General features: G+C 71.7%; 52 protein-coding genes (2 of these 52 cut by a window edge). 27 read left to right on the top strand and 25 right to left on the bottom strand.

Going from position 1 to position 56898, the window contains the following annotated elements:
- The 4 genes in view from BC793_RS20575 to BC793_RS20560 are tightly spaced (at most 28 nt apart) and all read right to left on the bottom strand, a layout consistent with a single transcriptional unit that may run on beyond the window.
- On the bottom strand, window positions 1-578 hold the 5' portion of the coding sequence (locus BC793_RS20575; protein ID WP_275416214.1) for a carboxylate-amine ligase. The gene continues 556 nt to the left of window position 1, outside the view; only the first 578 of its 1134 coding nucleotides appear in the window; its start codon is at window positions 576-578; its stop codon lies off the left edge, out of view.
- Window positions 575-1510: a methyltransferase gene (locus BC793_RS20570; RefSeq protein WP_109594564.1), complete on the bottom strand. Its 936-nt coding sequence runs from the start codon at window positions 1508-1510 to the stop codon at window positions 575-577. The genes BC793_RS20575 and BC793_RS20570 overlap by 4 nt, the downstream gene beginning before the upstream one ends.
- A 28-nt stretch (window positions 1511-1538) precedes the next feature.
- Window positions 1539-2036, bottom strand: coding sequence for an SRPBCC family protein (locus BC793_RS20565; protein WP_109594562.1), 498 nt, complete (start codon window positions 2034-2036; stop codon window positions 1539-1541).
- Window positions 2033-2392 carry a metalloregulator ArsR/SmtB family transcription factor gene (locus BC793_RS20560; RefSeq protein WP_203896317.1) on the bottom strand — a complete coding sequence of 120 codons (360 nt, stop codon included), beginning with the start codon at window positions 2390-2392 and terminating at the stop codon, window positions 2033-2035. The genes BC793_RS20565 and BC793_RS20560 overlap by 4 nt, the downstream gene beginning before the upstream one ends.
- A 129-nt stretch (window positions 2393-2521) precedes the next feature.
- On the opposite strand from BC793_RS20560, the gene BC793_RS20555 reads away from it, so the two are divergent.
- Window positions 2522-3259 (top strand): phosphatase PAP2 family protein, encoded by a 738-nt coding sequence (locus tag BC793_RS20555; protein ID WP_109594558.1) that lies wholly within the window; start codon window positions 2522-2524, stop codon window positions 3257-3259.
- A gap of 1262 nt (window positions 3260-4521) precedes the next feature.
- Here BC793_RS20555 and BC793_RS20550 read toward each other — a convergent pair.
- On the bottom strand, window positions 4522-5823 hold the full coding sequence (locus BC793_RS20550) for an MFS transporter (RefSeq protein WP_109594556.1): 1302 nt from the start codon (window positions 5821-5823) through the stop codon (window positions 4522-4524).
- 111 nt (window positions 5824-5934) lie between these two features.
- Here BC793_RS20550 and BC793_RS20545 point away from each other — a divergent pair, with 111 nt between their 5' ends.
- From BC793_RS20545 to BC793_RS20515, 7 genes are all read left to right on the top strand, one after another.
- The gene (locus BC793_RS20545; RefSeq protein WP_109594554.1) at window positions 5935-6384 is read left to right on the top strand and encodes a MarR family winged helix-turn-helix transcriptional regulator; all 450 of its coding nucleotides are present in this window, start codon (window positions 5935-5937) and stop codon (window positions 6382-6384) included.
- A gap of 9 nt (window positions 6385-6393) precedes the next feature.
- The gene (locus BC793_RS20540; RefSeq protein ID WP_239170202.1) at window positions 6394-7629 is read left to right on the top strand and encodes an MFS transporter; all 1236 of its coding nucleotides are present in this window, start codon (window positions 6394-6396) and stop codon (window positions 7627-7629) included.
- Between the two features lie 13 nt (window positions 7630-7642).
- The gene (locus BC793_RS20535) at window positions 7643-7849 is read left to right on the top strand and encodes a hypothetical protein (protein WP_109594552.1); all 207 of its coding nucleotides are present in this window, start codon (window positions 7643-7645) and stop codon (window positions 7847-7849) included.
- A gap of 84 nt (window positions 7850-7933) precedes the next feature.
- Entirely contained in the window at window positions 7934-8341 is a 408-nt protein-coding gene (locus tag BC793_RS20530; RefSeq protein WP_109594550.1) for a YciI family protein, read from the top strand.
- 167 nt (window positions 8342-8508) lie between these two features.
- Complete coding sequence (locus BC793_RS20525; RefSeq protein WP_109594695.1) at window positions 8509-9660, top strand: RNA polymerase sigma factor; 1152 nt, start codon at window positions 8509-8511, stop codon at window positions 9658-9660.
- 354 nt (window positions 9661-10014) lie between these two features.
- Window positions 10015-11484, top strand: a complete 1470-nt coding sequence (locus BC793_RS20520) for a S8 family peptidase (RefSeq protein ID WP_239170201.1) — start codon at window positions 10015-10017, stop codon at window positions 11482-11484.
- 81 nt (window positions 11485-11565) lie between these two features.
- On the top strand, window positions 11566-14478 hold the full coding sequence (locus tag BC793_RS20515; RefSeq protein ID WP_239170200.1) for a GGDEF domain-containing protein: 2913 nt from the start codon (window positions 11566-11568) through the stop codon (window positions 14476-14478).
- Between the two features lie 192 nt (window positions 14479-14670).
- On the opposite strand, the gene BC793_RS50275 is transcribed toward BC793_RS20515, so the two are convergent.
- Entirely contained in the window at window positions 14671-14847 is a 177-nt protein-coding gene (locus tag BC793_RS50275) for a hypothetical protein (protein WP_170167254.1), read from the bottom strand.
- 111 nt (window positions 14848-14958) lie between these two features.
- Here BC793_RS50275 and BC793_RS20510 point away from each other — a divergent pair, with 111 nt between their 5' ends.
- The 4 genes from BC793_RS20510 (at window position 14959) to BC793_RS20495 (ending at window position 20252) form a co-directional block, all read left to right on the top strand.
- Window positions 14959-16188 (top strand): sensor histidine kinase, encoded by a 1230-nt coding sequence (locus BC793_RS20510; protein ID WP_109594546.1) that lies wholly within the window; start codon window positions 14959-14961, stop codon window positions 16186-16188.
- Window positions 16176-16820 (top strand): response regulator transcription factor, encoded by a 645-nt coding sequence (locus BC793_RS20505; RefSeq protein ID WP_109594544.1) that lies wholly within the window; start codon window positions 16176-16178, stop codon window positions 16818-16820. The genes BC793_RS20510 and BC793_RS20505 overlap by 13 nt, the downstream gene beginning before the upstream one ends.
- A 100-nt stretch (window positions 16821-16920) precedes the next feature.
- Window positions 16921-17676 (top strand): ABC transporter ATP-binding protein, encoded by a 756-nt coding sequence (locus BC793_RS20500; protein WP_109594542.1) that lies wholly within the window; start codon window positions 16921-16923, stop codon window positions 17674-17676.
- On the top strand, window positions 17673-20252 hold the full coding sequence (locus BC793_RS20495; RefSeq protein WP_109594540.1) for an ABC transporter permease: 2580 nt from the start codon (window positions 17673-17675) through the stop codon (window positions 20250-20252). Before BC793_RS20500 ends, BC793_RS20495 begins: the two co-directional genes overlap by 4 nt.
- 354 nt (window positions 20253-20606) lie before the next feature.
- Here BC793_RS20495 and BC793_RS20490 read toward each other — a convergent pair whose 3' ends face one another.
- A complete protein-coding gene (locus BC793_RS20490) occupies window positions 20607-22184 on the bottom strand; it encodes a flavin monoamine oxidase family protein (protein WP_109594538.1) in 1578 nt (525 codons plus the stop codon).
- A gap of 175 nt (window positions 22185-22359) precedes the next feature.
- Between BC793_RS20490 and BC793_RS20485 the strand changes: the two genes are divergently transcribed.
- The gene (locus tag BC793_RS20485; protein WP_109594536.1) at window positions 22360-23148 is read left to right on the top strand and encodes an SAM-dependent methyltransferase; all 789 of its coding nucleotides are present in this window, start codon (window positions 22360-22362) and stop codon (window positions 23146-23148) included.
- Window positions 23149-23177: 29 nt separating this feature from the next.
- Here the strand turns inward: BC793_RS20485 and BC793_RS20480 are convergent, their stop codons facing one another.
- Window positions 23178-24221, bottom strand: coding sequence for a zinc-dependent alcohol dehydrogenase family protein (locus BC793_RS20480; protein WP_109594534.1), 1044 nt, complete (start codon window positions 24219-24221; stop codon window positions 23178-23180).
- Window positions 24222-24446: 225 nt separating this feature from the next.
- Between BC793_RS20480 and BC793_RS20475 the strand changes: the two genes are divergently transcribed.
- A complete protein-coding gene (locus tag BC793_RS20475; RefSeq protein WP_146246362.1) occupies window positions 24447-24674 on the top strand; it encodes a hypothetical protein in 228 nt (75 codons plus the stop codon).
- Between the two features lie 3 nt (window positions 24675-24677).
- Here the strand turns inward: BC793_RS20475 and BC793_RS20470 are convergent, their stop codons facing one another.
- Window positions 24678-25001 (bottom strand): hypothetical protein, encoded by a 324-nt coding sequence (locus tag BC793_RS20470; RefSeq protein ID WP_146246361.1) that lies wholly within the window; start codon window positions 24999-25001, stop codon window positions 24678-24680.
- A gap of 5 nt (window positions 25002-25006) precedes the next feature.
- Window positions 25007-26290, bottom strand: coding sequence for a hypothetical protein (locus BC793_RS20465; protein ID WP_109594528.1), 1284 nt, complete (start codon window positions 26288-26290; stop codon window positions 25007-25009).
- Window positions 26291-26393: 103 nt separating this feature from the next.
- On the opposite strand from BC793_RS20465, the gene BC793_RS20460 reads away from it, so the two are divergent.
- The 6 genes from BC793_RS20460 to BC793_RS20435 all read left to right on the top strand — a co-directional run bounded on the left by BC793_RS20460 (window position 26394) and on the right by BC793_RS20435 (window position 31495).
- Complete coding sequence (locus tag BC793_RS20460) at window positions 26394-27314, top strand: NAD-dependent epimerase/dehydratase family protein (protein ID WP_109594526.1); 921 nt, start codon at window positions 26394-26396, stop codon at window positions 27312-27314.
- A gap of 80 nt (window positions 27315-27394) precedes the next feature.
- Entirely contained in the window at window positions 27395-28540 is a 1146-nt protein-coding gene (locus BC793_RS20455; RefSeq protein ID WP_239170191.1) for a glycosyltransferase, read from the top strand.
- 12 nt (window positions 28541-28552) lie between these two features.
- Window positions 28553-29260 (top strand): hypothetical protein, encoded by a 708-nt coding sequence (locus BC793_RS20450; RefSeq protein WP_109594523.1) that lies wholly within the window; start codon window positions 28553-28555, stop codon window positions 29258-29260.
- The gene (locus BC793_RS20445) at window positions 29257-29595 is read left to right on the top strand and encodes a hypothetical protein (protein WP_109594521.1); all 339 of its coding nucleotides are present in this window, start codon (window positions 29257-29259) and stop codon (window positions 29593-29595) included. Before BC793_RS20450 ends, BC793_RS20445 begins: the two co-directional genes overlap by 4 nt.
- Window positions 29595-30701: a glycosyltransferase family 4 protein gene (locus BC793_RS20440; RefSeq protein ID WP_109594519.1), complete on the top strand. Its 1107-nt coding sequence runs from the start codon at window positions 29595-29597 to the stop codon at window positions 30699-30701. The genes BC793_RS20445 and BC793_RS20440 overlap by 1 nt, the downstream gene beginning before the upstream one ends.
- On the top strand, window positions 30698-31495 hold the full coding sequence (locus tag BC793_RS20435) for a hypothetical protein (protein WP_109594517.1): 798 nt from the start codon (window positions 30698-30700) through the stop codon (window positions 31493-31495). The genes BC793_RS20440 and BC793_RS20435 overlap by 4 nt, the downstream gene beginning before the upstream one ends.
- On the opposite strand, the gene BC793_RS20430 is transcribed toward BC793_RS20435, so the two are convergent.
- On the bottom strand, window positions 31470-31877 hold the full coding sequence (locus BC793_RS20430; protein WP_109594691.1) for a DoxX family protein: 408 nt from the start codon (window positions 31875-31877) through the stop codon (window positions 31470-31472). The two genes, BC793_RS20435 and BC793_RS20430, sit on opposite strands and share 26 nt — an antisense overlap.
- Window positions 31878-32039: 162 nt before the next feature.
- On the opposite strand from BC793_RS20430, the gene BC793_RS20425 reads away from it, so the two are divergent.
- Both BC793_RS20425 and BC793_RS20420 read left to right on the top strand, forming a co-directional pair.
- On the top strand, window positions 32040-33515 hold the full coding sequence (locus tag BC793_RS20425) for a M1 family metallopeptidase (RefSeq protein ID WP_109594515.1): 1476 nt from the start codon (window positions 32040-32042) through the stop codon (window positions 33513-33515).
- Window positions 33516-33570: 55 nt separating this feature from the next.
- Window positions 33571-34731: a hypothetical protein gene (locus BC793_RS20420; protein ID WP_109594513.1), complete on the top strand. Its 1161-nt coding sequence runs from the start codon at window positions 33571-33573 to the stop codon at window positions 34729-34731.
- 40 nt (window positions 34732-34771) lie between these two features.
- Here the strand turns inward: BC793_RS20420 and BC793_RS20415 are convergent, their stop codons facing one another.
- Together BC793_RS20415 and BC793_RS20410 are read right to left on the bottom strand one after the other, a co-directional pair.
- The gene (locus BC793_RS20415; RefSeq protein ID WP_239170190.1) at window positions 34772-36385 is read right to left on the bottom strand and encodes a xylulokinase; all 1614 of its coding nucleotides are present in this window, start codon (window positions 36383-36385) and stop codon (window positions 34772-34774) included.
- Window positions 36386-36559: 174 nt separating this feature from the next.
- On the bottom strand, window positions 36560-37474 hold the full coding sequence (locus BC793_RS20410; protein WP_109594689.1) for an aldo/keto reductase: 915 nt from the start codon (window positions 37472-37474) through the stop codon (window positions 36560-36562).
- Window positions 37475-37542: 68 nt separating this feature from the next.
- Between BC793_RS20410 and BC793_RS20405 the strand changes: the two genes are divergently transcribed.
- Complete coding sequence (locus tag BC793_RS20405; protein ID WP_239170189.1) at window positions 37543-38358, top strand: SAM-dependent methyltransferase; 816 nt, start codon at window positions 37543-37545, stop codon at window positions 38356-38358.
- A gap of 163 nt (window positions 38359-38521) precedes the next feature.
- Here BC793_RS20405 and BC793_RS20400 read toward each other — a convergent pair whose 3' ends face one another.
- Both BC793_RS20400 and BC793_RS20395 read right to left on the bottom strand, forming a co-directional pair.
- On the bottom strand, window positions 38522-39862 hold the full coding sequence (locus tag BC793_RS20400) for an aromatic acid exporter family protein (protein WP_239170188.1): 1341 nt from the start codon (window positions 39860-39862) through the stop codon (window positions 38522-38524).
- 624 nt (window positions 39863-40486) lie between these two features.
- Window positions 40487-40777 (bottom strand): chorismate mutase, encoded by a 291-nt coding sequence (locus BC793_RS20395; protein WP_109594507.1) that lies wholly within the window; start codon window positions 40775-40777, stop codon window positions 40487-40489.
- 263 nt (window positions 40778-41040) lie between these two features.
- On the opposite strand from BC793_RS20395, the gene BC793_RS20390 reads away from it, so the two are divergent.
- Together BC793_RS20390 and BC793_RS20385 are read left to right on the top strand one after the other, a co-directional pair.
- Window positions 41041-41736 (top strand): hypothetical protein, encoded by a 696-nt coding sequence (locus BC793_RS20390; protein WP_109594505.1) that lies wholly within the window; start codon window positions 41041-41043, stop codon window positions 41734-41736.
- 184 nt (window positions 41737-41920) lie between these two features.
- Entirely contained in the window at window positions 41921-43048 is a 1128-nt protein-coding gene (locus BC793_RS20385; protein WP_109594503.1) for a ribonuclease E domain-containing protein, read from the top strand.
- Between the two features lie 121 nt (window positions 43049-43169).
- Here BC793_RS20385 and malQ read toward each other — a convergent pair whose 3' ends face one another.
- Window positions 43170-45017 (bottom strand): 4-alpha-glucanotransferase, encoded by a 1848-nt coding sequence (gene malQ / locus BC793_RS20380; RefSeq protein ID WP_109594501.1) that lies wholly within the window; start codon window positions 45015-45017, stop codon window positions 43170-43172.
- Window positions 45018-45126: 109 nt separating this feature from the next.
- Window positions 45127-46752: a tetratricopeptide repeat-containing diguanylate cyclase gene (locus BC793_RS20375; RefSeq protein WP_109594499.1), complete on the bottom strand. Its 1626-nt coding sequence runs from the start codon at window positions 46750-46752 to the stop codon at window positions 45127-45129.
- Between the two features lie 220 nt (window positions 46753-46972).
- Here BC793_RS20375 and BC793_RS20370 point away from each other — a divergent pair, with 220 nt between their 5' ends.
- Window positions 46973-47974, top strand: a complete 1002-nt coding sequence (locus BC793_RS20370) for a heme-binding protein (protein ID WP_109594497.1) — start codon at window positions 46973-46975, stop codon at window positions 47972-47974.
- Window positions 47975-48022: 48 nt separating this feature from the next.
- On the opposite strand, the gene BC793_RS20365 is transcribed toward BC793_RS20370, so the two are convergent.
- The 5 genes from BC793_RS20365 to BC793_RS20345 all read right to left on the bottom strand — a co-directional run bounded on the left by BC793_RS20365 (window position 48023) and on the right by BC793_RS20345 (window position 52651).
- Entirely contained in the window at window positions 48023-48403 is a 381-nt protein-coding gene (locus BC793_RS20365) for a BlaI/MecI/CopY family transcriptional regulator (RefSeq protein ID WP_170167253.1), read from the bottom strand.
- Between the two features lie 16 nt (window positions 48404-48419).
- Window positions 48420-49682 (bottom strand): iron uptake transporter deferrochelatase/peroxidase subunit, encoded by a 1263-nt coding sequence (gene efeB / locus BC793_RS20360; protein WP_373871237.1) that lies wholly within the window; start codon window positions 49680-49682, stop codon window positions 48420-48422.
- A gap of 22 nt (window positions 49683-49704) precedes the next feature.
- The gene (efeO, locus tag BC793_RS20355; RefSeq protein ID WP_109594491.1) at window positions 49705-50829 is read right to left on the bottom strand and encodes an iron uptake system protein EfeO; all 1125 of its coding nucleotides are present in this window, start codon (window positions 50827-50829) and stop codon (window positions 49705-49707) included.
- 7 nt (window positions 50830-50836) lie between these two features.
- Window positions 50837-51670 carry an iron uptake transporter permease EfeU gene (gene efeU, locus BC793_RS20350; protein WP_109594490.1) on the bottom strand — a complete coding sequence of 278 codons (834 nt, stop codon included), beginning with the start codon at window positions 51668-51670 and terminating at the stop codon, window positions 50837-50839.
- Between the two features lie 75 nt (window positions 51671-51745).
- Window positions 51746-52651: a M56 family metallopeptidase gene (locus tag BC793_RS20345; protein WP_109594488.1), complete on the bottom strand. Its 906-nt coding sequence runs from the start codon at window positions 52649-52651 to the stop codon at window positions 51746-51748.
- A gap of 274 nt (window positions 52652-52925) precedes the next feature.
- On the opposite strand from BC793_RS20345, the gene BC793_RS20340 reads away from it, so the two are divergent.
- The gene (locus tag BC793_RS20340) at window positions 52926-53261 is read left to right on the top strand and encodes a hypothetical protein (RefSeq protein WP_109594486.1); all 336 of its coding nucleotides are present in this window, start codon (window positions 52926-52928) and stop codon (window positions 53259-53261) included.
- Between the two features lie 9 nt (window positions 53262-53270).
- Here the strand turns inward: BC793_RS20340 and BC793_RS20335 are convergent, their stop codons facing one another.
- The 3 genes from BC793_RS20335 to BC793_RS20320 all read right to left on the bottom strand — a co-directional run.
- On the bottom strand, window positions 53271-54038 hold the full coding sequence (locus BC793_RS20335) for an RNA polymerase sigma factor SigF (RefSeq protein WP_109594484.1): 768 nt from the start codon (window positions 54036-54038) through the stop codon (window positions 53271-53273).
- A 98-nt stretch (window positions 54039-54136) separates the two neighbouring features.
- Window positions 54137-56167, bottom strand: a complete 2031-nt coding sequence (locus tag BC793_RS20330) for an ATP-binding protein (RefSeq protein WP_146246360.1) — start codon at window positions 56165-56167, stop codon at window positions 54137-54139.
- 716 nt (window positions 56168-56883) lie between these two features.
- Window positions 56884-56898: the 3' end of an MFS transporter gene (locus BC793_RS20320; RefSeq protein WP_239170187.1), read on the bottom strand. 1254 nt of this gene lie beyond the right edge of the window; 15 of the gene's 1269 nt are visible here — the last part of the coding sequence; its start codon lies beyond the right edge, outside the window; it ends in the stop codon at window positions 56884-56886.

The raw sequence follows: 56898 nt of genomic DNA, 5'->3' as shown, positions 1-56898 counted from the left end.
GGCCACCGGTCCAGTTGCATCGCCCTCCAGCTGGCATGTGCGGTGTCGGCGCCCGCGTACACCGGTGAGTTGACCGCCAGCGCCTGCACTACCGGCAGCCAGGGCCGCAGCTGATTGCAGACCTGAACGGCCAGCTCCCGGTCGGGCACCCCGACGTGCACGTGACAGCCGCAGACCGCCGGATCGTCGACGATGGGACCGTAGTGTTCGGCGATCGCCTTGTACCGCGGGTTGCCGGTGACGGTCCGCTCCGGCTCACCGACCGGGGTCGCCGCGACCGCGACCAGGCGGGCCCCTGCCGTCCGGGCGGCCTCGGCGGCGGCACGGCGGTGCCGGCGCAGGTGCTCGCCGGCCTCGTCGAGGCTCGCGCAGACCGGCGTCACCATCTCGATCATGCTGTGCCGGAACTCCATCCGGCTCTGCGCCCGGACGTCCGCGGGAAGCGCCTCCACCACCGCCGTGGCGGCGTGCGTGTTCGCCATGGTCGCGGGATCGAGCAGCAGGAACTCCTCCTCGACCCCGACGGTGAGCCGCGACGTGTCGACCGCGCGGGCCGCGGCCACCGCCGACGACGTCACCGGCGCCCCCGGTTCGCGGTCAGGACCACCAGAGCGATCCGGTCGGCGTGCGTGTACGCCGGCCCGTCCAGTTCCTCGCCGTACACATCCGGATCCACCTCCCGATAGGACCAGGCGAGCCCGGAATCCGCCAGACGTTCGGCGGCCTCGTCGAGGAACGGGTCGCGGCCGTCGATGATGCCGGTGCCGGAGAACAGCACCAGCGTGCCGTGCTCGGCGAGCCGCCCGGCCGCCGCGTCGAGGATCGCCAGTGGCAGGTCGTGGCCCTGCGGGCCGCCGTCCCGGTAGGCCCGCCCGGCCGGATCGATCATGAACGGCGGATTCGAGATGATCAGGTCGAAGTCACCGTCCACACCGGTGAGCAGGTCGCTGTGGCACGGGCGGACCCCCGGTGTGCCCGCCAGCGCGGCGTTGACCTCGGTGAACCGCAGCGCCGCCGGGTTGATGTCGACGCCCGCCACCTCGGCACCGGGTGCCCGTTTCGCCACGGCGATCGCGCCCGCGCCGGTGCCGCAGCCGATGTCCACCGCCCGCCGCACCGGCCGGTCCCGCGCCTCGACGGCCGCGATCGCGGCATTGACCATCCGGTACGTGTCCGGCCCGAAGAACACCGAGTCCGGATCGGTCGTCGGGTACGCCGAATGCACGAACAGTTCACCGTCGAACGACGAGAACCGGACCGTGCTGCGCCACGAGTCACCGTTGCGCTCCAGCACACCGGCGGCGTCCATCAGCGCCACCATGGGTTCGGGCAGCACCCCGGGACCGAACGGCCGGCTCCAGCCGAAGACGTCGCGGACGCCGCGCGCCTGTTTGTTGCCGGGCCGGCGGTTCACCCGTTCGTGGGTGGCCGGCGTGGTCGTGGTGAACAGATAGCCGTCGGCGGCCAGCATCCGGCCGAGCTGAACGAGCGGAGCCTCGGTGATCGTCATCCCGGCCGGGTGCCCATGAATCGCCGCCTCAATCGCCCGATTTCGTCTCCCGCTGAGCGTCGAAGTACTCCCGCTGTGCGGGGAAGTAGTCGTCGAATTCCGGCAGCGGGCGGCCCTCGCGGGACGCGACCAGCGCATCGAGGTAGTACTCCCAGCCGGGGCCCACCTCGCCGACGTTCTCCGTGCCGGTCAGGTGCTGGGTGAACCGCAGCTCGGTGACCCCGTCGCTCTCGGTCAGGGTCAGATCCAGATCCCACGAGCCGTAGTCGTCGACCGACGACAGCGCCAGCCGGCGCGGCGGCTCACACGCCTCGATCGTCATGTCCGTCCACGGCGCGCCGTCCTCCAGTGACATCTGCACCTGGACGGCGTGGCCCGGCGCGGCGTCACCCTTCCACGGGCCGAACCAGCGGGCCGTACGCTCCGGCTCGGTCAGGCTCGCCCACACGTCGTCGATCGGCGCACGGAACGTACGGGTCAGGACCAGGTCGTCGCCGAACAGGCGTCCGGTCGGTGTCGGGCTCACGCGATCTCCTCTGCGGCTGTGGTGGGCGCGGCATGGCGCCGCTCCCGCCGGGTGCGGTGGACCTCGGTCTCCAGGGCGTCGAACCGGTGCTGCCAGCCGGACGGCCGGCTCAGCCGCCCCAGCCAGCCGGCCAGCTCGTCGAGAGGCCCGGTGACCAGTGTGTAGACGCGGCGGCGACCGTCGGCGGTGTCGCGCACCAGCCCGGCGTCACGCAGCACCCGCAGGTGCCGGCTGACCGCGGGCCGGCTGATCGCGAACCGCCCGGCGATCTGCCCGGCCGACAGCGGCTCGTCGCGCAGCATCAGCAGGATCTCCCGCCGCACCGGATCAGCGATCGCGCCCGCCACCTCGTCCACCCGGGAAGCGTAACCCATTGGTTACGCTTTTGCTCGCCCATCAAGCCCGTCGATGGCTCGTCTATGGTGAGGCGTGCCCGAAGCCCGCCGCGCCGTGTTCGACACCGTCCCCCGCCGGCACCTCGACTGATGTCGCGGCGCCGGAAGATCGCCGAGGTGGCCGGCCTGCTGGCCTGGTTCGTGGTGTTCACGTGGCTACACAGCCTGATGGGCCGCGATCATGCGGCGGCCACCGGCAACGCACTGACCCTGCAGTCGATCGAGCGGACCCTGCATCTGGACATCACGCTGCCGGTCAATCAGTGGCTGGCCGCCCACGTCCCGCTCGCTCACGTGGCGGCCTGGTTCTACCGCGCCTACTACCTGGTGATCGTCGGTGTGCTGGTGTGGGCGTTCCGGCGTGACACCGGCGTCTACCGGCGGGTGCGCCGCACCATGATCGCGATGATGGTGCTGGTGCTGCCGGTCTACTGGGCGGTCCCGATGTCGCCGCCCCGGTTCGCGCTGCCCGGGACGGCCGACATCGTCGCGCTCTACGGCACCCTCGGTGACGCGTCCCGCGCGGGTGGCTGGACGGCGATGCCGAGCATGCACGTGGGCTGGTCACTGTGGTGCGCGTACGCGGTGTGGACCGCCCTCCGGCCCACCCGCCCACGCCTGGCGCCGCTGGCGTGGATCTTCCCGCTGCTCATGGTGGCCGACGTGATCGCCACCGGGAACCACTACGTTCTCGACATCGTCGGCAGTGTCCTGCTGGTCTGCGCTGCGATCGGCCTCACGGCGCTGCTGCCCCGGCCCGGCTCGCCGAGCCCGCCGACCAGCCGGCCCGGCTCCGCCCGGGTGAACCTCGGCGCTCCACCCGGGTAACCGGCGCCGAACGCGGCCGGGTCGTTCGGCCACCGGCCGTGATCGAGGCGGTGTTCGAGCACGTGCAGGGCGGCCAGATCCTCGCTGACCCGGAACGTGCAGTGGCCGGCGGCGTCCACGTACAGACCACGCAGCAGATCACCGCGCTGTTGCGCGTGTTCCTCGTACCACTCGCTGTGCTCGGCCGGCACCAGCTCGTCGACCAGGGTGTGGATCGTCAGGTGCGGCACCCGCAGGGCACCGTTCGGCATCGAGGACCTGCGCAGATCGGCGACGGCCCACGGGTCGGCGGTGATGTCGGCGGTGGCGGTCAGTCGGTTCAGGTCGGCGCGCAGGTCCAGGCCGGCGTCCCGGTACAGCGCCCGCACCTGCCCCGACCGGGTGCTGCCCGCGAGCAGCGCCCGGTAGTCGACGCCCCGGTTCCAGGCGCTGTTGCCGCCCGCCGACAGCTCGATCTGCTGCCGTCCGGTCACATACCGCTGGAGCGCGCCACCGGCCACCAGCTGCTGGAACTGCCGCTCCTGCTGGGCGGCCGGCGTCCCGGCTCCGCCGGACACGTTGAACAACGCGGCGGCCAGCGCGATCCGGGCCCGGCCCTGCGGCGTCGCCTGGGCGGCGGTCACGGCGGCGATGACGTCGGTCGCGGCCTGCGCGGCCTGTTCCGGTGATTCATAACGGACAACAGGGATGGTACGGCCGGAGGCCAGCAATGCCGTGATCGCGTGCAGGCCGTCCAGTTGGTAGTTGTTCAGATTGAGGCCGCCCGCGACGATGCCGCAGGTCGAGAGCACCCCGTCGATCGCACCGCGCGGCCCGTGGGCCTGCCGCGCGCTGACCAGCCCGCCCATCGACCGGCCGACGGCGATCGTGCGCCGTGGCTGCGCGCCGAGCACACCGGTGAACGCGTCCAGTGCCGCGAACTGGTCGTCGACCGCCGTCTCCAGAGCCCACATGGTCGGCCCGGAGTAGGAGGAGCCGACGGTGGCGTACCCCTCGGCGAGAAGGATCTCCCGGGTCTGATCGTTGGGCGCGTCCTGCGGGCGCAGCGGGCCGAACCCGTGGGCGAAGAGCAGGACCGTGCCGTTCCAGTGCGCGGGGATGTGGCCGAGCCACGTCGCACCGTTCGCCAGGGTGCCGTGGTATTCGCCGGGCGGTGGTGCCGCGGACGCGGCCGACGGGATCCCGGCCACCGTGGCGGCGGTCAGGACCAGGGTCAGGAGCAGGCGTTTCATCGCATTCTCCGAACGGGGGAGGGGATCAGATCAGTGGGTGACGGTCGCGAGGTCGTGGCGGCGGCCCTCGCGGATCAGCAGGACGGCGACGGTGCTGACGACGGCCGCCGCGATCAGGTAGGAGGCCACCGGGGTGATGCTCGTGCCGCCGGTGCCGGCGTAGAGCGAGGCCAGGACGGCCGGGGTGAAGCCGCCGCCGAGCAGGGTGGCCAGCTGGTAGCCCAGCGATGCCCCGGTGTAGCGGGCGCCGGTGCCGAACTGCTCGGAGATGAAGGCGCCGAGTGGGCCGTACATCAGCGATTGCAGACCGAGACCCACCGCGAAGCCGGTGAAGACCAGCAACCCGTTGCCGGATCCCCAGAGGGCGAACAGCGGGAACGCCAGCAGCCCCCAGCCGATCGCGCCGGCGAGCAGGACCGGGCGGCGGCCGAAGCGGTCGGAGAGCCAGCCGGCGCCGATCACCGCGAAGATCGCCAGGAACGAGGCGGCGGAGAAGCCGGGCAGCACCGATGGGCGGGCCGTGCCGTGGGCGACGGCGTAGGTCTGCGCGAACGTGGCCATCCCGACCTGGAACGCGAACGCCGCGCCCGCGCCGAGCGCGGTCAGGATCAGCGCGCGGGGACGGCGCAGCACCGACAGGATCGGCAGGGCCGGGGGCCGGCGGGTGGCGTCGGCGAGCGCCTGGAGGAAGATCGGGCTCTCCGACACCGTGCTGCGCACCCACAGGCCGATCACCAGCAGGACCGCCGACAGCAGGAACGGGATCCGCCAGCCCCAGGACAGGAACTGCTCCTGCGGCAGCAGCGAGAACAGGCCCAGCATCAGGCTGCCGAGCACCGCGCCGCTGGGCGCCCCGGCGTTGACGAACGACGCCGCCAGACCGCGGCTGCGGCCGCCGGAGTGTTCCAGGGCCATCAGCGCGGCCCCGCCCCACTCGCCGCCGACCGCGAGGCCCTGCACGACACGCAGGGTGATCAGCAGGACCGCGGCCCAGCCGCCGATGACGGCGGCGCTCGGGATCAGCCCGATCAGGAACGACGCGACGCCCATCAGGAACATCGTGACGACCAGCATCCGCTTGCGGCCGATCCGGTCACCGAAGTGGCCGAACAGGATGCCGCCGACCGGACGGGCCAGATAGCCGGCGGCGAACGTACCGAACGAGAACAGCACCGACGTCAGCGGATCCAGGCCGGAGAAGAAGACGGCCGGGAAGACCAGGGCGGCGGCGGTGCCGTACAGCAGGAAGTCGTAGAACTCGATGGTGCTTCCGAGGTAGCTGGAGAGGACGACCCGGCGTACCTCACCGGTTTCTTTCGCTGCAAGATCCATATTGGCCTGCCTCGATGGGAGGGGTCTCGGGCCATCGTGGACCCAAATAGTTGAGAAAGTCAATGATTGAAGTTCTCAACTCTCCTGCGTGACTCGGATAGGCTCCGCACCATGACCGAGCCCCTCCACCGCCTGCTCGGCTCGGACCTCGCGGCCGACCCGGCGTTCCTGCTGGCCCGGGCGAGAGCGGTCACCAGCGTTGTGGCCAACGCGCGGCTCGCACCGTTCCAGCTCAAGGTCCGCTCCCTGTCCGTGCTGTGGCTGGCCGGCCAGGGCTTCGGGCCGTCGCAGCGCGAACTCAGCGAGTTCCTCGGGCTCGACCCCAGCCAGGTGGTCGCCCTCATCGACGACCTCCAGGGACGCGGGCTCGTCGAGCGGCGACCGGACGACCGCGACCGCCGCTCCCGGATCATCGTGGCCACCCCGGCCGGGCGTGAACTGCTGGAACAGGCACTCACCGAGGTCCGCGCCGCGGGTGACACCAGCTTCGCGGGCCTCACCGACGACGAACGCAAAACCCTCACCGGGCTGCTCACCAAAGTGGCGTTCGGCGGCCGGTAGCCTGCTCGGGTGGCGCAGGGGTTCCGGTGGTTGTGGGCGTCGTACGCGGTCAGTGCCTACGGATCGGGGCTGGCCTTCGGAGCACTACCGCTGATCGCCGTGACGGTCCTGCACACCGGGGCCGCGCAGGTGTCGGCACTCGCGGCGATCGGGCCCGCCGTCGGCGCGCTGATCGCGGTGCCGCTCGGCCCGTGGATGGAGTTCCGGCGCAAACGGCCCGTCATGATCACGATGGACCTCGTACGGTTCGCGGTGCTGCTGACGATCCCCGTCGCGTACGCGTTCGAGATGCTCACGTTCGTCCAGCTGCTGATCGTGTCGGCCGTCGTCGCCGCCGCCAGGATCGCGTTCAACGCCGCGGCCGGTGCCCACCTCAAGGCACTCGTGCCACCCGGCGACCTGCTGGTGGCGAACTCCCGGTTCGAGTCGACCAACTGGAGTTCCATCGCCGTCGGGCCGCCGCTCGGCGGAGCCGCGATCGGACTGTTCGGGCCGGTCATCACCGTGATCGCCGACGCCGTCAGCTACCTGCTGTCGGCGCTGTTCCTCACCGGCATCCGCGGTCGCGAGGCGGCCCCGGCACCGCGGGCACCGTCGCCGCGCGGCCGTGAACTCGTCGACGGGTGGCGGCACCTGCTCGGCCACCCCGGACTGCGGGCGCTGTTCCTCAACAACCTGGTCGTCAACGGGCTGATCATGGCCACCGAACCACTGCTGGCCGTCCTCATGCTCGGTGAACTCGGATTCCCGCCCTGGCAGTACGGGCTCGCGTTCGCCGTACCCTGCCTCGGCGGCCTGATCGGCTCCCGCCTGGCCCGCCGCGTCGTCGCCGCCCGCGGACGGCCGTGGGTCCTCCGGGTCGTCGGCACGCTGCGTGTCGTGTGGCTGGCCGGGCTCGCGTTCGTGCAGCCCGGAATGGTCGGCCTCGGCACCGTGATCGTGCTCGAAATGGCGATCATCATCTGCATGAGCCTGTACGGCCCGGTCCTCGCCACCTACCGCCTCGAACACACGCCCGCCCCACTGCTGGCCCGCACCCTGACCGCCTGGTCGATCAGCGGCGGGATGGCCATCGCCGTGCTCAGCGCACTCGCCGGGGTTCTCGCCGACCTCACCAGCCCACGGATCGCGCTGGTCACCGCCGGGGTGCTGATCCTGTTCAGCCCGCTGCTGCTGGTCCGGCTACCACCTGAGGTATATGCCGAGATCCAGCCACAGCAAGATCCGCCGAAGGCCGCCGCTTAGCAGAATCAACGCCATGACCGACAAGGTGACCTGGAAGGACTGGACCGTCGAGATCAGCTGGCTGGCCGTCGTGTCCGTCCTCAACGTGGTGTTCCGACTGGACCGGTTCCAGGACACGCCGCTGAGCCGGTGGTACGTACAGCTGGGCGTCTCCGTGGCCGTGATCGCAATCTTCGAAATCGCCGGATCACGGATTCGCCGGGAAATCCTGCCGGACTGATGTCGAGAACGCGGGTGCGGCTCCGTCCCCGGGACGAAGCGCGACCAGAATGGGTCGCACACCATTGCCGAGGAGACACCCATCATGGCGAAGTACCTGCTGCTCAAGCACTACCGGGGCGCCCCGTCGGCCGTCAACGACGTGCCGATGGAGAAGTGGACGCCGGAGGAGATCTCCGCCCACATCAAGTACATGAACGACTTCGCGGCGCGACTCGAGGAGAGCGGCGAGTTCGTCAGCGGTGACGCCCTCGCCCCCGAGGGCTCCTGGGTCCGCTACGACGGCGAGGGCCGTCCGCCGGTCACCGACGGACCGTTCGCCGAGACCAAGGACCTCATCGCCGGCTGGATGATCATCGACGTGGACAGCCACCAGCGGGCCGTCGAACTCGCCGGGGAGCTGTCGGCGGCACCAGGTCACGGCGGGCTGCCGATCCACGAGTGGCTCGAACTCCGCCCGTTCCTCCACATGCCGCCCACGGTCACGGAGTGACCGACCCCGCACCCGGCCCTCCCGGCCAGGCCGCGCCGGGTCCGGGCCAGGCGTCTCCCGGTCCGGACCAGGCGTCTCCCGGTTCGGGTCAGGCGTCTCCCGGTTCGGGTCAGGCGTCTCCCGGTCCGTGCCGGGCCCTCTCGGGTCCGGGTCAGGCGCTCTCGGGTCTGGACCACGCCCGGCTTCGGGAACTCACGCCCGGGGTGCTCGCCATCCTCGTCCGCCGCGGAGCCGACTTCGCGGCGGCCGAGGACGCCGTGCAGGACGCCCTGGTGGAAGCCATCCGGGTCTGGCCGGGCGATCCGCCACGGGATCCGAAGGGGTGGCTCATCACCGTCGCGTGGCGGCGGTTCCTGGACGCGGCCCGCGCCGACGCCGCCCGGCGCCGGCGCGAGGACATCGTCGACCAGGAACCGCCGGCCGGCCCGGCACCGCCCATCGACGACACGCTCCAGCTGTACTTCCTGTGCGCCCACCCGTCGCTGACACCGGCGTCGGCGGTCGCGCTCACCCTGCGGGCTGTCGGCGGGCTCACCACCCGGCAGATCGCCGACGCCTACCTGGTCCCCGAAGCGACCATGGCCCAGCGCATCAGCCGGGCGAAACGCACCGTGTCCGCGGTGCGATTCGACCAGCCCGGCGACGTCGCGACCGTACTGCGCGTGCTCTACCTGGTGTTCAACGAGGGTTACACCGGCGACGTCGACCTGGCCACCGAGGCGATCCGGCTCACCCGCCGGCTCGCCACGGCCATCGACCACCCGGAAGTCGCCGGCCTGCTCGCACTCATGCTCCTGCACCACGCTCGCCGCACGGCCCGCACCGCCCCCGACGGCAGTCTCATCCCCCTCGCCGAACAGGACCGCACCCGCTGGGACACCACGATGATCACCGAGGGCGTCGCGATCCTCCAGATGGCGCTCTCCCGAGACCGGCTCGGCGACTTCCAGGCGCAGGCGGCCATCGCGGCGCTGCACGCCGACGCGCAGACCGCCGCCGAGACCGACTGGGTACAGATCGTCGAGTGGTACGACGAACTCACCCGCCTCACCGACAACCCGGTGGTCCGGCTCAACCGGGCGGTCGCCGTCGGCGAGGCCGACGGCCCACACGCCGGCCTCGCGGCCCTGGCAGAACTCGACCCGACCCTGCCCCGCCACACCGCGGCGGCGGCCTACCTGCACGAGAAGGCAGGCGACCAGATCAAAGCAGCCCAGCTGTACGCCGTAGCCGCCCGCCAAGCCGGCAACCTCGCCGAGCGCGATCACCTGACCCGGCAGGCTGCCCGCCTCAACGCCCGCGATCACCCTCCCCACTAGCGTGCCCGTTTCCGCCGCCCACCGGTCGTCCTCGCTGTCTCCGCCTTCTCTCTTGCATGCGTCCTTGCGCCGTCCCAGCGCCGTTCCGTGGCGTCGCCCGTCGCTCGTCGCCTCGCCTCCCGTCCTCCGTCCTGCGTCCGTCCGCTCGCCGCCTTGCCTTCCGCCGCCTCGCCGCTCCTCCACCCGTCGCCGTCCGCCGTCCCTGTTCACGCTGTGACCTGAAACGAGCCGGGGAAAAGTTCAGTTCGCTGGGCGCCCTGCCGATGCACGCCAACGCGTGTCACGGGAAAGAGGGAGCAAATGGTGGAGACCAGACGGTGGCTTCGGCGAACCGGATTCGGTGTGGTGGCGGCAATGCTCGCGACCACACCGTTCGGCGCCGCACCCGCGCAGGCGGCCGAAGCAACGGGGGAACTGGCCGGTAGCGCCTGGCTCGACATAGGCGGGGTCAACGCCGCCGTCACGGCGGTGAGGGGAGCCGCCGGCGGCAAGGTGAGAAACGGAACAGTCGACACGGCGTCGCTGACCGGCACGGGTATCGGCGTGGCGCTCATCGACTCCGGGATCGCTCCGGTTCCCGGGCTGAACCAGCCCGGGAAGGTGATCAACGGCCCGGACCTGTCGTTCGAATCGCAGACACCAGGCCTGCAGCACACCGACACCTACGGCCATGGCACTCATATGGCCGGCATCATCGCCGGATCCGACCCGGCCGGCGGCTACGAGGGTGTCGCCCCCGGCGCACACCTGATCAGTCTGAAGACCGCCGCCTACGACGGTGCCGTCGACGTCTCCCAGGTCATCGCGGCCATCGACTGGGTGGTCGCGCACCGTAACGACCCGGGCCTCAACATCCGGGTCCTCAACCTGTCGTTCGGCACCGACTCGATCCAGCCCTCGCTGGTCGACCCGTTGTCGTTCGCGGTGGAGACGGCCTGGAAGAAGGGCATCGTCGTGGTCGTGAGCGCCGGCAACGACGGCGCCGCCCGGATGACCATGCCGTCCGCCAACCCGTACGTCCTCGCGGTCGGGGCCGCCGACCCGAACGGCACCGAAGCCCGCACCGACGACACGATCGCCACGTTCAGCAACCGGGGCACGGCGGCCCGGCACCCCGATCTGATCGCGGCCGGCCGCTCGCTGGTCTCGCTGCGGGTACCCGGCTCGTACATCGACACCCAGTACCCGGCCGCGCGCGTCGGTGACAGGCTGTTCCGCGGCAGCGGCACCTCGCAGGCCGCCGCCGTGGTCTCCGGATCGGTGGCGCTGCTGCTGCAGCAGCGCCCGGGCCTCACCCCGGATCAGGTCAAACAGCTGCTGATGAAGACCGCGGACCCGCTGGCCAAGCCCGACCCGATCGGCTCGGGCGCTGGCCAGCTGGACATCGCCGGGGCCGCCACCCTGATCGCGCCGCTCGGTGCCACCCAGACGTGGCAGGCCGCGACCGGGCTCGGAACGCTGGAGGCGTCCCGCGGCACCAGTCACCTCGTCGACGGCGTCACCGGTATCCAGCTCATCGGTGAACGAGACATCTTCGGCAAGCCGTGGGTGCCGCTCACCTGGGTCACCGCCGCCCGCAACGGCAGGGCATGGACGGGTGGCACCTGGAACGGCTCGGTGTGGTCCGGACAGGCCTTCACCGGCACCTCCTGGGCGTCGAGCACCTGGGCGATCGTGACCTGGACCGGCAGGTCCTGGGCGGGGCGGTCCTGGGCGGGCGACTCCTGGGCCGGACGATCCTGGAACGGCGGCACCTGGACGGGTCGCTCCTGGGCGTACGGCACCTGGGCCGGACGCTCCTGGGCGGGCCGAAGCTGGGCCTGATCCGGTCGCTGCCGCACACGTTCGCTCATGCCTGGCGGAACACAGCCGACAGGGAGGACGAACAGCCGGGAGGGGAGAGACATGGCAGGCGAGGGAGTACGCACACCCAGCGCACGTGTCCTCGCCCTCTCGGCGGCGCTGACACTGGTGGTCGTGGTCGTCCAGGCGGCGATGTGGCGGCTCCTGGGGCCGCCCTCGCCGCAGGGCGCCGGGCTGCTGCTCCTCGGCACCCTGGCGGTGCTCTTCGCCTTGGCCGAGCGGTTCACCGTCAAGTTCCCGGTCCGCCGGGGCGCGCACACGATGAGCCTGAGTGAGATCCCGCTGGTCCTCGGCCTGCTCATGATCCATCCCGTGCTGTTGGTGCTGGTCCGGCTCGTCGGCGCGCTCGCCGGGCTGATCGTGCTGCGAAGCCAGCGGGGCAGCAAGCTCGTCTTCAACACGGCTCTGTACCTCACGCAGGCCACCATGGCCGCGGTGGTCTTCTACGCGCTCGGCGGTGCCGCCGACCCGTACGGGCCGAGGGGCTGGGCGGCCGCGTTCGCCGCCACGTTCGTCGCCGACCTGGTGTCGATCGTGTTGATCAGCGCGGTCATCGCGTTGCACGACGACAGCCAGGAATGGCGGCGGCTGCTGAGCGCCGACGTCAAAGAGCTGCTGCAGATGCCGCTGGTCGCGGTCTCCACCACGCTCGCACTGGTGACGGCGCTCCTGGTCCGCCAGCAGATCTGGGCGGCGCTGCTGCTCGGTGTGCTCGTCTTCGCCACCTACCGGGTCTTCGACCGGTATGCCCAGCAGACCCGCACCCACCAGCAGGTCGAGGACCTCTACCGGTTCACCAGTTCGCTGGACGGGCTGACCGATGCCGGCGAGGTGGCCCGCACGGTACTGGGCCAGGCGCGCGACGTGGTCCGCGCCGAGGAGGCCGCCCTGATCGTCCCGCAGGACGGTCGTCTGGTTCGCGTCCGTCTGCACGGCCGCGAGCAGTTCGATCTCGCCACCGTCACCGAGCGCCTCGACAGCCACGGGGCGGGCAGCGCAGGCGGCACACCGACCGCCACTGCCCCTGGCGTATGGCGACCCGGCGACGAGCCGGTCACCTCCGCTTCCGGAAGCCCTCGGGCTGACGGCGAGCCGGTCACCTGCGCTTCCGGAAGCCCTCGGGCGGAGGATGAGCCCGTCACCTTCACTCCCGGAAGCCTCCGGGCTGACGGCGAGCCGGTCACCTCCGCTTCCGGAAACCCCCGGGCTGACGGCGAGCCCGTCATCGCCGCTCTGCGAAGCCCTCGGGCGGGCGGCGAATCGGTCTCCGACGCTCGCGTCGCCGAACACGTATCCGCCGGGTCCGGCGCCGGACCGGTCTCCGGCAGTTCCGGCATCGACCGCGATGTCGTCGCTCCCGGCGTGAATGGGCATGTCAGCGGCTCGGCTGACGACGCTGCCCCGGACGGTGCGGATTCGGAGGCGGTCGGCGACGAGGAGTGGTGGCAGCCTGCCCGCACGGGCACGCCGGTGCTGCGTCCCGATGCGATCGCCGTACCGGTCCGTCTCGGCGATCTGACCGGCGTGCTCTACGTCGCCGAGTGCATGGCGGACACGCCCGCTTTCACCGACGACCACCTGCGTCTGCTGCAGGCGATGGCGTCGCACGCCGGTGGCGCGCTGTCCGAGGTGCGATTGCTCGAACGGCTGCGGCACACCGCCGCGCACGATCCCCTCACCGACCTGCCGAACCGGCAGCGTTACCTCGCCGATCTGCAGGAGGCCACCGACGCCGCGGTCGCCGACGGTGGGACGGTCGGTGTCCTGCTGCTCGACCTGGACCGCTTCAAGGACGTCAACGACGGCCTCGGCCACGACACCGGTGACGACCTGCTGCGCCAGATCGGCCGGCGGCTGGAGGAACGGTACGGCCGGCACGGCACCGTGTCCCGCTTCGGCGGCGACGAATTCGCGCTGATCATCCGGGACGGCGCCAGTCAGGAGGCGATCGTCGCGCTCGCCGAGGACGTCCGCCGGACCGTCGAGATGCCGGCACCCGTCGGGGACCTGGACTTGGACGTGCAGGTCAGCATCGGCGTCTGTGTGGCCCCGGAGCACGGCGCCGACGCCGACCTTCTGCTGCGCCGCGCCGACCTCGCCATGTACGCCGCCAAGGACTCCCGCTGCGGTATCCGCGTCTACCGTCCGGAGGACGACCACGACACGGCTCGCCGCCTCGCCCTGATGGCCGGCCTGCGCGTCGCCGTCGACGCCGGCACGCTGACCGTCGTCTACCAGCCGAAGGTCGACCCGGCCACCGGCCGTGTCCTCGGTGCCGAGGCACTGGTGCGCTGGCAGCACGACGGCCGCCCGGTGCCGCCCGACGAGTTCATCCCCCTCGCCGAGCAGGCCCGCCTGATCGGCCCGCTGACCCGGCATGTGCTCGACACCGCACTCGCGGACTGCGCGACCTGGCGGGGTCTCGGCCACCCCCTCACGGTCGCGGTGAACCTGTCGCCGGACATGCTCACCGACTCGGCCCTGACCGGCCAGATCGAGCAGGCTCTGCGCCGGCACGGGATGCCCCCCGAGGCCTTGACCCTGGAGATCACCGAGAACGCGATCATGGCCGACCCGACAAACTCGCGGCGGACCCTCGACGCGCTGCACGGCCTGGGCGTGAAGCTCTCCATCGACGACTTCGGCACCGGTCACTCGTCGCTGGGACGGCTCGCCCACCTGCCGATCCACGAGGTCAAGATCGACAAGAGTTTCGTGCGGCACATCGTCACCGACCGCACCCGGCGTGCCGTCACCGACGCCGCGCTGCAACTCGCCCGTGCTCTGGACCTCACCGTCGTCGCCGAGGGCGTCGAGGAGCAGGATGAACTCGATTACCTGCGCCGTCACGGCTGCCACGCCATCCAGGGATATCTGATCTCGAAGCCGATCCCACCCGTCGAATTCCTCACCTGGCTGACGGCGGCCCGGGCGGGTGGGCGACTCCCGGTCTGAGGCGGGCCGCGCGAGTTCCTCACCTGGCTGACGGCGGCCCGGGCCGGTGGGCGACTCCCCGTTTGAAGCGGGCCGCGCGGACCGCCGCAACGCTTTACACATATCGCCCTCCTCGTTCTCGGTCTTCCGGGGATCGCGGCCGCCCACGTCTTCCACCGGCGGGCGAACCGGTGGCCGGGGCCGCCGAACAGGTCAGCGGGATCGGTAGTGCTGCACGGCCAGGACCGCGGCGCACGCGAGCGCGGCCAGACCGAAACCGGCGGCGATGAACAGGTTGACGCCGAGGCTGGACGTGATGCCGTTGGCGGCGAGGCTCACGATCAGCAGCGCCCAGAGCGTCGGCCGTAGCCAGGTGCGTGTCTCTTCCATGCCGGTCACGTTATGAGCCGGCGGTGGGCCGCAGCCATCCCGCCAGGGCGACTCTTGGAGGTATAGCCTGCGCTACTGTCGCGCGCCGGCCGGCGGCCTATCGTTCGTCGCATGTCACAGGAGAACTGGCGCAGGCTCCGCGCCGCCGTCGATGCTCTGGAACGCATCGTCGGCGGCCTCGGCACCGCGCTGCTCGCCCTCGGCGCTCTGATCTGGGCGGCCGTCGTGGCGGCGTTCTGCCTGGTCGGCATCGGCCTGTTGCTGATTCCCACGGTGTTCCGGGTCGCCCGAGCGGTCGCCGACCGTGAGCGCGCCCGGCTGACCCGCTGGGGCCCCGCGCTGATCGGTCCACCACCACTGCCCGATGGTGTCCGCGAGGCGTGGCGCGACCCCGGAGTCCGCCGTGAGCTGGGCTGGCTGGCCTGGCACGGCACGGCCGGATTCCTGCTCGGCGCCATCGGCATCAGTCTGCCGGTCTACGCGGTCGAGGACGGCACCTTTCCGCTGTGGTTCTGGGCGATCGACCCTGAGCTGGGCGCACCCGGGATGGTCTGGTGGCGGGTCGACGGGCTCGCCGACGCGCTGGGCGTCGCCCTGGTCGGCGTCGGATTCGCCGTCGTCGCCGTGCTCCTCGGCCCCGGGATCGCCCGGCTCCAGGCCCTTCCCGGCCGCCGGCTGCTCCCACCCCGGGGTGACGTCGACCTGTCCCGGCGGGTGGCCGAGCTGACCATGACACGCGCGGCGGCTCTCGACGCGCACGCTGTCGAGCTGCGCCGCATCGAGCGTTCCCTGCACGACGGCACCCAGAACCGGCTGGTCGCTCTCAACGTGCTGATCGGGGCCGCCCGCCGCGCGCAGACCCGCAACCCGGATGCGGTCGCCGACATCCTCGACCGTGCGCAGGAGGCCACCGAGCAGGCGCTCGCCGAGCTACGGACGGTCGTGCGCGGCATCCTGCCGCCGGTGCTCGACGATCGTGGCCTGACCGGGGCGCTGGCCGGTCTGGCCGGCACCTGCGCCGTGCCGTGCGAGATCGATGTCGACGTGCCGGGCCGGTGCGCCGTCTCCGTCGAGGCGACCGCCTACTTCGTGGTCGCCGAGGCCCTGACCAACGTGGTCAAGCACAGCGGCGCGACCGCGGTCGGAGTCACCCTGCGTCGCGAGGGTGACCGGCTGCGTCTGCGGGTCACCGACGACGGGACCGGCGGCGCCGACGAGGGCGGCGGATCGGGGCTGGCCGGAATCCGACGGCGGGTCGAGGCCTACGATGGCCGCTTTCTGATCTCCAGCCCGCCCGGCGGGCCGACGATATTGGAGGTGCAGTTGCCGTGCGGATCGTGATCGCCGAGGACGACGCCCTGCTGCGCGAGGGCCTGGCCCTGCTGTTGCGCGCCGAGGGCCTGGACGTCATCGCCACCACCGACTCCCCGGGTCCGTTCCTGGCCGCCGTCGACGAGCACCGGCCAGATGTCGCGATCGTCGACGTCCGGATGCCGCCGACACACACCGACGAGGGCATCGTCGCCGCGGTCGAGGCCCGTCGCCGGCAGCCCGGTCTGGCCGTGCTGGTGCTCTCGGCGTACGTGGAGCAGGCCTTCGCCACCGACCTGCTGGCGAACGGCTCCGCCGGCCTCGGCTACCTGCTCAAGGAGCGGGTCGGCCGGGTCGAGGAGTTCCTCAGCGCCCTGCACCGGGTGGCCGGTGGAGGGACCGCCGTCGACCCGGAGGTGGTCGGCCAACTGCTGGCCCGATCCCGGCCCGGCGACACGCTCGGATCCCTCAGTGCCCGGGAACGGGAGGTGCTCGCCCTGATGGCCGAGGGTCTCGGCAACTCGGCGATCGCCGAACGCCTCTTCGTCACCGACGGTGCCGTCCACAAGCACATCCGCAGCATCTTCGCCAAACTCGGGCTCGCCCCCGACGACAGTGCCGATCGGAGGGTGACCGCCGTGCTGCGTTACCTCGAGAAGTAGTGCCTGCTGTACCAGGGTTGGGCAGGCCGCTTCATTCTCCGTGGCTGCCGCAGACAACAGACTTCTCCGCGAACAGCAAAGCACACGGAGAGGCCAGCGAATGTCCGTCCACACCGAGCCCGCAGTGCGCGTCACCGGGCTCACCCGCACATATCAGGCCGACGGGGAGCCAGTACACGCTCTCACCCGTGTCGACGCGACGTTCCATCGCGGCACGTTCACCGCGATCATGGGACCGTCCGGGTCCGGAAAGAGCACGCTGCTACAGGTGGCGGCGGGCCTGGACCGGCCCACCGACGGCAGCGTGTGGATCGGCGCGACCGAGCTGTCACGGCTTTCCGAGACCAGGCTGACCGAGCTGCGCCGTGGCCGGGTCGGGTTCGTCTTCCAGGCGTTCAACCTGATCGGCGCACTCACCGTCGAGGAGAACATCCTGCTGCCGCTGCGCCTGTCCGGCGTCCGGCCCGACCCGGCGTGGATCGCGGAGATCGTCGAGCGGACCGGCCTGGCGCAGCGGTTGCGGCACCGGCCGTCCGCCCTCTCCGGCGGCCAGCAGCAGCGGGTCGCGATCGCCCGTGCCCTCGTCTCCCGGCCCGAGGTGATCTTCTGTGACGAGCCGACCGGCGCGCTCGACACGAACACGGCAGCCGAGGTCCTTCTCCTGCTGCGCGGGATCGTCGACGAGCACAGCCAGACCGTCGTCATGGTCACGCACGACCCGGTGGCGGCCTCCTACGCGGACCGGGTCATGGTGCTGGCCGACGGGCGGATCGTGCACGACATGCCGCAGCCCGGCGCCGACCGGATCGCCGAGCACCTGGCCGCTCTCGGCCGCAGCCGGGTGGTGACCCGATGATCTCGCTGGCCATGCGCATGCTGCGCCACCGCCCCGGGTCGTCCGTCGCCACCCTGCTGGCCCTGGCCCTGGGCGCTCTGATCCTCACCGCGATGGGGGTGCTCGTCGAGTCCGGCCTGAGGTATCACCCCGAGCCGGTTCGCTATGCGGCCGCCGATCTCGTCGTGGCGCGGCCCGACACCACGTTCACCAGCAGGCAGTTCGACGGCGAGATCACCCGGAGCACGGTCGCGCTGCCCGAGGGCGGCACCGTGCCCGCCGACCTGGCCGAACGGATCCGGGCCGTCGAGGGCGTCACGACGGTCGCGGTCGACGACGGCATCCCGGTGCACACCACCACCGGAATGGCGCTGGCCGGCCGTGGCTGGGCCAGTGCCGTGCTAACCCCGTATGAGCTGACCGACGGCCGGGCGCCGAGCCACGCCGACGAAGTCGTCCTGGGTGCGAACCTGCACGACGGGGTCGTCCTGGATGCGAACCTGCACGACGAAGTCGTCCTGGGTGCGGAACCGGCGGGCGGACGGACGTCGGAGCAGGACGCCGGGCCGGCACGGGTGGGTGAGCAGGTGCGACTGCTCGTCGGGGGAGCGCTGCGGACGTACCGGATCAGTGGTCTGGCGCGGGGTGCCGGGAGTGCCGCGGTGTTCTTCAGCGACGCTCACGCCGCGGATCTCGCGCCGCATCGTGGGGCCGTCAGCGCCATCGGCGTGATCACCGCCCCCGGCGTCGACCTCGACCGGGTCGGTGACCAGATCGCACAGGCCGCCGGAGACGCCCGGGTGCTGAGCCGAGCTGACAGCGGGCGCGCGGAACGGTCGGCGGACGAGGCTGCCGCCGGGCTGCTGGTCCAGGTCGGGGCGTCGTTCGGCGGCTATGTGGTTCTGCTCATCGTCTTCGTGGTCGCGGCGACCGTCGGCCTCAGCGTGCGGCACCGGCGTCGTGACCTGGCCCTGGTTCGCGCCGTCGCGGCCACGCCGGGACAGGTACGTCGCATGATCATGATGGAGGCGGCGCTTGTCGGACTGGTCGCCTCGGTGATCGGTGTGCCCGCCGGCCTGGCAGCCGCGCATCGGCTGGCCGATGAACTGACCGGCCGGGGCTTCCTGCCCGCCGGCTTCCCGATGTCACCGGGCGTGATCGCGGCGGCGACCGCTGTGATGATCATTCTGGTGTCTGCCGTGCTCGCCGGGCTTCTCGCCGCGCGCCGGGTCAGCGGCATCAAGCCGGCTGAGGCGCTCGGCGAGGCGGCGGCCGAAGCGGCGCCGGCCGGCCGCGCGCGATGGATCGGTGGGCTCGTCGCACTGATCGCCGCGGGTTCCTCGGCGTTCGCGGCGGTCGCCGCGGGTGGGCAGGCGGCGCTCGGTGCCGCGCTCGGCATGCTCTACCTGTTCGTCCTGGCGGTCGCCCTGCTGGCACCGTGGATCAACGCCACGGCCGCACGACTGCTGGCACCGTTGCTGACAGTGATGTTCGGAACCAGCGGATACCTGGCGGCCGCCAACCTGCGCGCCAATGCCCGCGGCGCCGCCACCGTCCTGACGTCGCTGGTGCTGGCGGTCGGATTCGGCGGATCGGTGTGGTTCCTTCAAGACAACCTGGAGCGGCAGGCGGTCGCGCAGAGCCGGTCCGGGCTGCTCGCCACGCGGGCGCTGGTCGCCGGCACGGGCCTGTCCGACACCGCGGTGGCCGAGGTTCGTGCGATCCGGGGGGTACGCGCGGCGACCCCCGTCCGCAACACCAGCGTCGTCGTGTCCCTGCTGGGCGACGGCGAGTCGATCGGGGCCCGCGCCGTGGACCCCGCCGCGCTGGCCGAAACGCTCGACCTCGGGGTGACCGACGGCAGCCTGGCCGACCTCCGGGACGGGACCGTCGCCGTTTCGCAGACGCACGCGTCCACGTTCGGCTGGGAGGTGGGGGAGAAGGTCGCGCTGCGGTTGGGTGACGGCACGCCCGCCGAGGTGAGGGTCGTCGCGATCTACGAGCGTGGGCTCGGGTTCGGCGACGTGATTCTGTCCCGGTCCGCCGTGGTGGGGCACACCGCCACCAACCTCGACGACCAGATTCTGATCAGTGCCTCGCCCGCCGCCGACGCCGCCCTTCAGGAGGTGGTGGCCGCGCACCCAGGCAGCGCCCTGGTCGACACCGCGACCCTGACCGGCGGACTCGCGAAGGACCTCGCGCTCAGCGCCTGGCTCAACCGGCTGCTGATCGCCGTGATGGTCGGCTACACCGTGGTCGCCGCCGCCAACACGATGGTCATGGCCGCCCTCGCCCGGCGGCGTGAATTCGCCGTGCTGCGCCTGGCCGGGGTGACGCGCCGCCAGGTCAAACGCATGATTAACGCGGAGCAGGCCGGCCTGCTGGGTGTCGCGGTGCTTCTCGGCGGCGCGATCGCCGCGCTGACCCTGAGCAGCGCGGTGCGGGCGCTCACCGGCAGTCTCGTGCCCTACGTGCCGCCGCTCGGCCTGGTCGCCGTCCTCGGTGGTACGGCAGTCCTGGCCATGGCGACGACGATCCTGCCGGTCGCCCGGCTCGTACGCGTGCCACCCCTCGAACACATCGGCATCAGGGAGTAGCGGCGGCTGCCCGGCCACCCGCCTGGAGCGCGTGGGCGTGTCCGGCTGGCGTCCGCTGGGCGAAGGAGTAGCGGCGGCTGCCCGGCCACCCGCCTGGAGCGCGTAGGCGTGTCCGGACTGGCGTCCACTGGGCGTATGCGGGAGTGGGAGCGGATGGGGGGTAGGCGGTGGCTGGGCATTGGCGGGAGCGGTTGAGCAGGCGAAGAGCGGACGTCGGCGGTGACCGGGCAGGGGTGGGCGAGAGTGAACGTCGGCGATGACCGGGCAGGGGTGGGCGAGAGTGAACGTCGACCAGACGTGGGCCGCCGCCGTCCACCGTCCGGGCGTGGAAGTCAGGGCGGCCGGAGCGGGCCTTCAGGACTTGAGGACCCGCTGGTGCAGGGCGGTGACGACGGCTCGGGCGGAGAGGAACGCGCCGTGCTGCCAGGCGACGGCCTGGCTCAGCCAGTCGCCGGCGAAGTAGACGCGGCCGGCCGGCTGGAGGAGGAGGCGGAAGGCGGCCGGGTCGTCCCAGGGGGCGTAGTTCCAGGCGGCCTCCAGGTGCGGGGTGCGGTGCCAGGCCATCGAGAAGGCGCTGGCCAGTTCGGTGCGGTATTTCGGGCCGTGGATCTTCACACCCTGGGTGATCGCGCGGGCGGTTCGCTCCGGCGGGGGCAGCGCGCCGTAGGCCTCGGCCGCGTCGGCGAAGTGGTAGTAGCCGACCAGCAGGCCGCGCGGGGCGTGGAAGTCGTGCGACGGATACCAGATCTGGCCGATGTCCAGATCGGTCTGGGTGCTGCCGCCGTAGATGCGCTCGTCGTTCTCCCACCAGCGGCTGCGGTACTCCAGGCCGATCTTGCCGGCGGCGAACGGGAAGAAGGCAGCGAGTGCGGCGGTGATGTTCGTGCCCAGGTTGTGCGGGATGCGGGCCATCAGGTGGGGCGGCAGGGTGGCGATGCAGAAGTCCGCGGTGATCGTCTGCTCCCGGCCGCCCTGCCGGTAGGTGACGGTCACGTCGGAGGGGCCACCGGTGACCTTCAGGACCTGGGCGCCGAGCCGCACCCGCTGCCGGCCGACCCGGGCGGTGAGGGCGGCGGCGATCCGGTCCATGCCGCCGACCGGCTGGAACATCATCATCGCCTGGTCGTAGCCGAACTCGAAGCTGAGATAGCGCCCGACCTCGCTGGCGAACACGTCCGACAGCGACGGCGGTCCGGGCAGCGGGGACCCGCGGTCCTCACCGGCGCCGGGGTACGACGCGAAGCCCCGTCGCGGGGAACCGGCGTAGTCGTGTTCGGGCCCGATGTCACCGAAGTCCTCCAGGAAGGACAGCAGCCGCGCCTTGTCCTCAGCGGTCAGGACGGTGTCGAGCGCGCCCTGATCGGTGGCTTTGGCGAGCAGCTCGGACACGTACCCGTAGAGGTCCGCTTTGGCGGTCCGGAATCGGACCGGTGCCCCGGCCGCCTGCTGGTAGATCAGCGTGTCGGCGTTGGCGTTGACGAAAGGCTGGATCGGCACGCCGAGTTCGCGGCAGTAGTCGAGGGTGACCATCCACTGTGCGATCCGGGCCGGGCCGGCGTTGAGATAGGTGCCGGAGGAGAAGTCGGCCCGCTGGGTGTGGCCGTCGAGGTCCTTCTCCACCCGCCCGCCGCGGATCGTGAGGTTGCGGCCGCCGCTCACGTCGCGGGCTTCGAGGACCGTGCAGTCGTAGCCGGCTTTGCCCAGTTCGTAGGCCGCGGTGAGCCCGGCGATGCCGCCGCCCAGGATGACGATCCTGCGGGTGGAACGGCCGGTCAGGTGGAAGTCGGCCCGCTGTGGTGCCTGGAAGTCGGGTGTCGCGACGCGCACCGGCGCGTGCCCGAGCGCTCCCATTGTGGCGAAGAGGGCGCCGGCGCCGCCGGTGACACCCACCGAAGTGAGGAAGGTACGCCGTGTGAGTTCCCCGTTACTCATCGCCTGAGCCTCGCGTCGATGAGTAACACCGGCATCTATCGAACATTGCGGATTGGTAACCAGGTGGGCGCCGGGAAGGCCGAAGAGGGAGAGGGGGGTCGGCGGGGGCGGGGTAGCGCGAAACATGCCCGGTATGTCAAGTTGAAGCCCCGCTGAACGTTTTCGAGGAGCTTCAATGTCGTCCGGCGATCTGCAGACCGACCGCCCGCACTCCGCGCGGATCTACGACTACCTGCTCGGGGGCAAGGACAACTTCGAATCGGACCGGCAGGCCGCCGAACAGATGTTGAAGCACACCCCGGGGCTGCCGATCTCGATGCGGGCCAACCGCAGGTTCATGGCGAAGGCGGCCGGGTTCCTGGCCGACCGCGGGGTCCGGCAGTTCCTCGACATCGGCACCGGCCTGCCCACCTCGCCGAACCTGCACGAGGTCGTCCAGCGGATCGCCCCGGAGGCGACGGTCGTCTACGTCGACAACGACCCGCTCGTGCTGACCCACGCCCGTGCTCTGCTCACCCCGGTCGGCACCGGCGCGGTCTCATATCTGGACGCCGACCTGCGGCAGCCGGAGACGATCCTGGAGGCGGACGCCGTGGCGAAGGGTTTCGACCTCTCCCGGCCGGTCGCCCTCACCCTGATCGCGGTGCTCCAGCACGTGATCGAGGACGACCCGGCACGCGACATCATCGGCCGGCTGATGGCTCCGCTGGCGGCGGGGAGCGCGCTGGCGCTGTCCGCGGTGACGGTCGAGAACGACCCGGCGGGTGCGGGCACGGTCCGGACGTACAACCAGAACGGTGTGCCGGTCATCGCCCGTACCCGCGTGGGGGTGGAGGCGCTGTTCAGCGGCTTCGACCTGGTGGAGCCGGGCGTCGTCCCGGTGCACCGCTGGAAGCCGGTCGACGCCGACAAGGGCGTCGACGACGCAGCCGTCTACATGTACGGAGGCGTGGCCTTCAAGTAGGGCACGGCCATCGAAGACAGCGGCGGGCCTCAGGCCAGGCGCGGGTCGATCATCGTCATCCCGGCGACGGTGGCCCGGTCGAAGACGGGTAGCAGTTCCGCCGCGGCGGACAGCCCGATGGTCCGCTCGATCAGCCGCTGCGGCTCCAGCCGGCCCGCCGCGATGAGCGCCATCACCTCCGGATAGTCGACGGCCGCCATGCCGTGACTGCCGAGCACGTCGATCTCCCACCCGATCACCCGGGCCATCGGTACGCGAGGGTGCCCGTCGACCGGCGGCAGCAGCCCCACCTGCACGTGCCTGCCCCGCCGGCGGAGACTGAGGATCGCATCGGCGCACGTCTGCGCACTGCCGACCGCGTCGACGGTGACGTGACTGCCGCCGCCGGCGAGGTCCGCCACCGCGGCCGGCACGTCGGGAACGGCCGTGGTGAGCAGGGTGTGCTCGGCACCGAGGGTGGCGGCGACGGCCAGGGCCGCCGGGTTGCGGTCGACGGCGATGACCCGGCCGCCGAGGGCACGGGCGATCATCACCGCGCTGAGCCCCACCCCGCCGGCGCCGATGACGGTCACCCATTCCCCCTCGGTGACCTTCGCCCGGCCGGCGAGTGCCCGGTACGCCGTGGCGAACCGGCACCCGAGCCCGGCCGCGGCCTCGAACCCGACCGGGTCGGGGATCGCCACCAGGTTGGTGTCGGCGGCGTGCAGGGGCACGTACTCGGCGAACGACCCCCAGTGGGTGAACCCGGGCTGCTGCTGCTCGGGGCAGACCTGCGCCTGTCCGGTCCGGCACCAGTCGCACCGGCCGCACCCGCACACGAACGGCACAGTCACCCGGTCGCCGACCGCCCAGCGCTCGACGCCGGCACCGAGCGACGCGACCACGCCGGCCAGTTCGTGGCCCGGCACGTGCGGCAGCGTGATCTCGTCGTGGCCCGCCCACGCGTGCCAGTCGCTGCGGCACATCCCGGTCGCCATCACCCGGACCACCACCCCGCCCGGCGGCGCGGACGGCTCAGGCACCTCCCGCACCTCGGGCTGACCCTCGATCGCATCGAACACCACGGCACGCATCGGCACATCCTCTCAGCCGTCATCGACGCCGCATGCCGGTTCCTCGCCGGAGCCGGCAGCGGCGGGTCGGCGACGATCCGCCGGCGACGAACCCGGGGCGGGCCGGCCGCTGATTCGCTGGTGCCGGCAGCGGCGGGTCGGCGACGATCCGCCGGCGACGAACCCGGGGCGGGCCGGCCGCTAATTCGCTGGTGCCGGCGGCGGCGGGTGGGCGACGATCCGCCGGTGACGAATGCTCCCGAGGGATTCACCTACCGGATACGCAAGAACGGCGACGTCGAGATGCTGCATCACGGCCGCCCGGCCGGGGTGCTGCGCGGCGCCAAGGCGGCCCGTTTCCTGGCCGATGTCGACAACGAGGATCCGCAGGAGCTGATGGCCCGCCTGACCGGCAACTACCGGCACGGCAACGAGCGCGCCGCGAAGAACCATCCCCGCAACCGGCATCCGTAGACGTCAGTCCTCACGGTCCGGTGGCGGCGGTGGCGTCGTGTAGTAGTGGTTGGTCATCGTGGCGCTCGTGCCGTCGCCGATCTGCACGTTGCCGCTGCTCTGGAAGTTCTTGACGGTGATCCGGCTGCCGGTGGCCGGTGGAGTGTCCTCCGGGGCGCGCCGGCGCACGGCCAGGACCGCCGTCATCCCGAGGGTGATCAGTGCCAGCAGGAAACTGCCGATGCTCGCGTACTGGTCGGCGTCGCTGAGTGAGTCCCGGGTCCGGAAGAAGACGCCGGCGAGCACGAACGCCACCGCGAACCCACCCGCGGTCAGCCACAACTTCACTGCCGTCACCACCATCCCTGATCGAGTTCGTCATCCAAGGATGACGCGACAGGGCGAGCGGGCGGCGGCGCCGGGGCGGGGTCTGGAAAAGGCGCCGGGGTGGAGTCTGGAAAAGGCGCCGGCGCGGGGTCCGGAAAAGGCGCCGGAGGTACGGGGGAAGCCGCGGCCCGGAGCTCATCCAGACGCTGTGACAGCCCGTCGTCGAGGCGCATCCCCGGGCTGGTCAGGTCGAGTTCCGCGTGCAGCTCGTTGCCGGTTCCGATCATGATGCCGGTCATGTCGTCGACGGTGGACATCCCGAACAGCCCGAGCAGGGTCGCCGGTCGGCGGGGCAGTCCGTCCGCGTACCCGAGCACGTTGTCGTCGCCCGCGTTGTCCGCCGCCCCGACCAGGTCGCAGAGGAAGTCGGCGAGCGCACCCGGATCGCCGTCCGTCCCAGTGACCAGGTCGACGTAGCGGCCGGCCAGGTCGGCACTGTCGGCGAGCAGCGCACCGGCCGGGATGACGGTCCGCTCGACCACGTAGTGCGAGTCGAGCCGGGTCATCGTGTCGTCGCCGAGCTGCACCGACTCGCAGTCGTGGATCCGCGCCGTGCAGTCGGCGCGCAGCCTCCGCCCGGCCCGCGCCGGCCCGGTCCCGGCGGGTGGCTCGACCAGCCGGGCCAGGGTCGCCCGCAGGTCACGCACCACCCGGGAGTTGTCCGAGCCGGGTACCACCTTCGCCAGGATCCGGTGGACCCGGTGTGACCGCAGTGCGTCGTCGTCCGCGATCACCGCCTGCCGGATGTGCACGTGGTCGACCTGGGTGAGTTCGCAGCCGTCGCCGACGACGACCGCCGCCGAGTTGCGGGCGTGCACGGTGTGCGCCGGGAACATCAGCCCGAGCCCGCGGGTGCTGATCTCGTCGTGTGCGTGCGTGGCGACCTGGAGCGTCCCGACCCCGTGATAGTCGAGGCGCACCTCGTCGGCACGCGCCGATCCCGGCCACTGCCGCCGGTAGGCGCGTTCCGGCCGGCTCTCCACCTCGAGTCCGCGCGCGCCCAGCTCGTCCTGTCCGATCACGTGCTTCAGGTCGAAGATCGGTGGGTCCCCGTCGGCCGGACCCTCGTCGGCGATCCTCCGGTTGCGCTGCCGCCAGGCGGCGAGGGCGCTGCCCAGACCGGTCGCCCGGCCCGGCTCGCGAGGGTGGACCGGCTCGGCCACCTCGCGTCTGCGCAGCAGCCAACCGCCGGAGGAACCGCCGTCGGTCCCGGAGACGGTGCGATCCCTCTGTCGATGGTCTCTGAACACCGGGCACCCCCAGACTCCACCCGCCCGCATCGAGACTGGCATTCCACGAGCGGCGCGGACAGGGGAGGACCGTGCCACTTCGGGTGGCAACTAGAGTGCGTTCGTGCGGGTAGTGGTCACGGGGGCGGCGGGGTTCATCGGCAGCCACCTCGCCGGGGCGCTGGCCGTCGCCGGACACGATGTGCTGGCGGTCGACGCACGGTCGCGCGGCGCCTCCCCGGCCAACATCGCCGAGCTGGCCCGCGCCGGCATTCCGGTGACCGAGTGTGATCTCGTCACCGGCGACCTGGCACCACTGGCCGACGCCGACGTCGTGCTGCATCTCGCGGGGCGCCCCGGCGTGCGCACGTCCTTCGGGGCCGGTGCCCCGGACGCGCACCGGGACAACGTCACAGCCACGGCACGCCTGCTCGACGCGTGTGCGGCCCGGCGGCCCCGTTTCGTGCTGGCGTCCAGTTCGTCGGTCTACGGCGATGCCGGCCGGCCGTGCACGGAGGACGACCGGATCGACCCGCGTAGCCCGTACGCGCGATCGAAATCGGACGCCGAGGCGCTCGCACAGCGAGCCGCCGCCGATGGTCTCCCCGTCGTCGTCCTGCGGTATTTCTCGGTCTACGGGCCGCGGCAGCGCCCGGACATGGCCTTTCACCGGTTCATCGAGGCGGCCCTCGACGGCACGCCCGCGCCGCTCTACGGCGACGGCGGTCAGAGCCGTTCCTTCACGTTCGTCGGCGACGTGGTCGACGCGACCGTCCGTGCGGCGCGGACGCCGCTGCCGCCGGGAACGGTCCTCAACGTCGGCCACCCGGTCACCGTCCGTCTGCGGGACGCTCTCGATCTCATCGGTACGCTGCTCGGCACCCCACCGCCCACGGTGCCGAAGGACCGCGCCCCGGGCGACGTGACCCGCACCTGGGCCGGCACCGACCGGGCCACCGGCCTGCTCGGATGGACCGCGACGACCGGCCTGGAGGAGGGCCTGACCCGGCAGATCGCCTGGCACCGGGCACGGCGTCGGGGATGATGCGCCGGTGAGGCCGCCGATGGGGCACGCCGGGCGGGGAGGATCTGGATGAGGCGGGCGGACGCACCGAGGGGGACACCGTGACCGACGCGCACCGCGCGGCCTACATCGCGTTCGACAGGTTCCCGTCGGCGAAGGGGTCGGCGGTGCACATCCGGCACATGGCCGCCGAGCTGTTCGACCGGCACGGCGGCGGCCTGCTGTGCGTGCTGGGCGGCGGCGACCTGCCCGCCTACCAGCGCGAGGGCGGTGTCGAGATCGTCCGCTTCACCGACGTGGTGCCGAACCTGCTGGACCGGGCGCGGGCCTTCTCGGCGTGGGTGGCCGACCGGCTCGAACCCCATCACGACACCCTGGAGATCTGTCACGTCCGTGACCCGTGGAGCGCGCTGCCGGCCCTAACCACGGGCGCGCGGCTGGTCTACGAGGCCAACGGGCTGCCGTCGATCGAGTTGCCCTACGCGTGGCCGATGGCCGCCCCGTCGACGCTGGCGAAGATCCGTGAGATCGAGGAGCACTGTCTGCGTCGGGCCTCGGCGGTGGTCGTTCCGTCGTACGTCATCGGGACCGCCGTCACCGATCGCGGTGTGGCGCCGGACCGCGTGCATCTCGTCCCGAACGGCGCCGATCCGGTGGCGGCCGACGTGCCGCGCCCACCGGACGCGCCCGGCCGGTATGTCGTCTACGTCGGCGCGCTGCAACCGTGGCAGGGCGTCGACGTGCTGCTGCGGGCCTTCGCCCGGCTGGCCGATCTGACCGACCTGTCGCTCGTGGTGTGTTCCTCGGTGACGCCGTCGCGGTCGCGCCCGCTGGTCCGGCTCGCCGAACGGCTGGGTGTGCCGGTGACGTGGCGGTTCCAGCTGCCGCACGAGGACGTCGCCGCCTGGCTGGCGCACGCCGAGCTCTCGGTGGCGCCGCTGACCGCGACGCCGCGCAATCTGGAGCAGGGCTGCAGCCCGATCAAGGTGTGGGAGTCGATGGCGGCCGGCACCGCCGTCGTCGCCTCCGATCTGCCGGTGATCCGTGAGGTTCTGGGTGATCTGGGCCGGTTCGTGCCACCGGACCGCCCGGCCGAGCTGGCCCGCGCCGTCCGGGTCCTCCTGGAATACCCGGAGATCTGCCGTGACCTGGGCGAACGCTCCCGCCAGAAGATCATCGGCGGATACACGTGGAAGCACGCGCGATCCCGTCTCGCAGAGGTCTATGACCTGGTAGTGGCCCACTGATAGGTTCCGGTCATGTTCTGGCGCAAGCAGAAGGCCGCGATCGCCGGTTTCCATCCGCTGCACCAGGCGCTGATCCACGAGCGCGCGTTCTCCGCGACGCAGCCGGCCGCCGGATGGGAGGCGCTGGCCGCCAGCCTGAACCGGCATGCCGGCCTGGTCACCCGGCAGAAGTGGGCGCTCCCGCCGCGGATGCTGGAGGTGATCGTGCCGCTGATCGCCGAGATCTGCACCGACCTCGGCCGCCGGGACACCCTCACGGTCACCGCCGACCTGCGCGGCCACGAGGCGCCCGGCAAGAGCCACCCGCCGCGTGACCTGCCGGTCCGCCCGCCGGTGAAGTCGGCGACCGACACCTGGACCGTCGACCCGTGGCTGCGGCTGCGCGCCGACCTGCGCGACGGCAGCGTCCTGGAGGTCCTCGTCGTCGACCGCCTGCGCACACGCCGGGTCACCAAACGCAACCCGCGCGGCAAGACCAAGATCAAACGCAAGACCAAACAGATCCAAATCATCAAGGTACGGCGCAAGCTGCCCCCGGGCGTCCCCGGACAGCGGCCCGCGTCCCGTCCGCCGAGCTGGATCCGGACGGTCGTCCGTGACGGCCCGCGCCGCAGCGTGACCGCCGCCGCCAAGGTGGACCGCCGACCGCAGAGCCACCACGAGCAGGTCGACTGGATCCTCGCCGTGGCCACCGAACCGTTCCGCTGGAGTGCACGATGACGCCCTGCGCGGTCACCACCGGGTTCTTCACCCTCGGCAAGTGCGGCCTGATGGCGGTCGCCGGCTGCCCGGCCTGCGGGCGGGCGATCTGCGCCGGCCACATCGCCGACGGCGGTCTCTGCCCGGAGTGTGCGGCCGCCCGCGGGCAGTTCGGCCACCCGGCCGCGGCCGCCGCCGGCCGCCGCCGCGCCTACCGGCAGCGGTCGTCCGAGCAGTATGCCGACGCCACCTGGTACACCGGATTCGACACCTACGACCGGGCCGCCTTCGACCCCGGCGCGGGCGCCTCGCCGGACTACCTCGACGACGGCGACGACGCCCTGGTGGACAGTTGATGCGGCTGCTCTGGGTGACCGAGAACCACCCACCCAGCCCCGGCGGTATGGCCAACTCCTGCGACCGGATCGTCCGCGGCCTGCGCGGCGCCGGCGTCGGGGTCGACGTCGTGCACCTGAGCCGCCGCGCCGGCCGGCACCGGGAGAACGGCCTGCGCACCGTGCCGCTCGGCGACGACCCGGAACACGCGCTGCGGCATCTGTGGACGGTCCTCGAACCGGCGATCGGCGACTACACCCACGTCGTGGCGTTCGGCGGGACCTATCCGATGCTGGCCGCCCCCGTCTACGCCCGCTGGGGTGGGCTGCCGCTGGTCACGCTGCTGCGCGGCAACGACTTCGACACCGGCGTGTTCTCGCTGCGCCGCCAGGCGGTCGTCCTGGAGGCCCTGCGCTCCTCGGCGCACGTCTGCATCGTCGCCTCCGGCACCGCCCCGCAGGTCACCGCCCTCGCCCCCCGGGTTCCGGTCACGTGGGTCGCCAACGGCATCGACACCGGCGAGTGGCGGATCCTGCCGTCCGAACAGCGCGCCGCCGCGGCCTGGCGTGCCGCGAACGTGGCACCCGGGCACCGCACGATCGGCGTGATCGGGCAGCTGAAGAACAAGAAGGGCGTACGGCTGCTGCTCGACGCCCTGCCCGCCGACCGTTTCCACCTCATCCTGGCCGGTGACCTGGAGCCCGGCATCGGCGAGTGGCTCGCCGGCCATCCGCAGGTCGCGCACACCGTCCTGCCGTTCCAGGACCGCTACCAGCTGCTCTCCGTCTACGCGGCCTGCGACCTGGTGGCACTGCCGTCGTTCTACGACGGCCTGCCGAACGTGGCCCTGGAGGCCGCCGCCCTCGGCATCCCGCTGCTCGCCTCGGACGCCGGCGGCCTCGCCGACCTGGTCGACGACGAGATCGGTTTCCGCTTCCCGGCCGGCGACCCGCACGCCTGCCGGGCCGCCGTCCACCGCGCCGCCATCGCCACCGACGAATCGCTGACGGCCCTCGGCGAGGCCGCCGCCCGGCGGGTCCGTGACCGGTTCGGTGTCACCGGCGAGACCGACGGCTACCTGAAGGTCCTGGAATCCGTTCTCGCGGCCCCCACCTACGGCGCATGATCGTCTGTTATGTCCAGGGCGGCGGGCTCGGTCACCTGACCCGGATCCGCGCCTACCTGCACACCCGCCACCCGGGGGAGACGGCGACGATCCTGACCACGTCGCCGTTCACCGCCGATCCCCGCGTCCTCGGCCCGCACCGCCTGCTGCCCGCCGCCACCCTGCCGTCCCTGCGCCCGTCGACGCTCGTGGTCGACGCCTTCCCGGCCGGTCTCGACGGCGAACTGTCGGCGGCGTCGATCCCGTCCGGGACCCGGACCGTTCATCTGGCCCGCCTGCTGCGCTGGGACGCCTACCGGCGGGTGCTGCCCGCCGACCCGATCACGTTCGACCAGACGTGGCTGCTGGAGGACCTGTCGCCTGCGCATCGCGCCCACCTGGCGGGCCCCTCCGCGCCGCTCACCCTGACCGACCCGCCGTGTCCCGCCCCGCCCGGCGTGGCCGGGGACGCCTGGTTGATCGTGCACTCCGGCCCCTGGGCGGAGACCGGCGAGCTCATCGGGTACGCCCGGGACTGCGCCGCCGCCGAAGGGGTGCGTCCCCGGCTCGTCCTGGTCTGCCCCGAGCGTCCCGCCGGCCTGCCCACGGACGTCGCCCACCTGGACGCGTACCCCGCATGGCCGCTGTTCCGTACCGCCGGCCGGGTGATCACCGCGGCCGGGTTCAACGCCGTCCGCCAGATGCGCCCGTGGCCGGGCCGGCACCTGATGCTCCCGTTCCCGCGCCGCTTCGACGACCAGTTCGCCCGCGCCGCCGCGGCGCGGCGGCTCACGACCGGGCCCGCAGTCGCCTGATCGAGTCGCGGCGCCCCCAGGCGATGAACACGCACATCGCGCCGATGATCACCGGGGTCAGGGCCAGCGCCCCGCCGTGCAGGACGAACAGCTGGGTCGCGGTGGCGCCGACCATCAGCAGCGCGAGCCCGGCCGCGGCGAGCCCGGCCAGCCGGGGGACGAGCAGCCCGATCCCGCCGGCCAGTTCGACGAGGCCGACGAAGTACCGGAACCAGGTGGCCGCGCCCATGTCGTCGAAGGTCTGGACCGCGTTGGTCTCGCCGGCGAGTTTGGGTGCCGCCGACGCGACGATGAGGAACACCCCGAGCAGCCCCTGAAGGGCCCAGAGGGTCCGGTGGAAACGGACGGCGGATACGGCGGGCGCGTTCTCGGCAACAGTCATGATCAAGTCCTTCGCTCCTAGTGGTACCCGTACAGACCGGTGAGCCCACCGGAACTAATCGGCCGCTTCTGAAGAACGGGCCCGGACGGCCGAGTTCATAGATTCTTTTAGATGTATTGGTACGTTCTCCCCGATCGGAACTCTCCGTGAAGGGAGACACCCTTGCTCCGCAGAACCGTCACCGTGACGGCGGCCGTCCTCGCCGTCGTCCTCGGCGTCCAGGCCGGCGTCCAGGCCGCACCCACGCCTGGCAGCCCCGGCGCCGGCGACGTCTACTACCCCGACTACGGCAACGGGGGCTACGACGTCGCGCACTACGACATACGCCTGCGCTACCACCCGGCCACCGACCGGCTGACCGGCACCACCACCATCCTCGCGTCGGCCACCCAGGACCTGTCCCGTTTCAACCTCGACTTCGCCCTGGCCACGCAGTCGGTGCGGGTCAACAACCGGGCCGCGACGTTCACGAAGCAGGGCGACCACGAACTGGTCGTCACCCCGGCCCGCACCATCGCCCGGGGCGCCCCGCTGACGATCGTGGTCGAGTACGACGACATCCCGTCCACCGTCGTCGCCGCCGGGTTCACCTCGTGGAACCGGACGCCGGACGGCGCGCTGGCCGTCAACGAGCCGGAGATCGCCTGGTGGTGGTATCCGAGCAACGACCACCCCACCGACAAGGCGAGTTTCGACGTGTCGGTCCTGGTGCCCACCGGCGTGGAGGCGATCTCCAACGGCACGCCGACCCGCTGGGCGGTGCCCGCGTTCGGCGGTTGGGACCGCTGGTCGTGGCGGCAGGACAAGCCGCAGGCCACCTATCTGACGTTCCTCGCGATCGGGGACTTCGACACCTACCAGGACACCTCGGCCGACGGCAGCCCGATCGTCACGGCGTACAACACCCGTCTGGACGCGGCCACCGCCGCGGCGGCGAGGACCAGTGTCGAACGCTCCGACGAGATCACCGACTGGCTGGCGGGGCTCGTCGGCCCCTACCCGTTCGGCGCCCGCGGCGGCGTGGTCACCGGCGCCGGCGATCAGGGCTTCGCCCTGGAGACCCAGACCCGGCCGGTGTACGACGGACGCTCCTTCCTCCGCGGCTCGAACAACTCACTGGTCGTACACGAACTGGCACACCAGTGGTTCGGCGACTCCGTCTCGGTCGGCCAGTGGAAGGACATCTGGCTCAACGAGGGCTTCGCGTCGTACGCCCAGTGGCTCTGGTCGGAGGAGCAGGGTGAGGGGAGCGCCGCCGAGCTCGCCGACTACGTCTACTCGACGGTGTATCCGGCCGACGACCCGTTCTGGCAGGTTCTGCCGGGCGATCCGGGCCCGACCCGGCTGTTCGACGGCGCCGTCTACGACCGGGGCGCGCTGACCGTGCACCACCTGCGTGAACTGGTCGGCGACGAGGACTTCTTCGCGATCCTGCGCGCCTGGACCGACACCCGGCGCCACGGCGACGGCACCACGCCCGAGTTCCAGGCGCTGGCCGAGCGGATCTCCGGCGTCGACCTCGACGCGTTCCTCCAGGAGTGGCTCTACACACCCGGCCGCCCCGACCGGGGGGTGAGCACCCTGTCCGTCCCGGCCGAGCCGAAGTCCTGGCCGAAGATCGTAGCCGCGCACCACTGACCGAATCCGGGCGATAACCCAAGATATCGCCTGCAATGCCGCCTACCGTGGGCCGATGAGACGCATCATCGCGCTGATCTGCGCCGTCCCGGTCCTGGCGGCCGCCGCTGCCGTCACCGGCACGGCGGCCGCCACCGACGGACTCGCCCCGTCCCCGGCCGCTTCACCGCCGCTGGGCGACGAGTACTACACGGCCACGGATCTGCGCCGCGGTCTGCTCGACGTGGGGCACCTGCCGAAGGGCTACACCGTCGACGGCGACGACGACGGCCGGATCAGCATGGTCGACACCGACGCCTGTTCCGTCTACGGATACAGCGAATTCGGCGGCAGCGGCTCATTCGAGATCACCGCCGTACGCCGGGCCTTCCGTCACGCCGACGGCAGCCGGCTGGCGATCCAGCTGCTCGCCTACGGCCCGGAAGCCGTCCCCTACTGGATCGGCCGCACCGCCGAGCCGCCCACCAGATGCCCGGTCGTCACCGAAGAGGGATACACGATCAGGAACACGCGACTGCCGCTGCCCGACGTCGGCCTCCCCGCGGCCGGCATGGTCCGGATCAGCCGATACGAGCAGGGCGTGCCGAGCCGCCGCCACTCGGCGGTGACGGGCTGGGGGCCGGTCGTCGTGACCATCGAGGAGACGCGGACCAGCGAGAGCAACCAGGCGCGCTTCGGCGACATCGCGAAGGCGGCGGCACAGCACGTGAAGAAGATCGCCGACGGCCCGTCGCTCGACGACCTGAAGAGGGGCCTGCTCACCCTGGCGGAGCTCCCGACCGGCTTCCGGATCGTCGCCGACGATACCGTGGCGACCCGCGCCGTATTCACCGAGCACGACTGCGACGGCACCGTCCAGCGGTTCGGCGACGAGCGGACCGCGGCCCGCCGCACGTTCGCCAGAGGTGCCGCCACCGTCACGGTGGCGGTCGGGATCAACGCCGGCGCGAGCGGCATCATCGGCGCCATGGACAGCCGGGTCGGCGAATGCCCGACGACGGCCGCCGGGAAGGTCGCCGCGCCGCCGACCATCTCCACCGACATGACCGTCGGCGGCATCGTCTACCAGGACGAGCCGCCGCGCCTGCGGGGCATCACCGTCTACCGCGAGGTGATCTCGGACGTGCAGGTGACCATGACCGACGGCATCGACCTGGCCGAAGCCGAGGAGATCCGCGAATCCGCGCTCCAGGCCACCTGGAGGGTCCACGACTGAGACGGGCGGTGGCCCTCGGTGCGGAGGGCCACCGGCCTGCTCAGCTGTGCTCGACCGCGGCCCGCTCGACCGGCAGCGCCGCCACGTACCGCTGCATGAACGCGTTGAAACCGGCCACGTCGTCCGGGTCCGGTGCCGCCGTGTCCAGCTGCGCGCCGGCGAACACCGACGTGTTCAGGAAGTCGGCGAGGCTCTGCCCCGGCTGCCGCGCCGTCACGAACCCGGCCAGCACCGCGATACCCCACGCCCCGCCCTCGGCGGCCAGGTTGCCGACCGACACCGGCGTGTTGATCGCGGCGGCCAGCAGCTTCTGCGCCACACCCTCGGTCTTGAACAGGCCGCCGTGCGCGAACATGCTGTCCAGCTGCACCGACTCGGCCTTCTGCAGCACGTCCATGCCGAGGCGCAGGGTCGCCAGAGCCGCATACAGCTGGGTCCGCATGAAACTGCCGAGCGTGAGCGCGCTGCCCGGCTCCCGCAGGAACAGCGGCCGCCCCTCGTGCAGCTTGGTGATCGGCTCACCGGACAGGTAGTTGAACGCCATCAGCCCGCCACCGTCGGCGGCACCGGTCAGCGCCGACTTGAACAGCGTCTCAAAGATCGTGTTGGCGTCCGCGGTGGCGCCGAGGGCCGTGGCGAACTCGGCGAACAGGCCCGCCCACGAGTTCAGCTCGCTGGCGCCGTTGTTGCAGTGCACCATGGCCACCAGGTCCCCGGCCGGGGTGGTGACCAGGTCGATCTCCGGGTGCATTCGGCTCAGCGGCCCGTCCAGCACGATCATGGCGAAGATGCTGGTGCCCGCGCTGATGTTGCCGGTGCGGCGGGCGATCGAGTTGGTCGCCACCATGCCGGTGCCGGCGTCCCCCTCCGGCGGGCACAGCGTCGCGCCCGGCTGGAGCACACCGCTCGGGTCGAGCAGGCGCGCACCCGCCTCGGTCAGCGTGCCGGCCGCCTCACCGGCGGGCAGCACGGCCGGCAGCAGGTTGGCCAGTTTCAGCGGCACCCGCCCGGCGGCCAGCTCGTCGAACTGCGTCAGCATCCGCGCGTCGTAGCCACCGGTGGCCACGTCGATCGGGAACACGCCGCTCGCGTCGCCGACTCCCAGCACCTGCCGGCCGCTGAGCTTCCAGTGCACATACCCGGCGAGCGTGGTCAGGTGGGCGAGCCGGCCCAGGTGCTCCTCGTCGTTGAGGACGGCCTGGAACAGGTGGGCGATGCTCCAGCGGTGCGGGATGTTGTAGCCGAACAGCTCGCTGAGCTGCTCGGACGCGTCACCGGTGTTGGTGTTGCGCCAGGTGCGGAACGGGGTGAGCAGCTCACCGTCGGCGTCGAACGCCAGGTAGCCGTGCATCATCGCGGAGACGCCGAGCGCCCCCACCGACCGCAGCTCCGTCCCGTATCGGTTACGGACGTCCGCTGCCAGGGCGGCGAAACAGCCCTGAAGGCCCTCCCACACCGCCTCCAGCGAATACGTCCAGGTCCGGTCGACGAACTGGTTCTCCCAGTCGTGGCTGCCGACCGCGATCGCCGCATGATCCGGTCCGGTCAGCACGGCCTTGATCCGCGTCGACCCCAACTCGATCCCGAGAGCCGTCCGGCCCTCGTCGATCGCTTCGCGCAAGCCGGCCGGCGGCCGTGCATCCGTATCAGTCATGGTCATGTCATACCGCACGCCAACAGGTGGAACGTGACCGGCCCGGTACACACCTGAAATCCGTTTGGACTCTTTGCAGCGCTGCAAGGCTGATCGGCTGCGGCGCCTGCCGCGCCACCAGGTCCGACGGCGGCACAGAACCCCCCTGGCGGTACGGCTACCCGCCCCCACCCATCAGGTCCACGGCAGGCGCGACCGGGTCGTCCAATAGCGCTCGGGCGACTCGGCGAGATCGGGCAGTCGCGTGGTGTCCAGGGACACGCCGGCCGCGTGCACGCCCACCGCCACCTGCTCCCGGGTCACCGCCCCGGACAGCACGACCGTCGCCCACGGCTGCGCCAGCGCCGCGGCCAGCGCTGTCACCTCCGGGTGGATGCCCAGGTCCGGCAGTGCCGCCAGGCGCCCGTTGGCCAGCGCCTCCTTGACGATCACCGCCCGCCCCGACGCGTGCGCCTCGGCCAGCGCCGGGCCCGCGCTCGGCTCCAGGAGGTTCCAGGTGGCCTGCACGCTGCGGAACAGCGGAACCCCCTCCACCTCGATCGCACACGCCGCCCGGATCGTGTCGGCCTGGCGGGGCCCGCTCGTCGACAGCCCGACGACGGCACCCTGCCCGGTCAGCGCGCGGTGCAGCTCCCGATCGGTGAGCACCGGGCTGTCCGGGGTCACCGAGTGGACCTGGTAAAGCCCCAGACGGTCGCCGAACAGGGCCCGCGTCTCGCCGAGCTGCCGCGCGAACGTACCCGCGCTGTGGTCCTTGACCTCGTGCACGTCGGCGGTGACCCGCCAGTCCGCGGTGTAGGTGTAACCCCACTTGCTGCCCACGATCGCGTCGTCGTGCCCCGGCAGCCAGCCGGCCAGGAACTCCTCGGCCCGCCCGTACGACCGGGCCACGTCGAAGTAACGCACCCCGGCCGCGTAGGCGTCGTCGAGCAGCGCGTGCGCCCGCTCCCGCATCGCCTCGACCGTGCGCCGCGCCGGCAGATCGGCATCGCGCTCGAGAGTGATGTAGCCGGGCCGGCCCACCGCGGCCAGCCCCAGGCCGAGCCGTGCCACACCGCTGATTCCGTCGAACAGTTCCACGATCACCATCCAACACCACACCGCCGGGGACACAGTGGATCTGGCGTGGGGTGCATCGTCCGTGTTAGATAGCGGGCGTGGATGACAGGACCGCCGCCGCCCGGGGCATCGACCCCACCCAGCCGCACCCGGCCCGGCGCTACAACTACTGGCTCGGCGGTAAGGACAACTTCGCCGCCGACCGGGCCTCCGGCGACGAGTTGCAACGGCACTTCCCGAAGGTGCGCGACGGCGCCGTCGCCAACCGGGCTCTGCTCCAGCGGGCCACCCGGTTCCTCGCCGAGGAGGCCGGCATCCGGCAGTTCCTCGACATCGGCACCGGCCTGCCCACGGCCGACAACACCCACGAGGTGGCGCAGCGGCACGCTCCGGCGAGCCGGATCGTCTACGTCGACAACGATCCGCTGGTCATGGTGCACGCGCGGGCCCTGCTCAACAGCAGCCCGGAGGGGCGTACGGCGTACATCGAGGCGGACCTGAACGAGCCGGAGTCGATCCTGGCCCACCCGGTGCTGCACGAGACCCTCGACCTGAAGCAGCCGGTCGGCCTGATGCTGATCGCCGTCCTGCACTTCATCCACGGCAACGGTGCGGCCCAGCCGATCGTCGGCAAGCTGCTCGACGCTCTGCCGTCCGGCAGCTTCCTGGTCGCCACGCACGCCACCTCCGACTTCGGCACCCCCGAGCAGCAGGCCCTCTACCAGCAGCTGATCGCGCAGGGCCGGTCCGACGTGTGGACCCGTCCGCGCGAGGAGTTCGCGGCCCTCTTCGACGGCCTGGAACTGATCGACCCGGGCGTCGTCCCGGCCAGCGAGTGGCGCCCCGAGCCGGACGCCGTGATCCCGGCCCGCTCCGACATCAACATCTGGACCGCCGTAGGCCGCAAACCCTGACCGCCGGGGCCGCCGGAGTGCTTCCGGCCGAACCGCCGACGTTCTGGTGTCGTTCCGGCTGGACCGTCGCGGTCGCTGGTGTGGTTTCGGCTGGCTCTCACCGCTGTCTCAAGCACCGCGAGACAGCGGTGAGAGCCAGCCGGTTTGATTCGGTCGGCGCCTTTCAGCGGCTCAGAGCCTTCTCCCAGATCAGGCGGACGGCGGGGAGGACCTCGGAGACCGCGGGGATGCTGGGGCCCGGCTCGCGGACACCCACGGTCAGCGCCGGTGCCGAGCGTGCCAGCGAGCCGGCCATCCGGTCGATGTCGGTGATGATCGAGCCGGTCAGGACCAGGACACCGGTGTCGTCGATCTCGGTGCGGACCTTGCGCAGCGTACGGTGGCGTTCCTCGCGGAGACCGTCCAGCAGCTCGTGCAGCCTTTCGGTGTCGTGGCCGGCGTCGGCGCGCCGGTCGGCGACCAGTGCGGCATGCGCGGTGAATGCGTCCGCGGCGGTCGCCAGCACCTGGCCGATCTGCTCCGGCACGCCGGGGGAGCCCGGCGTCGCGGCCGCGTCGAACATCGACCGGGCCACCGAGTTGACCTGGTGCACCCCGTGCTCCAGCGCGCGCAGCGTCTCGTCCAGCGGCGTCACCCGGGCCACCGGGGTGGTCAGCGACCAGCGCGCGTGCCGGGCCGATTCGTCGACGGCGGCGACCGCGTCCTCCAGGTCCTCGTCCAGCTCGCGGGACCGGGCCAGCCACTCGGCGGCCTGCTCCCGGTCGTAGCCCTCCCGCACTCCGGCCCCGAGACGTCCCAGCAGGGCGGCGATCTCGGTCGACAGGTGGGACAGCTTCCAGCGCGCCCGCTCCACCGGAGTCATGCCACTGACCAGCGGCGAAACGATCACACCGACGACGATGCCGAGGACCGTGGCGCCCACCCGCTGCCAGACGAACGCCTCGGTGACCGCGGTGCCCCCGACCAGGATGCCCAGCGACGTCAGCGGCACCGTGGCCGAACTGTCGCCCAGCCGCAGCAGCCGGCCCAGCGCCAGGCCGCAGCCGGCGATCAGCGCGATACCCCACTGGTCGATGCCGAACACCCCCCACACGGCCACTGCCACCGCGATACCGGCGAGGGTGCCGATCAGGCGTTGCGCGCCCTCACGTACCGAGGCGTGCGAACTCATCTGCACCGACAGGGTCGCCGAGATCGCCGCGGTGACCGGGCCGACCAGACCCAGCGTGTCCGCCGCGGTCCAGGCGATGCCGGCGGCCGCCGCGGTGACCAGCACCGACCGGGCGGTGTCCGGTTCGATCCGGTCCCGGCATCGGCGGGCCAGCCGCCGCACCGGAGCGGGAAGGTGCGGAAGCAGCCGGGCGAGCAGCGCACGAACGGTGAGTTCGACGGCCGGCTTGACCTTGCGCCGCAGCAGGGTCGCGACGACCGCGCAGAGCGTGAGGCCGACAGCGACAACCGTGATCGGATCGGTGGACTGGACGAGCGACTGAAACAACGACAAGACTTTCTCTTCGCGTACGGGTATCCGACGCAAAAACTATCGGCGGCCATCCCGGCCAATCGCCTGAATCGGGCAAATGTGATCACCGTCGCCCTCGTCGGAGTGGCGCTCCGCCCGGCGGCGTCGCCGACAACGGATGTCAGTTGGCCGCCCGCTCCCGACCGAGATGATCACGTGTCGCGAGCCGCCGGCGACGTGGGTCAGCGCCCACATTCGCTGAACGTGGGGCTCCCGCTTCGTCATGGCGCAGACAAACGCACACGATCCGTCGATCGTGTGCGTTCAACCGGGTATGGGCGTCGGCAGGAGCGCACGCAAGCGTTGTGTGAGCTCTCGTCGTCGTCGTCGTCGTCGTCGCCGCCGGTGCCGGTTGCCCGTCGCTCGTCGCCGGTTGCCGGTCGCTGGTTGCCGGTCGCTCGTTGCTCGTCGGCCGTCGCTTATTGGCCGTCGCCCGTCAGCCGTCGCTCGCAGCCATTGGCCGCTGGGCGACGCCCTCCAGACTGGAACCGGGTCGCCGCTGCGGCTGGTACTCGCAATACGGCAACTGCGCACCGGCATCCGCGCCTCGACGCCATGCGCAGAAACGAGACTCCGACTCCGGAGGATCTCCGGTGCTCCTCGGCGTCAGGTGCTCTCGCGGTGCTCGGTCAGTTCGAGTTCGATGAACGCGGTGATCATCGCCCGGTAGACGCGTTCCACCACCTCCGGTGAGGCGTTTCGTTCGCCGGCCAGGGCACGCACCTTCTCGATCACCTGCTCGACGCGGGCGGGTGCTCGTACCCCCTGCTCGTCCTTCTTGAAAGAGGCGGCCCGTCGGACCAGCCGTTCGCGCTCGGCAAGCAGGCCGACAACCTGCACATCGACGGCGTCGATCGCCCGCCGAACGTCCTCAAGAGATTCCTCGGGCCCGGCCATCTCCCCATCCTGCCAGGCGACGAATCACCGCGTTGTCCCGAGCGGTCGCGGCCCGGGCTGGAGGCTCGACGGGAGGCCCGGCGGGAGTGCTGGCGGAGGCTGGCGGGAGCTCTGGTGGGAGGGCTGGTGAGAGACCCGGTGGGAGCACCGGGTGCTGCAAGGCAGCCGGTGGGGCGGCGGGACGGGTGCGCGGTGTGGCAGCTGATGGGCGTTTCGACCGCCTTGCGTGTGTAGCGCGGTACCGGACCGGGCAGAGATCGGAAATGCAGAGCAAATCGATGCGGATCGCGGCAAGTGCCGGACTTCTGTGCGTCTCGATGACGGCGTGCACCACCGCCGACCCGGCCGTGACCACCAGTGCGGCCACGGAGAGCAGTCCGGTTGCGGCGACGAGTGGCGCCTCGGCCGCGACCACCGACGGGATCCCGGCGAGCGCGCTGCTGCAACCGGCCGACGTCGGCGGGGCGCAGGCGGAGCCGCTGGAGCGGGGAGACTTCGCGCACGTGCGCCCGCTGCGCCCGTGTGGCGCGGACCGCTATCCCAGTGACGGTTCCCGGACGGATGCGGTGGCCGTGCGGTACGCGGTGCCCGGCGCCCAAGAGGCCAGTACCCCGAGTGTGGTGGTCGAGTTCCTGGGGCGCCACGAGTCCGGGGGAGCGGCCGAGCAGTTCCGGGACATCGGCGCCGCACTGAAACGCTGCCCCGGCGGGCTGGGCGAGGGACAGCACAAGTGGGAGATCGTCGAGTCGGACGGCGACTCGATGCTGATCCGGATCGGTCAGCGGTTCGCCTACGCTGACGAGGAGCCGGCGACTGTCAACCACTACGCCGCGCTGTCCCGGGTCAATGACGCCGTCGTCGTGGTCGCCGACCTGGGCTGGGAGAACATCGACGGCTCCGAGCAGTTGGTCCGGGACCTGATCAAGAAGGCCGAGCAGCGCGCCGCCTCCCTGACCTGACCCTCCCGCGTCGCGCGGGCCTACCGTGCCGGGGACGCGCCGAGTGGGCCTCCCTGCCGCGACGCGCGTTCACCCTGGTCGGCGTGAGCGTGCCACGGGAAGCGTCCGAGTGGGCCTACCATGCCGCGACGCGCGTTCACCCTGGCCGTAATGAGGGCGGCGCCCGATATGCCATGATCAATGCGTGCATGACAGGCGACCGGTTCTCCTGGCGGCCGCGGCGTCCGGCGCGGTGGCGATCGTGGCGGCGCTGTTCGGGGCGGATCAGTTCGCGGCTCAGGCCGGATTGCTGGCCCTGGGTTCTCTCGGCGTCCTCGTCGCCGCGCGGCAGCAGGCCGTCCGCCGTGTTCGATGGTCGCTGTTCGCCGGTATCGCGGTTCTGGCGGTGGCCGTCGCGGTTCCGGACATCTTCAACCCGTCCGTGGCCGGGCCGCAGCGACTTGCACCAGCGACCGCCGGTACGGACACGTTCGTGCGAGATGTGGTCGTCAGCGAATGGCTGACACTCCTCGCAGTCCTGCTGGCGTGCACCGCGTTCCTGTGGACGGCCGCGGGAACGACCGGGCCGGCCGCGGCGAAGACCGGGCGGGCCGCGGCGATGACGTGGACGACCGCGGGAACGAGCGGGCCTGCTGCGGCGCCGATCGAGACGGCCGCGGTGATACCGGCGCCGCCTGAGCCCGTGACCGCGGTGGGGGATTCGATACCTGCGGAAACCGCGACCGCGGTGGCGGATCCAATGTCGGCGGAGCCCGTTGCCGCGGTGGCGGATCCGCTGTCTGGGGAAACCGCGACCTCGGTTGTGGATCCGCTGGATGCCGAACCCGCGGCCCCGGTGGGCGAGGTATCGGATCCGGCGGTGACGGCGCACCGGAGAGGTGATCCGGTGATCGTGGCCGCGGCGGCCGGTGCGCTGCTGATCGTTGTCACTGTCGCCGACCTGGGACTGGTCACCGCCGGCCAGAAACGGAGCGGCGCAGCCGGCCAGTTGCTCATCGCGACCGGGTTCCCGCTGGCGGTGGCACTGTTCGCGGTCACGTCGGCGGTGCTCGCTGCCTACCGCATGACCGGCCGGACAGTCGCCGCCAGTGCGACGGTCGCTGCCGGTGGGCTGCTGCTGGCGGTGTCGGCACTGGCCGTGGTGTACATGGGGGTGCTGTCGGCCCCGCTGCCGTACGGATACGCGCGCAACCTGATCTTCGATGCGGCGATGGTCCGTACCGGATGGGGCGATCTTGATCTGCTCGCCGCGCTGAAGGTAGCCGGCATGCTTGCCGGCGCGGGATGCCTCGTCCACAGCCGCACCCGGTGACGGCACCGCCCGCCCGAGCCTGTGCACAGGCGCGGACGGGCGATCCCGAAGAGGCCCCAGGCCCCACGGGGGAAACCGAAGGGGTCCCGCAGGTGATGCCGGAGCGGTGATGTCGGGCAGGTCAGGCCGGGCGGGCGGCCAGGGTGGCGAGGACGTCGCGGGCGAGCGGCGCCGCCAGCAGTTCCTCGACCGGTGCCGGGAGGGCGATCCGCCAGTTCGGGTATTCGTCGACGGTGCCGGGCATGTTGGGCCGTTCGGTGACGCCGGCCGCGTCGTCGAGGGTGGCGACGACGATCCGGGACGGGCTGGCGGCCAGTTCCCGGTATTCGGCGAGGATCACCGCTCGTACCTGCTCGGGCCCGAACGGGCCGGCCGGGTCGACGCCGGCCTGTTCGCACAGTTCGCGCCGGGTGCCGGCGACGAACACCGGGTCGTGGCTCTTGCCGATCCGCTCCATGTCGGTCTCGTCGGACCCGGTGAGGATGCCGGCGATGGTGGCCTGGTCGTGGGTGCTCGCCGCGCCCATCGAGTTCGCCGGGTTGAACCGGGACAGCCGGCCCATCTCGGTGCGGTAGCCGAGCATCCCGATCGCCGCCATCGTCTCCCGGACCTCGGGTGCGACGGTGCCGATGTCCTCGCCGACGATCCAGGCGCCGGCCCGGCACGCCTCGATCCGCAGGACGGCGAGCAGCGCGTCGACCGGGTAGCGGACGTAGGCGCCGTGGGCGACGGTACCGTCGACGGGCACCCAGAACAGCTGCCACAGCTGCATGACGTGGTCGATGCGCAGCGCACCGGCGTGGCGCAGGGCGGACCGGATCAGCGCCACGAACGGCGCGAACTCGGCGGCCGCGAGCTGGGACGGGTCGAACGGCGGCAGCGACCAGCGCTGGCCCTCGCGGTTCCACGGGTCGGCGGGGCAGCCGACCTCGAAGTCGAAGGCGAGCAGGTCCTGATACCGCCAGGCGTCGGCGGACCCGAAGTCGAACCCGACGGCCACGTCGACGCAGACGGTGACGCCGCTGTGGCAGGCGACGGCGAACTGCCGGTCGGCCACCCACTGGCACCACATGTGGAAGCGGATCCGGTCGGCGTGCGCGGCGGTGAACGCGGTGACCGCCGTGGCGTGCGGGTGCCGGTACCGTTCGGGCCACTTGCGCCAGTCGCCGCCGTACAGCTCGGCCAGCACCGACCAGGTGGCGAACGCGGTGAGGTCGGCGCCGCGCTCGTCGGCCCAGGTCTGGAACTCGGCCGGCTCGTCGCGGCGGGTCACCGTCCAGACCCGTTCCAGGGCGGTGGTCTTGAGCCGGGCGACGGCGTCGCGGTCGATGCGGCGCTGGGCGTTGAGTGCCCGGCCGGCGGCGGCCAGGTCGGACAGGTCGATGCGTTCCGCGCCGGGGGCGTCGCCGGGGGCGATGTGCAGGACGTTGAGCCACTGCCGGCTGGCCGGGCTGTAGGGGGAGTTCATCGCGGGGATGACCGGGGCCATGGCGTGGACCGGGCTGACCATCAGCACGCCGGCGTTGCGGGCGGCCGTGGACCGGGCGATCTGCGCGAGGTCGCGGAAATCGCCGATGCCCCACGAGTCACGGCTGCGTGCCGCGTACAGCTGCACGGCGAGCCCGCCGGTGCGCGGCGGCTGCGGCAGCTGCTCGGGGGCGGCCAGCACCAGGTGGGTGGACCCGTCGTCGGTGGTCAGGCGGTGGTAGCCGGGCCGGTCGACGACACCGTCGGCGTGGACCACGCCGCCGTCCTCGAACTCGACCTTGCCGTACAGGCGGGGATGCCATCTGCCGGGTGTCGCGATGATGACGCCGGCGTCGGCTTCGCCGCGCCGGAAGCGCGCGGTGAGCGTCTCCCCGGTCCGGTCGGCCACCCCGCGGACGATCCCGAAGGCGTCGGTCCAGCGGGGGACGACCCCCAGCGCGGCGTAGTCGCTGTCGGTGCTGGCGTGCGGCGTGACGGTCATAGGAGAACGGTCCCGGCCGGGCGGTGCGGGACGTTTCCGGCGGCGGTGCGGCAGGGTTGCAGATCATTCCGGTACGAACGACCGCGCCCACGACCGGCGCAAGAGGCGGTCAGGCCGCGCTGACCCGGTCCCGGCCGGCGTGTTTGGCGGCGTAGAGGCTCGTGTCCGCCCGGCTGAGCAGGAGATCGGGGGTGACCGGCCCGTCGGTGTGGGAGGCCACGCCGATGCTCACGGTCACCGGTAGCGTGCCGGTCAGGCCACTCCAGTCCGTGCTCCGTACCATCGCGGCAAGGGTTTCGCACCGGTGCTGGGCGGCGGTCGCGCTGACACCCGGCAGAAGCAGCAGGAACTCCTCGCCACCGATCCGGGCGGCGACCTCCGAGCCGGTGACGAAACGGTTGAGCAGGGCGCCCAGCTCCCGCAGGACGGCGTCGCCGGCGGCGTGGGTGAGCTGATCGTTGATCCGTTTGAAGTGGTCGGCGTCGACCACCGCCACGGAGAGCGGCTCGCCACTGCGGCGGGCGGCGGCGACCGCGGCGGCCAGGCGCTCGTCGGCGTAGCGGCGGTTGTACAGGCCGGTGAGCGCGTCCTGGTAGGCCAGGGCCTCGAAGCGCTGGGACGCCCGGCGTGCCTCCTCGGCCTCGAAGACGGCCTGCATGGCGTAGGCGCGGGCCTCGCGTTCGGCCGAGTGCAGCGCCTCGGACCGCGCGTGGAACAGGCGGTACTCCTCGTACGCCTGCTGGAACCGTCCGGCGCCGGCGTGCCACTCGGCGCGGGCGCGGTGCACACTGGCCGCGACGCCGGCGAGTCCCCGCTGGTCGCAGACCTCGCCGGCCCAGTCGAGGGTCTTGCCGGCCAGGTCGTGGCGCCCGGTCCCGAGGTAGATCTCGACCAGGGTGAGGAGGCATTCGGGCAGGCTGTCGGCTTCGCTGAGGAGCGGGCCACGAGGATCGTCGAGGACCGGCTGGAGCGCGGCCTCGGCGTCGTCGTAGCGCTTCTGCATGATCGCGATCCGGGCGAGCGTGTCCAGGTAGAGGCCGTCCAGCCGGATGCCGTGCTCGGCGGCGATGGTCCGCATCTGCCGGGCCAGGTCGTTGGCGGTGTCGACGTCCTCGTTCTCGTAGGCGGTGAACGCCATGTTGTTGATGACGGTCAGTGCCTGGTCGGGGTCGTCGTTCTTCTCGGCGAGCAGTAGCGCCTCACCGAACCGGCGTTCGGCCTCCTCGAACTGCCCGTTGAGGTCGAGGAGCAGGGCCAGCGTGATCAACTGGCTGCAGCGGAGCCGTTCGGGCAGGTTTTCGGCGTGCTGGAGGCCGGTGACGGCGTGCGCGAGCGCCTGTGCGCTGTCGCCGAGCCGCCGGTAGAAGATCGCCTGTAGCCGGTGCCCACGGGCCAGCAGGACATCGTCGTCGTGCTGCTCGGCCCAGAGGGTGACCGCCTTGGCGACCCGGCCCTGTTCGGCGATGTCGCCGCGGCGGCCGGCCACGTCGGCGAGGATCAGCTGGGCCCGCTGGGCGAGGTCCTCGAACCCCTGGTGGCGGGCCTCCAGCTCGACGATCGCGGCGGGGGCCGACACACCCTCGAAGTTCTTCGGGGTGAGCAGCTCCAGCTCCTGGAGACGCGCGATCAACTGGTCACGGATCGAGAGCTGGTCCGGCGGGGTCACGATCACCGGACTCGTTTCGGCTTCGAGTCCCCGCATCTGAGACGTCTCCCAGCCGTTCACGAGATCCATTATCGAATGCTGCCGCCCGAACCGGTGACGGCGTATCAGCCGAAGATGTCGCCCCTGTCGCCGATCATGCCGGGTCGCATAGGCCGACCACCCGTGACCTGGTGATCCTTTCCCCGGTTCTGGTATCAGACCACCGCGGAAGCGTTCCTTTGGACGGAAGCCGGGATCCACCCGGCCGCAATGTGAACGGCTTTCTCGACTCCCTGGAAAGGCTGCACTCGTGACCAGCGCTGCGAACATCGAACGTCTCGAACGCCAAGGCCGCCACCTCGAGGCCGCGCGTACCGGCGACCCGGATCTCGGGCCCTTCCGTCTGCTCCCCGGCACCTGGGCGAACAAGCCGGGCCTGCCCGGACGCGGCTGGAACATGATCGCCCTGCCATTCGCCCCGGCCGACGGCCAGGGCGGGCCACCGTTCCGTCTGCTCGTCAACCAGTACAACGAGGAACTCAGGTTCCAGCTGGTCGACAAGGCCGTGCCGAACCGCGGTATCGACCTGACCGGTCCGAAGAACACCGACCAGAAGATCGTGGCCATCGACTACGAGCAGGCCATCGCGCAGATCGTCGCCGACGACTTCCCGCAGAGCGGGCTGGCCGGCCGCCCGGATCTGGCGATCCACCACGAGCCCGGGCTGCTGCTCAACCTGCTCGACCAGATCGACATCGGCGGCCCCCGGATCGCGCGCCTGGCCACCATCCCGCACGGCGACTCGGTGCTCGCGCTCGGCGACTTCCAGGTCATCCCGGGGGCGCCGGACATCCCGACGGTGAACTCGCTGCCGATCGGGGTCAGCCAGGATCTGAACAGCCCGTACCTGGCGGCCTACAAGCACTTCCACGACAACCCGTTCGAGAACCTGTTCGACCCGACCGACCCGACGGCGCTGCTCAAGGTGGCCAACCAGGGTGTGAACATCAAGCAGACCACGGTTCTGGAGTTCGACACGACCGTGGAACGGGCCGGGATCAGCAACATCCCGTTCATCGTGAAGCAGGCCAACGCCTCCGAGATGAAGTCGACCTTCTTCCTCCAGGAGATCGAGGACGAGCGGGGCCGGACCCGGCTGCGCCTGCAGTACGTGCAGGTCGTGCAGCTCGACTTCTTCCCGCGCCGTGACGGCGGGCCGGGCCGGATCAAGTGGCCGCACGTCAGCATCAACACGATGGAGAAGGTGTCGGACCACGTGGACACCGGCTCGTACGCCAAGATGCCCGGCTAACGGTGTGCGGGAGGTGACCGCGGTCTGCCGTCTAGCCGTCGGCGGCGCTCAGGGCTCCTCGGTGGGGGTGGCCAGCAGCTCCCGCAGGAGCCGCTCGTCGTCCTCGTCGAGGGTGCTCACGAAGCGCCGCAGCACGGAGGCCCGGTCGGGTTCGACCGCCATCAGCCGGCTCATCCGGTCGGCGACCAGCCCGGCCGGGTCGGCGAGTGCGCCGTAACGGAACGCCCGCCCGTCGCGGTGCCGGGCCACCGCCTCCTTCTCGTGGAGCCGGGTCAGCGTGGTGACCACCGTGCTGTAGGAGAGGGCGCCGGTCGGGTCGAGGGCGTCGCGGACCTCGCCGGGGGTCATCGGGGCGGTCGCCGAGGCCAGCACGGTGACGATCTCGGTCTCCAGCTGCCCCGGCCGCCGCCGGCCCGATGCGGTGTTCACCATCCGACTCTATCGATCAGGAGAGAAGCACCCGTCCCCAGTGGTCGTCGGCGGCGAGCAGGCCGGGCGGGCAGGCGAACACGCCGCTGGACACGTGCCGGATGTACTCGTTGAGCGCGTCGGTACGGGCCAGCGCCTTCTGCACCGGCACGAACTGCCGGTGCGGGTCACGCTGGTAGGAGATGAAGAACAGCCCGGCGTCGAGGCGGCCCAGCCCGTCCGAGCCGTCGACGTAGTTGTAGCCGCGCCGCAGCATCCGGGCGCCCTGGTTCTGCGAGTGGTGGGCGAGCCGGACGTGCGAGTCGAGCGCGATGACCGGCGCGTCGTCCTTCTTCACCGTGAAGTCGGGTTCGTCGAACTCGTCCTTGCCGGTCAGCGGTGCTCCGGAGCCCTTGGTCCGGCCGATGATCGTCTCCTGCTCACCGAGCGGGGTCCGGTCCCACGTCTCCACCAGCATCCGGACCTTGCGGCTGACCAGGTAGGAGCCGCCGGTCATCCACGCCGGCCCGTCGCCGTCACGGACCCAGAGGTGCTCGTCGAGCAGCTGCGTCTCCTCGGCTTTCAGGTTGGCGGTGCCGTCCTTGAAGCCGAACAGGTTGCGGGCGGTGACCTGTCCGGTCGACGTCGACGACGTGCGCCCGAAGCCCAGTTGCGACCACCGGACACTGACCACACCCATGCCGATCCGGGCCAGGTTGCGTACCGCGTGGACCGCGACCTGCGGATCGTGGGCGCACGCCTGCACGCAGATGTCGCCGCCGGAGATCTTCGGGTCGATCGTGTCGCCGGGGAAGTGCGGCAGGTCGGCCAGCGCCTCCGGCTTCTTCGACGCGATCCCGAAACGGTCGCGGCCGGTGGCGTCGCGGAACAGTCCCGGCCCGAACCCGATGGTCAGCGTCAGCCCGGACGGTGGCAGGCCGATCGCCTCGCCGGTGTCGTCCGGCGGTGCCTCCGGGATGCCGCCGACCGCGCCGATGGTGCCGGCGTCGAGGCCGGCGGTCATCCGCGCGGCGGCGGCGGTCCACGCCTCCAGCATGGCGAGCAGTTCCGCCTTCTTACCGGTGATCACGTCGAAGGCGACGAAGTGCAGCCGGTCCTGGGCCGGGGTGACGATCCCGGCCTGCCGCACGCCGTAGAACTCCACGGCGTCACCGAAGCCGGCGACCGGTTCCGGCCGCGGCTGCTCAGCCCGGCTGAGCGCCAGGGCACCGCCGGTGGCGGCGAGTCCGGCGACTCCCGCTCCGGCGAGCCCGATCATCCTGCGCCGCTTCACGATCACAACCTTCCGACGACGGTACGGGCTACTTGCCGGCCACCAGGCCGGCGACCTTGCTGATCGGCTCGGCCAGCGCGTTGATGTCATCGCTGAGCTGCTTCAGGTCGGCCTCGCTGAGAGTGTTGTGCAGCTTCCAGCCGTCACCGGCACGGTGCTTCTCCAGCGATGCGACGACCGCCGCGAACTTCTCGTCCAGCGTGGTGACCAGCGCCGGGTCCTTCTCCTCCAGCGTCGGGCGCAGCGCCGCGATGGCGGCCTTCGACCCCTCGACGTTGGCGGCGAAGTCCCACAGGTCGGTGTGCGAGTAGCGGTCCTCCTCGCCGGTGATCTTGCCGGTGGCGACCTCGTCGAGCAGTTCCTTGGCGCCGTTGGCCAGCTGGAGCGGCGACAGCGGGGTGCTGTTCGCCAGGTCGACGATCTTCTGCACGTCGACCAGCAGCTTGTCGGCGATCGGGCCGGACTTGCTGATGTCGCCGGTCTGCCACAGGTCCTTCTCGATCCGGTGGTATCCGGTGAACTCCTGGCCCGGTTCCAGACCGTCTTCGCGGCCGTCGATCGCCGGGTCCAGGTCGCCGAAGATCTCCGCGACCGGCTCGATCCGCTCCCAGTAGGTGCGCGCCACCGGGAACAGCGCCTTCGCCTTGTCGGCCTCACCCTTCTTGACCGCGTCGACGAACTCGGTCGTCTTCTCGATCAGGGCGCCGGTCTGGCTCTTCACGTACCGCTGGTAGTCGGCGGTGGCCTGGGCCAGCTTGGCGTCCTCGGTGAGCGGGGCGCTGGAGCCGGTCACGGTGAACCCGTTGCGGATGCCCTTGCCGATCATGCCGGGCTTGCAGGCGGTCTCGTACCGGCCGGCGGTCAGCTCGACGATCAGCTCACGGGACAGGCCGGGCGCGATGTTCTCCACCTCGCCCATCACCCGGTCGCCGGTCGCGTACACGTAGAACTCGGTGACCTTGGCGCCCTTGTTGGCCACGGTGAAGGTGACCGTACCCGCGGCGGCCTCGGCCTTGGCGACCTGGCAGGCGGTGTCGGAGGCGGCCACGGTGATCTTCCCGTCGCCCGCGGAGGGCGCCGTCGCTGCGTCGTCGGCGCAGCCGGTGAGCAGCAGCGACGCCGCGGTGGCGACGGCGAGAGGGGTGCGGCGCATGGTTCTCCTAGGAGGCGTTCTGGGGAGTGGGCGTGACGGCCGGCGTGCGGGCCGGCCAGAGGAAGAGCACGAGGACCGGGATGCCGTAGGCCAGCCAGGCGACCGTCTCCAGGACCGTCGGCGCGGGGGTGAAGTTGACCATCCCGCGCAGCAGCTCGGCATACCACGTCTCCGGTGGGAGCGACCCGGAGATGTCGAAGGCCAGGTTGTTGAGCCCGGGGAGGATGCCGGCCTCCTGGAGGTCGTGCACGCCGTACTTGGTGATGCCGGCCGCGACCAGCACCAGCAGCGCGCCGGTCCAGGCGAAGAAGCGGGACAGGTTGATCCGGACCGCGCTGATGTAGAGCAGCCAGCCGAGCGCGACCGCGGTGGCCAGGCCGAGCGAGACGCCCAGCAGCGGGCGGACGCTGTCGGCGGCACCCTGCGCGGCGGCGTAGAACAGGATGGACGTCTCCAGGCCCTCCCGGATGACCGCGAGGAACGCCACCGAGGCGACCGCGACCGGCCCGAGGGCGATCGCCTCCTCCATGCGCCCGCGCAGCTCAGCCCCGAGCCGGCGGGCCATCCGCCGCATCCAGAAGATCATCCAGGTGACGAAGGCGACGGCCACGAACGACGCGATCGCCTCGAACAGCTCCTGCTGGGTGAAGGTCAGCCGGGCCACGCCGACCTGGAGCAGCGCGGCGAAGCCGATCGCGATCGCGGCGGCCACCGCCACGCCGGCCCAGACGTATTTCAGCAGGGCCGTGCGATCGGTTCTGACCAGGAAGGCAACCAGGATGGACACCACCAGGGTGATCTCCAGGCCTTCGCGCAGACCGATCAGGAAGATGGCGGTCATCGCGCTCCCAAGGTAAGCCAAACCTAACTACCGGTGAGGCCCACCTTCTTTTATTCCGTTGTAGAAGTCAAATCCCTAGCCCTGGCCGAGCGCCGCCGTGATCAGCTCGCCCAGATCCCAGGCCGCCTCCACGGTCCAGACCATCGAGAACAGCGCCAGCGCCACCGGCACCGCACCGACCACCGCCGCCACCCGGGCACGCGGATTCAGCAGACTCGCCACCCGGCGTGGCACCACACCGCCCGGCGCCGCCGCGTGCAACCCCGCCGGAGCCATCGGGGCGGCCGCCGCCAGCGCCGCCGCCCCGATCGCCTGCGCCACCGTCCGCCGCGAGCCCACCTCGGTCGCCGCCCGCTCGTCGGCGGCACGTTCCACCAGGTAGTCGACGTGCCGCGACACCCACCACAGTGCCGGGTGCGCCGCCGCGGCCAACTCGGCGACCCGGATCAGACGGTGATGCCGGGCGGCCAGATGCGCCCGCTCGTGCGCCAGCAGCGCGACGAACTGCGCGGGCGACAGGGCGTCACGCATACCCGTGGTCACCACCACATGACCGGGCCTCCCGGGTACGGCGAACGCGTGCGGCGCCGGGTCGGGCACCACCACGAGCGCCCCCGCCTCCGCGGTACCGGCCGTGGCCAGGGCCAGCAGACGCCGCTGCCGCTGCCACGTCACGGCTGTGGACACCGCCGCCGCTGTCAGCAACACCACACTGGTCCACGACACCCACGGATAGTGCGCGGTGTCGTTCACCACAAGCTGCACCGACCAGCCGAACCAGCGCGCGACCGGGGGCAGCTCGGCGACCGCCTTCAGCGCGAACACCAGCAGATTGATCAGGCTGGCCACCGCGGCACCGGCCGCCGACCAGGCCACCACCGGCGCCGCCACCCGCGGCGAGAGGCGGTCGGCGAGCAGCCGCACCAGCACCAGCAGCACGGGCGGCACGACGACGACCGAGACGAGAAAGTGGTCGAACATGAGGGCAGGCTAACCCCGCGCCGCCCCGATCGGCCCCGGCCATAGGTCCCGGCCTGCGCCCCCGCCCTCTCGCGCCCACAGATCCCGGCCGCTCCCAGCCGTCTCGCACCCACAGATCCAGCCGCTCTCCCGCCCGTCTCGCGCCCACAGATCCGGCTGGCTCTCACCGCTGTCTCAACGCCCGTGAGACAGCGGTGAGAGCCAGCCGGAAGTGGCCTCAGCGGCCCGCATAGGGTGTGGCGGGACGGAAGGGGAGATCAGCTTGGGCTGCACGGTGACGGTGTGCCGGGACTGCTGTTGCGGGAGCCGCAGCAAACATCCGACGGTCGATCATGACGCCCAGCTCAGCGCCCTGCGGGCGACGCTGGAGCCGGGCCATCGCGTACGCACCAGCCTCTGCCTGGACGTCTGTGCCCAGTCGAACGTCGTCGTGGTCCAGCCGGCGCCGGAGGCCCGACGGGCGGGTGCCCGTCCGGTCTGGTTCGGCCTGGTCCTCGACGACGCCGTGCTCACCGACCTGACCACCTGGGTGCACGCCGGCGGGCCGGGTGTGGCACCCGTCCCGCCGATCCTGGAGCTGTCGGTGATCACCCCGCCACCCGCGTCCTGAGACGCCCGGTCAGGCGGCGCAGTCGTCCAGGCGGGTGCGCAGCTTGGCGAGGGCCCGGGCGAGAAGCCGGGACACGTGCATCTGGGAGACGCCGATCTGTTCGGCGATCTCCGACTGGGTGAGGTTGCCGTAGAAGCGCAGGCTGATGATCTTCTGCTCGCGTTCGTCGAGCGCGGCCACCGCCGGGCCCAGGGCGATCCGCAGCTCGGCCAGTTCGAAGGCGGAGTCCTCGCCGCCCAGGGTGTCGCCGAGCGACATGCTGCCGTCGGCGTTCGCCGGGGTGGACAGGCTCGTCGAGTTGTACGCCCGCGCGCCTTCGAGGCCTTCGAGGACGTCCTCCTCGCTGATCCCCAGGTGCGCGGCGATGTCGGCGACCGTGGGGGCGCGGCCCAGCGTGTGGGTGAGGTCGCTGTTCGCGCCGGTGATGGCCAGGCGCAGTTCCTGGAGACGGCGGGGCACCCGCACCGACCAGGTGCGGTCGCGGAAGTGCCGCTTGAGCTCGCCGACGATCGTCGGGATGGCGAAGCCGGCGAACTCGATGCCCCGTTCGGCGTCGAACCGGTCGACCGCCTTGATCAGCCCGAGGACGGCGACCTGGTGCAGGTCGTCGGCCGGCTCGCCACGGCCGGCGTACCGGTTGGCCAGGTGCCGGGCCAGCGGCATCCACGCCTCGATCGCCCGGTCCCGGAGGTTCGCGCGGGACGGGTGGCCGGCCGGCATCGCGGCCAGGTCGTTGATCAGTTCGCTGGCGCGGTCGGTGGTGGCAACGGCAGACATGGAACCTCGCCTTCGGCGGTCGCGTTCAGGTGCGGCAGCCGCTTCTTGACTGCAGGTCCAACCCGGGTGCCCCCTGGACCGGGGTGGCTAAACCTCTTTCACCCGCGAGAATGACGGGGCAGGCGGACCACGATGCGGGTGCCCGGCCGGTGCCCGGGATCCAGGTGGACGGTGCCGCCGTGTGCCTCGACCAGTCCGCGGACCAGCGGCAGGCCCAGCCCGTTGCCGGGGATGGCCGTGTGCCGGGCGTTGGTGCCCCGGTGGAAGCGGGTGAACAGCAGCTCCCGGTCGTCGTCCGGGATGCCGATGCCGGTGTCGGCCACCGCCAGTTCGACCACGTCCGGGCCGTCGCAGGCCGCGGTGACCCGGACGTCGCCGCCGCCGGGACAGTATTTGACGGCATTGGACAGCAGCTGGTCGACGATCTGGCGCAGCCGGATCGCGTCGGCGTCGAGGATCAGGGTGGGCGGCAGGTCGGCGTGGATCCGCACGCCGGCGGGGGGCCGCAGCTCGTCGACGGCCGCTTCGACGACGGCCGTCAGATCGGTGGGCCGGGGCGAGATCCGGTGGTGGCCGGACTCCAGTGCGGTCAGTTCCAGCAGCTCGTCGATGATCCGCTGGAGGTGTCCGACGTTACGGCGGATCGCGGCGATCATCTGCTGCTGGTCCGGGTCGACGAGGTCGTCGGTGAGCAGCGTCGTGTAGCTGATGATCGAGGTGAGCGGGGTCCGCAGTTCGTGCCCGGCCAGGGTCAGGAAGTCGTCGCGGGCGCGCTCCAGCTGCATCGTCAGCTCACGGCTGCGCATCCGGGTGAGGAACTGCCCGAGCTGGGCGGCCACGCTGTCGAGGAGTCCGGTGAGCAGGAACTCGTCGTACTCGGTGGTCGCGGAGAGGGTGGCCAGCACGCCGAGGACCTGATCGCCGTCGCAGACCGGCACGGTGAGACTGGCCCGCAGCCCCCGGTCGGCGGCGGCGTGCGCGAACGCGTACGCCTCGGGGGTCTCGGTGTAGCGCTGATCGGTGAGGTCGGGGATCCACAGCGGTTTACCGGTCGCCCACACGAACCCGGGGCCGGCGTCACCGCGGGGGATCCGTTCCGGCACCAGATCGTCGACGCGCACGCCCGGCGCGCTCCAGTAGCCGGCCGTACGCAGCACGCCGGCCACGTCGTCGACCACGAACAGCGCGATGTGCGGCCAGTCCAGGGCTTCGCCGATCGCCTTGAGCAGCGGTGGTGCGGCCTGGTCGATCCCGTCGGCGGTGGCGAGCAGCCGGGTCATCTCCAGTTCGCAGTCGCGGAACCGTTCCCGGCGCCGCCGTTCGGTGACGTCGCGGACCGTGGAGACCGCGCCGAGCAGCTCACCGGCGGCGCCGTACACCGGTTCGGCGTTCGCCAGCGCGTAGCGGTCCGGGAGGCCCGGGGTGTGCACCACCGCCTCCATGTCCCGGACGCTGCGCCCGCTGAGCGCGCCGACGACGGCCATCTCCTCCGGCCGGTACGGGCGCCCGCCCGGGTGGTACAGCAACGACCCGGCGGCGGTCAGCGCCTCGGCCGGCGGCATCGTCTCGTCCAGACCGCAGAACCGGCGCAGCATCCGGTTGACCAGCACCGGCCGTCGATCGGTGTCGATCGCGACGACTCCGACCTCCAGACTGTCCAGCAGGGCGCTGATGAACCCGCGCTGGGCGTGTGCCATCCGCACCTCGTCGGCGTCCGGCCCGACCAGCCCGGCCAGGGGGGATTCGGCGCCGTGGTCACCGGATCCGAGCATCGCGGCGACCTCGGCGAGCGCGGCGAGATCCTGTTCGACCCAGGTGCGGGCGGTCGTGTCCAGCACCGTCACCGTCCGCACCGGACGGTCCGGGCCGGCCGGCACCGGAACGGCGGCCATCGACCGTACGCCCAGATCGGTTATCAAGGGATGTCCGGCGAAGCCGGGCTCGGTGAGCAGGTCGCCGGCCGTGACCGGGCCGCCGGACCCGAACCGCCGCACCGGGCAGGCCGCCGGGAACCCGAACGTGCCGAGCCAGGTCTCACCCGCGCTGATCACCGCCATCGGCGTGCCGAGCAGGCGGGCCGCCAAGCGGGCGGCGGCATCCCAAGGTACCGGCACATGAGAGGCCGTCACACCCACCACCTCGCCCCGCTCGTCGTTGAGGGAAACGACATCCTGCGGATCGGCACCGCACCTCCGGGGATGAGCCTTTCCCCGAACTTCGTGTGCGGTGCTCCCGGCCGGGGCTGAGATCGGTGTCAATCGTTGCGGAGCAGCGCTTTTCGTCTGACATCCAGGACCGCGATCAGGGCGACGGCGGCGCCCGCGGCCGCGACGGCGGCCACGTAGCGCCAGGGGAGGGCAGGTGGTTGGCAGCCGTCAGGAGCGTCGGCCCCCTGCCGGTGAACACCCGGAAGATGATCGCCATCGGCCCGGGCGTGCCGGGCCCGCGCCTACCGGGCCCGCCGGAATCCGCCGGTTCCCGACCCGCCCCGACCGGCCGGCGCCGCGAGATCGTGGAGGCGGTCTGGCGCATCGCCGCGAGCCGGGGCCTGCAATCGGCCAGCGTCCGCGAGGTCGCGCGATCCGGCGCTCGCGGCGGTCTTCCTCGCCGAGGAGAGCCCGCTGGAGGACCTCGTCGCCGCTCTGATCACGGCCGCCGGCCCGGCTCCCGGCATCGATCCGGTCCGTGAGGCGGACCTGCTGGTCAGCGGCATCACCGGCCGCGGCCTGGACCTGCTGCACCGCCGCCGGCCCTTCGCCGACGTGCGCCGTACCCTCGACTACCACCTGAGCCGCATCCTGGCCCGGCGGGAGTCCTGAACGAACTCAGGTTCGCATTGACCCGGTCACGGGAGCGGGCG

The organism is Actinoplanes xinjiangensis (assembly GCF_003148685.1).
Taxonomy (GTDB): Bacteria; Actinomycetota; Actinomycetes; order Mycobacteriales; family Micromonosporaceae; genus Actinoplanes; species Actinoplanes xinjiangensis.
This window is presented reverse-complemented; position numbering and strand designations above follow the sequence as displayed.

What these genes read in the sequence shown, in the direction of transcription:
- BC793_RS20570 (WP_109594564.1), bottom strand. Translation starts at nt 1,510, where the DNA reads ATGACGATCACCGAGGCTCCGCTCGTTCAGCTCGGCCGGATGCTGGCC.
- BC793_RS20555 (WP_109594558.1), top strand. Translation starts at nt 2,522, where the DNA reads ATGTCGCGGCGCCGGAAGATCGCCGAGGTGGCCGGCCTGCTGGCCTGG.
- BC793_RS20550 (WP_109594556.1), bottom strand. Translation starts at nt 5,823, where the DNA reads ATGGATCTTGCAGCGAAAGAAACCGGTGAGGTACGCCGGGTCGTCCTC.
- BC793_RS20545 (WP_109594554.1), top strand. Translation starts at nt 5,935, where the DNA reads ATGACCGAGCCCCTCCACCGCCTGCTCGGCTCGGACCTCGCGGCCGAC.
- BC793_RS20535 (WP_109594552.1), top strand. Translation starts at nt 7,643, where the DNA reads ATGACCGACAAGGTGACCTGGAAGGACTGGACCGTCGAGATCAGCTGG.
- BC793_RS20530 (WP_109594550.1), top strand. Translation starts at nt 7,934, where the DNA reads ATGGCGAAGTACCTGCTGCTCAAGCACTACCGGGGCGCCCCGTCGGCC.
- BC793_RS20520 (WP_239170201.1), top strand. Translation starts at nt 10,015, where the DNA reads ATGCTCGCGACCACACCGTTCGGCGCCGCACCCGCGCAGGCGGCCGAA.
- BC793_RS20515 (WP_239170200.1), top strand. Translation starts at nt 11,566, where the DNA reads ATGGCAGGCGAGGGAGTACGCACACCCAGCGCACGTGTCCTCGCCCTC.
- BC793_RS50275 (WP_170167254.1), bottom strand. Translation starts at nt 14,847, where the DNA reads ATGGAAGAGACACGCACCTGGCTACGGCCGACGCTCTGGGCGCTGCTG.
- BC793_RS20510 (WP_109594546.1), top strand. Translation starts at nt 14,959, where the DNA reads ATGTCACAGGAGAACTGGCGCAGGCTCCGCGCCGCCGTCGATGCTCTG.
- BC793_RS20500 (WP_109594542.1), top strand. Translation starts at nt 16,921, where the DNA reads ATGTCCGTCCACACCGAGCCCGCAGTGCGCGTCACCGGGCTCACCCGC.
- BC793_RS20495 (WP_109594540.1), top strand. Translation starts at nt 17,673, where the DNA reads ATGATCTCGCTGGCCATGCGCATGCTGCGCCACCGCCCCGGGTCGTCC.
- BC793_RS20490 (WP_109594538.1), bottom strand. Translation starts at nt 22,184, where the DNA reads ATGAGTAACGGGGAACTCACACGGCGTACCTTCCTCACTTCGGTGGGT.
- BC793_RS20485 (WP_109594536.1), top strand. Translation starts at nt 22,360, where the DNA reads ATGTCGTCCGGCGATCTGCAGACCGACCGCCCGCACTCCGCGCGGATC.
- BC793_RS20480 (WP_109594534.1), bottom strand. Translation starts at nt 24,221, where the DNA reads ATGCGTGCCGTGGTGTTCGATGCGATCGAGGGTCAGCCCGAGGTGCGG.
- BC793_RS20450 (WP_109594523.1), top strand. Translation starts at nt 28,553, where the DNA reads ATGTTCTGGCGCAAGCAGAAGGCCGCGATCGCCGGTTTCCATCCGCTG.
- BC793_RS20445 (WP_109594521.1), top strand. Translation starts at nt 29,257, where the DNA reads ATGACGCCCTGCGCGGTCACCACCGGGTTCTTCACCCTCGGCAAGTGC.
- BC793_RS20440 (WP_109594519.1), top strand. Translation starts at nt 29,595, where the DNA reads ATGCGGCTGCTCTGGGTGACCGAGAACCACCCACCCAGCCCCGGCGGT.
- BC793_RS20435 (WP_109594517.1), top strand. Translation starts at nt 30,698, where the DNA reads ATGATCGTCTGTTATGTCCAGGGCGGCGGGCTCGGTCACCTGACCCGG.
- BC793_RS20430 (WP_109594691.1), bottom strand. Translation starts at nt 31,877, where the DNA reads ATGACTGTTGCCGAGAACGCGCCCGCCGTATCCGCCGTCCGTTTCCAC.
- BC793_RS20420 (WP_109594513.1), top strand. Translation starts at nt 33,571, where the DNA reads ATGAGACGCATCATCGCGCTGATCTGCGCCGTCCCGGTCCTGGCGGCC.
- BC793_RS20415 (WP_239170190.1), bottom strand. Translation starts at nt 36,385, where the DNA reads ATGACTGATACGGATGCACGGCCGCCGGCCGGCTTGCGCGAAGCGATC.
- BC793_RS20410 (WP_109594689.1), bottom strand. Translation starts at nt 37,474, where the DNA reads ATGGTGATCGTGGAACTGTTCGACGGAATCAGCGGTGTGGCACGGCTC.
- BC793_RS20395 (WP_109594507.1), bottom strand. Translation starts at nt 40,777, where the DNA reads ATGGCCGGGCCCGAGGAATCTCTTGAGGACGTTCGGCGGGCGATCGAC.
- BC793_RS20390 (WP_109594505.1), top strand. Translation starts at nt 41,041, where the DNA reads ATGCAGAGCAAATCGATGCGGATCGCGGCAAGTGCCGGACTTCTGTGC.
- malQ (WP_109594501.1), bottom strand. Translation starts at nt 45,017, where the DNA reads ATGACCGTCACGCCGCACGCCAGCACCGACAGCGACTACGCCGCGCTG.
- BC793_RS20375 (WP_109594499.1), bottom strand. Translation starts at nt 46,752, where the DNA reads ATGGATCTCGTGAACGGCTGGGAGACGTCTCAGATGCGGGGACTCGAA.
- efeO (WP_109594491.1), bottom strand. Translation starts at nt 50,829, where the DNA reads ATGCGCCGCACCCCTCTCGCCGTCGCCACCGCGGCGTCGCTGCTGCTC.
- efeU (WP_109594490.1), bottom strand. Translation starts at nt 51,670, where the DNA reads ATGACCGCCATCTTCCTGATCGGTCTGCGCGAAGGCCTGGAGATCACC.
- BC793_RS20345 (WP_109594488.1), bottom strand. Translation starts at nt 52,651, where the DNA reads ATGTTCGACCACTTTCTCGTCTCGGTCGTCGTCGTGCCGCCCGTGCTG.
- BC793_RS20335 (WP_109594484.1), bottom strand. Translation starts at nt 54,038, where the DNA reads ATGTCTGCCGTTGCCACCACCGACCGCGCCAGCGAACTGATCAACGAC.